At 61.7% G+C, this 56,986-nt stretch carries 53 protein-coding genes and 2 riboswitches (1 of these 55 cut by a window edge); of the genes, 38 read left to right on the top strand and 15 right to left on the bottom strand.

Annotated features, from left to right (window positions below):
• The 16 genes from B5F88_RS05880 to B5F88_RS05805 form a co-directional block, all read left to right on the top strand.
• Positions 1-80, top strand: the 3' end of a protein-coding gene (locus B5F88_RS05880; protein WP_087342845.1) for a response regulator transcription factor. It extends 607 nt beyond the left edge of the window; only the last 80 of its 687 coding nucleotides appear in the window; the start codon falls outside the window, past its left edge; it ends in the stop codon at positions 78-80.
• Positions 81-134: 54 nt separating this feature from the next.
• On the top strand, positions 135-1,565 hold the full coding sequence (locus B5F88_RS05875) for a HAMP domain-containing sensor histidine kinase (RefSeq protein ID WP_242959651.1): 1,431 nt from the start codon (positions 135-137) through the stop codon (positions 1,563-1,565).
• Between the two features lie 98 nt (positions 1,566-1,663).
• Entirely contained in the window at positions 1,664-2,644 is a 981-nt protein-coding gene (locus B5F88_RS05870; protein ID WP_087342843.1) for a DUF1385 domain-containing protein, read from the top strand.
• A 57-nt stretch (positions 2,645-2,701) separates the two neighbouring features.
• Positions 2,702-3,565 (top strand): peptide chain release factor N(5)-glutamine methyltransferase, encoded by an 864-nt coding sequence (gene prmC, locus B5F88_RS05865; protein WP_087342840.1) that lies wholly within the window; start codon positions 2,702-2,704, stop codon positions 3,563-3,565.
• 39 nt (positions 3,566-3,604) lie between these two features.
• Positions 3,605-4,717, top strand: a complete 1,113-nt coding sequence (gene recA, locus B5F88_RS05860; protein WP_087342837.1) for a recombinase RecA — start codon at positions 3,605-3,607, stop codon at positions 4,715-4,717.
• Positions 4,704-5,357 (top strand): RecX family transcriptional regulator, encoded by a 654-nt coding sequence (locus B5F88_RS05855; protein ID WP_087342834.1) that lies wholly within the window; start codon positions 4,704-4,706, stop codon positions 5,355-5,357. The genes recA and B5F88_RS05855 overlap by 14 nt, the downstream gene beginning before the upstream one ends.
• Positions 5,358-5,369: 12 nt before the next feature.
• Positions 5,370-6,689 (top strand): 30S ribosomal protein S12 methylthiotransferase RimO, encoded by a 1,320-nt coding sequence (gene rimO / locus B5F88_RS05850; protein WP_087342831.1) that lies wholly within the window; start codon positions 5,370-5,372, stop codon positions 6,687-6,689.
• A 6-nt stretch (positions 6,690-6,695) separates the two neighbouring features.
• Complete coding sequence (gene pgsA / locus B5F88_RS05845) at positions 6,696-7,223, top strand: CDP-diacylglycerol--glycerol-3-phosphate 3-phosphatidyltransferase (protein WP_087342829.1); 528 nt, start codon at positions 6,696-6,698, stop codon at positions 7,221-7,223.
• Positions 7,223-7,855, top strand: a complete 633-nt coding sequence (locus B5F88_RS05840) for an acetyltransferase (protein ID WP_087342827.1) — start codon at positions 7,223-7,225, stop codon at positions 7,853-7,855. The genes pgsA and B5F88_RS05840 overlap by 1 nt, the downstream gene beginning before the upstream one ends.
• A gap of 273 nt (positions 7,856-8,128) precedes the next feature.
• Positions 8,129-8,770 (top strand): serine O-acetyltransferase EpsC, encoded by a 642-nt coding sequence (epsC, locus tag B5F88_RS05835; protein ID WP_087342824.1) that lies wholly within the window; start codon positions 8,129-8,131, stop codon positions 8,768-8,770.
• Between the two features lie 21 nt (positions 8,771-8,791).
• A complete protein-coding gene (gene cysS / locus B5F88_RS05830; RefSeq protein ID WP_087342821.1) occupies positions 8,792-10,204 on the top strand; it encodes a cysteine--tRNA ligase in 1,413 nt (470 codons plus the stop codon).
• Positions 10,205-10,277: 73 nt separating this feature from the next.
• Positions 10,278-10,363: riboswitch (glycine riboswitch) on the top strand.
• A gap of 3 nt (positions 10,364-10,366) precedes the next feature.
• Positions 10,367-10,452: riboswitch (glycine riboswitch) on the top strand.
• Between the two features lie 115 nt (positions 10,453-10,567).
• Entirely contained in the window at positions 10,568-11,983 is a 1,416-nt protein-coding gene (locus tag B5F88_RS05825) for a sodium:alanine symporter family protein (RefSeq protein ID WP_087342818.1), read from the top strand.
• A 74-nt stretch (positions 11,984-12,057) separates the two neighbouring features.
• Positions 12,058-13,287 (top strand): LuxR C-terminal-related transcriptional regulator, encoded by a 1,230-nt coding sequence (locus tag B5F88_RS21935; RefSeq protein WP_087342815.1) that lies wholly within the window; start codon positions 12,058-12,060, stop codon positions 13,285-13,287.
• A 125-nt stretch (positions 13,288-13,412) separates the two neighbouring features.
• The gene (locus B5F88_RS21035) at positions 13,413-15,839 is read left to right on the top strand and encodes a DUF4157 domain-containing protein (protein ID WP_204246202.1); all 2,427 of its coding nucleotides are present in this window, start codon (positions 13,413-13,415) and stop codon (positions 15,837-15,839) included.
• A gap of 28 nt (positions 15,840-15,867) precedes the next feature.
• The gene (locus tag B5F88_RS05810) at positions 15,868-16,599 is read left to right on the top strand and encodes a LytTR family DNA-binding domain-containing protein (RefSeq protein ID WP_087342812.1); all 732 of its coding nucleotides are present in this window, start codon (positions 15,868-15,870) and stop codon (positions 16,597-16,599) included.
• Positions 16,596-17,405, top strand: a complete 810-nt coding sequence (locus tag B5F88_RS05805) for a GHKL domain-containing protein (protein WP_087342809.1) — start codon at positions 16,596-16,598, stop codon at positions 17,403-17,405. Before B5F88_RS05810 ends, B5F88_RS05805 begins: the two co-directional genes overlap by 4 nt.
• Here B5F88_RS05805 and B5F88_RS05800 read toward each other — a convergent pair.
• Positions 17,299-18,198 carry a LysR family transcriptional regulator gene (locus tag B5F88_RS05800; protein WP_242959649.1) on the bottom strand — a complete coding sequence of 300 codons (900 nt, stop codon included), beginning with the start codon at positions 18,196-18,198 and terminating at the stop codon, positions 17,299-17,301. The two genes, B5F88_RS05805 and B5F88_RS05800, sit on opposite strands and share 107 nt — an antisense overlap.
• 164 nt (positions 18,199-18,362) lie before the next feature.
• Here B5F88_RS05800 and B5F88_RS05795 point away from each other — a divergent pair, with 164 nt between their 5' ends.
• The 4 genes from B5F88_RS05795 to B5F88_RS05780 all read left to right on the top strand — a co-directional run bounded on the left by B5F88_RS05795 (position 18,363) and on the right by B5F88_RS05780 (position 23,071).
• Positions 18,363-19,307: a flavodoxin family protein gene (locus tag B5F88_RS05795; protein WP_087342803.1), complete on the top strand. Its 945-nt coding sequence runs from the start codon at positions 18,363-18,365 to the stop codon at positions 19,305-19,307.
• A 22-nt stretch (positions 19,308-19,329) separates the two neighbouring features.
• The gene (locus B5F88_RS05790; protein ID WP_087342800.1) at positions 19,330-21,321 is read left to right on the top strand and encodes an FAD-dependent oxidoreductase; all 1,992 of its coding nucleotides are present in this window, start codon (positions 19,330-19,332) and stop codon (positions 21,319-21,321) included.
• Positions 21,322-21,362: 41 nt separating this feature from the next.
• Complete coding sequence (locus B5F88_RS05785; protein ID WP_087342798.1) at positions 21,363-22,166, top strand: phloretin hydrolase; 804 nt, start codon at positions 21,363-21,365, stop codon at positions 22,164-22,166.
• Between the two features lie 173 nt (positions 22,167-22,339).
• Positions 22,340-23,071 carry a LytTR family DNA-binding domain-containing protein gene (locus B5F88_RS05780; RefSeq protein WP_162612115.1) on the top strand — a complete coding sequence of 244 codons (732 nt, stop codon included), beginning with the start codon at positions 22,340-22,342 and terminating at the stop codon, positions 23,069-23,071.
• Positions 23,072-23,088: 17 nt separating this feature from the next.
• Here the strand turns inward: B5F88_RS05780 and B5F88_RS05775 are convergent, their stop codons facing one another.
• The gene (locus tag B5F88_RS05775; RefSeq protein ID WP_087342793.1) at positions 23,089-24,933 is read right to left on the bottom strand and encodes an ATP-binding protein; all 1,845 of its coding nucleotides are present in this window, start codon (positions 24,931-24,933) and stop codon (positions 23,089-23,091) included.
• A gap of 260 nt (positions 24,934-25,193) precedes the next feature.
• On the opposite strand from B5F88_RS05775, the gene B5F88_RS05770 reads away from it, so the two are divergent.
• From B5F88_RS05770 to B5F88_RS05715, 12 genes are all read left to right on the top strand, one after another.
• Positions 25,194-25,886 (top strand): response regulator transcription factor, encoded by a 693-nt coding sequence (locus B5F88_RS05770; protein ID WP_087342790.1) that lies wholly within the window; start codon positions 25,194-25,196, stop codon positions 25,884-25,886.
• 58 nt (positions 25,887-25,944) lie between these two features.
• The gene (locus tag B5F88_RS05765) at positions 25,945-26,691 is read left to right on the top strand and encodes a GHKL domain-containing protein (protein ID WP_242959653.1); all 747 of its coding nucleotides are present in this window, start codon (positions 25,945-25,947) and stop codon (positions 26,689-26,691) included.
• Positions 26,692-26,907: 216 nt separating this feature from the next.
• On the top strand, positions 26,908-28,191 hold the full coding sequence (locus B5F88_RS05760) for a response regulator (protein WP_087342784.1): 1,284 nt from the start codon (positions 26,908-26,910) through the stop codon (positions 28,189-28,191).
• Positions 28,188-29,906, top strand: a complete 1,719-nt coding sequence (locus B5F88_RS05755; RefSeq protein ID WP_087342781.1) for a histidine kinase — start codon at positions 28,188-28,190, stop codon at positions 29,904-29,906. The genes B5F88_RS05760 and B5F88_RS05755 overlap by 4 nt, the downstream gene beginning before the upstream one ends.
• The gene (locus B5F88_RS05750; protein WP_087342779.1) at positions 29,893-30,870 is read left to right on the top strand and encodes a substrate-binding domain-containing protein; all 978 of its coding nucleotides are present in this window, start codon (positions 29,893-29,895) and stop codon (positions 30,868-30,870) included. Before B5F88_RS05755 ends, B5F88_RS05750 begins: the two co-directional genes overlap by 14 nt.
• Before the next feature lie 181 nt (positions 30,871-31,051).
• On the top strand, positions 31,052-32,365 hold the full coding sequence (locus B5F88_RS05745) for a substrate-binding domain-containing protein (RefSeq protein ID WP_087342776.1): 1,314 nt from the start codon (positions 31,052-31,054) through the stop codon (positions 32,363-32,365).
• Between the two features lie 190 nt (positions 32,366-32,555).
• Complete coding sequence (locus B5F88_RS05740; protein ID WP_087342773.1) at positions 32,556-34,064, top strand: sugar ABC transporter ATP-binding protein; 1,509 nt, start codon at positions 32,556-32,558, stop codon at positions 34,062-34,064.
• A 15-nt stretch (positions 34,065-34,079) separates the two neighbouring features.
• Positions 34,080-35,735, top strand: a complete 1,656-nt coding sequence (locus B5F88_RS05735) for a galactoside ABC transporter permease (protein ID WP_087342770.1) — start codon at positions 34,080-34,082, stop codon at positions 35,733-35,735.
• A 167-nt stretch (positions 35,736-35,902) separates the two neighbouring features.
• Complete coding sequence (locus B5F88_RS21740) at positions 35,903-37,189, top strand: galactokinase family protein (protein ID WP_087342767.1); 1,287 nt, start codon at positions 35,903-35,905, stop codon at positions 37,187-37,189.
• 42 nt (positions 37,190-37,231) lie between these two features.
• Positions 37,232-38,224, top strand: a complete 993-nt coding sequence (gene galE / locus B5F88_RS05725) for a UDP-glucose 4-epimerase GalE (protein ID WP_087342764.1) — start codon at positions 37,232-37,234, stop codon at positions 38,222-38,224.
• A gap of 2 nt (positions 38,225-38,226) precedes the next feature.
• Positions 38,227-39,726, top strand: a complete 1,500-nt coding sequence (gene galT, locus B5F88_RS05720) for a UDP-glucose--hexose-1-phosphate uridylyltransferase (protein ID WP_087342761.1) — start codon at positions 38,227-38,229, stop codon at positions 39,724-39,726.
• Between the two features lie 3 nt (positions 39,727-39,729).
• Positions 39,730-40,767, top strand: a complete 1,038-nt coding sequence (locus B5F88_RS05715) for an aldose epimerase family protein (RefSeq protein WP_087342759.1) — start codon at positions 39,730-39,732, stop codon at positions 40,765-40,767.
• 51 nt (positions 40,768-40,818) lie between these two features.
• Here B5F88_RS05715 and B5F88_RS05710 read toward each other — a convergent pair whose 3' ends face one another.
• The 4 genes from B5F88_RS05710 to tsaE form a co-directional block, all read right to left on the bottom strand.
• The gene (locus tag B5F88_RS05710; RefSeq protein WP_087342756.1) at positions 40,819-41,265 is read right to left on the bottom strand and encodes a low molecular weight protein-tyrosine-phosphatase; all 447 of its coding nucleotides are present in this window, start codon (positions 41,263-41,265) and stop codon (positions 40,819-40,821) included.
• Positions 41,266-41,410: 145 nt separating this feature from the next.
• Positions 41,411-42,040, bottom strand: a complete 630-nt coding sequence (gene upp / locus B5F88_RS05705) for a uracil phosphoribosyltransferase (protein WP_087342854.1) — start codon at positions 42,038-42,040, stop codon at positions 41,411-41,413.
• A gap of 20 nt (positions 42,041-42,060) precedes the next feature.
• Entirely contained in the window at positions 42,061-42,765 is a 705-nt protein-coding gene (gene tsaB, locus B5F88_RS05700) for a tRNA (adenosine(37)-N6)-threonylcarbamoyltransferase complex dimerization subunit type 1 TsaB (protein WP_087342754.1), read from the bottom strand.
• Entirely contained in the window at positions 42,762-43,190 is a 429-nt protein-coding gene (gene tsaE / locus B5F88_RS05695; RefSeq protein WP_087342751.1) for a tRNA (adenosine(37)-N6)-threonylcarbamoyltransferase complex ATPase subunit type 1 TsaE, read from the bottom strand. Before tsaE ends, tsaB begins: the two co-directional genes overlap by 4 nt.
• Positions 43,191-43,298: 108 nt before the next feature.
• Between tsaE and B5F88_RS05690 the strand changes: the two genes are divergently transcribed.
• From B5F88_RS05690 to B5F88_RS05665, 6 genes are all read left to right on the top strand, one after another.
• The gene (locus B5F88_RS05690) at positions 43,299-44,480 is read left to right on the top strand and encodes an FtsW/RodA/SpoVE family cell cycle protein (RefSeq protein ID WP_087342748.1); all 1,182 of its coding nucleotides are present in this window, start codon (positions 43,299-43,301) and stop codon (positions 44,478-44,480) included.
• Between the two features lie 79 nt (positions 44,481-44,559).
• Positions 44,560-45,837, top strand: coding sequence for a pitrilysin family protein (locus B5F88_RS05685; protein ID WP_087342745.1), 1,278 nt, complete (start codon positions 44,560-44,562; stop codon positions 45,835-45,837).
• Positions 45,838-45,840: 3 nt separating this feature from the next.
• Positions 45,841-47,118, top strand: a complete 1,278-nt coding sequence (locus B5F88_RS05680) for a pitrilysin family protein (RefSeq protein WP_087342742.1) — start codon at positions 45,841-45,843, stop codon at positions 47,116-47,118.
• Positions 47,115-48,179: a prolipoprotein diacylglyceryl transferase gene (gene lgt, locus B5F88_RS05675; RefSeq protein ID WP_087342740.1), complete on the top strand. Its 1,065-nt coding sequence runs from the start codon at positions 47,115-47,117 to the stop codon at positions 48,177-48,179. Before B5F88_RS05680 ends, lgt begins: the two co-directional genes overlap by 4 nt.
• 130 nt (positions 48,180-48,309) lie before the next feature.
• Positions 48,310-49,329, top strand: coding sequence for an SPFH domain-containing protein (locus tag B5F88_RS05670; protein WP_087342737.1), 1,020 nt, complete (start codon positions 48,310-48,312; stop codon positions 49,327-49,329).
• Position 49,330: 1 nt separating this feature from the next.
• Positions 49,331-49,534, top strand: coding sequence for a PTS ascorbate transporter subunit IIC (locus B5F88_RS05665; RefSeq protein WP_087342734.1), 204 nt, complete (start codon positions 49,331-49,333; stop codon positions 49,532-49,534).
• 53 nt (positions 49,535-49,587) lie between these two features.
• On the opposite strand, the gene B5F88_RS05660 is transcribed toward B5F88_RS05665, so the two are convergent.
• From B5F88_RS05660 to accD, 9 genes are all read right to left on the bottom strand, one after another.
• A complete protein-coding gene (locus B5F88_RS05660) occupies positions 49,588-50,043 on the bottom strand; it encodes a MarR family transcriptional regulator (RefSeq protein ID WP_087342730.1) in 456 nt (151 codons plus the stop codon).
• A 61-nt stretch (positions 50,044-50,104) separates the two neighbouring features.
• Positions 50,105-50,539: a 3-hydroxyacyl-ACP dehydratase FabZ gene (gene fabZ, locus B5F88_RS05655; protein ID WP_204246203.1), complete on the bottom strand. Its 435-nt coding sequence runs from the start codon at positions 50,537-50,539 to the stop codon at positions 50,105-50,107.
• A 6-nt stretch (positions 50,540-50,545) separates the two neighbouring features.
• Positions 50,546-51,787, bottom strand: coding sequence for a beta-ketoacyl-ACP synthase II (fabF, locus tag B5F88_RS05650; RefSeq protein WP_087342725.1), 1,242 nt, complete (start codon positions 51,785-51,787; stop codon positions 50,546-50,548).
• A gap of 12 nt (positions 51,788-51,799) precedes the next feature.
• Positions 51,800-52,543, bottom strand: coding sequence for a 3-oxoacyl-[acyl-carrier-protein] reductase (gene fabG, locus B5F88_RS05645; RefSeq protein WP_087342722.1), 744 nt, complete (start codon positions 52,541-52,543; stop codon positions 51,800-51,802).
• Positions 52,544-52,547: 4 nt separating this feature from the next.
• On the bottom strand, positions 52,548-53,474 hold the full coding sequence (locus tag B5F88_RS05640; protein ID WP_087342719.1) for an ACP S-malonyltransferase: 927 nt from the start codon (positions 53,472-53,474) through the stop codon (positions 52,548-52,550).
• Positions 53,471-54,397, bottom strand: a complete 927-nt coding sequence (locus B5F88_RS05635) for a nitronate monooxygenase (protein WP_087342716.1) — start codon at positions 54,395-54,397, stop codon at positions 53,471-53,473. Before B5F88_RS05635 ends, B5F88_RS05640 begins: the two co-directional genes overlap by 4 nt.
• Positions 54,398-54,416: 19 nt before the next feature.
• A complete protein-coding gene (locus B5F88_RS05630; protein ID WP_087342713.1) occupies positions 54,417-55,367 on the bottom strand; it encodes a beta-ketoacyl-ACP synthase III in 951 nt (316 codons plus the stop codon).
• Positions 55,364-56,185, bottom strand: a complete 822-nt coding sequence (locus tag B5F88_RS05625) for an acetyl-CoA carboxylase carboxyltransferase subunit alpha (protein WP_087342710.1) — start codon at positions 56,183-56,185, stop codon at positions 55,364-55,366. Before B5F88_RS05625 ends, B5F88_RS05630 begins: the two co-directional genes overlap by 4 nt.
• A partial coding sequence (gene accD, locus B5F88_RS05620; protein WP_140402063.1) for an acetyl-CoA carboxylase, carboxyltransferase subunit beta occupies positions 56,175-56,986 on the bottom strand: 812 nt, incomplete at its 5' end. The genes accD and B5F88_RS05625, both read right to left, overlap by 11 nt.

Below are 56,986 nucleotides of genomic sequence, written 5' to 3'. Positions count from 1 at the left end.
GCATCAAGATCGAGGACGACCCCACCAATCCCACCTTTATTACAACGGTGTGGGGCTACGGCTACAAGTGGGGTTTCTGAGCGGCAGACCGCACGCGCATCTTTTAATGAACCCAGGTGGTGAGATAAGGATTTATGAAAAAAATCAAGGGCATCCGCGGAATCCGAAAGCGCTGGATGGTGAACTCCATCAGTGTGGTGCTGTTCATCGTCCTGCTGGCGGTGTCGGCCTTCTCCGCCGCCATGGGGAGCTATTACTATTCCACCCTCAGTGAATCGCTGTCCCAGAAGGCGGAAAACGCGGTGCAGAGCTTCAGCTATTTCCTCTCAGAGGACAACTATTATGATTACGCCCAGTCCCTGGTAGCGGGGGACCCCTCTGGGGACAAGCTGGAGGTGGAGTTTCTGGACGCCAGCGGCCAGATCCGTTTCTCCAGCTCCGACCTGACCGCCTTCCGCTCCCCCGGCACGCCGGATATCGCCGAGGCCCTGAGCCAGGGCAAGACCAAGGAGTGGTCCGGCTCCGACCCAAGCACCGGGGAGCACATCATGGCGGCCTCCAGCCCGCTGATCATCAACGGCAAGGTGGTGGGGGTCATGCGCTACGTTACCTCCCTGCGCATTGTGGACCGGCAGATCATTCTCATTGTGGGCATCTCCCTGGGCATCGGCCTGGCCATTCTGGCCATGGTGTATTTTTCCAACCTGTATTTTGTCCGCTCCATTGTGGAGCCGGTGGCCGGGATCACGGATACCGCCAAGCGGATCGCCGGCGGCTCCTACGGAGTGCAGATTGAAAAGCAGTTTGACGACGAGATCGGCGATCTTACCGACGCCATCAACGACATGTCCCTGAAAATCAGCCAGAGTGAGAAGATGAAAAACGAGTTTATCTCCTCGGTGTCCCATGAGCTGCGCACCCCTCTGACCGCCATCAACGGCTGGGCGGAGACCATCATGAACGGAGAGGTGCGGGATGCGGCGGATGTGAAAAAGGGCATGGGCATCATCGTGTCCGAGGCCCGGCGGCTGACCAACATGGTGGAGGAGCTGCTGGAGTTTTCCCGCATCCAGGACGGCCGGTTCACCCTGTCGGTGGAGCCCATGGACATCAAGGCCGAGCTGGAGGACGCGGTGTACACCTACCGGGAGTTCTTCCGGCGGGAGGGCATCGAGCTCAACCACTTTGACTGCGAGGAGGAGTTCCCGCTGATCTCCGGCGACCCGGAGCGGCTGCGGCAGGTGTTCTGCAATGTGCTGGACAACGCCGCCAAGCACGGCGGCTCCGGCAAGCGCATTGATACCGCCATCCGCCCGGAGGGAGACCAGGCGGTGATCACCATCCGGGACTATGGCCCCGGCATTCCGGAGGAGGAACTTCCCCATGTGAAGTACAAATTCTATAAAGGCTCCTCCAAGGCCAGAGGCTCCGGCATCGGTCTGGCGGTGTGCGATGAGATCGTCACCCTCCATGGGGGGACGCTGGAGATCGGCAACGCGGAAGGGGGCGGCTGCATCGTCACCATCCGTCTGCCCATCCATCCCCAAACGCAAATAGAACATTAGTTCTAAAATTCAAACCCGCGCCCCTTGCAATCAGGGCGCGGGTTTGATACAATAGACAAGACTATTCAGATTCCAACAGCAAGGAGAACAAACACTCAATGTCAAAAGAGACAAAGCGAGCCTGCGATACCCCCTATAAGACCATGATCGGCGGCCAGGCCCTGATTGAAGGCATCATGATGCTGGGACCGGAGAAAAAGGCCGTGGTGGTCCGCAAGCCGGACGGTACGCTGGAGGAGCAGGTGGAGGAGCGGGTGCTCATCAAGGACAAGCACCCCCTGCTGGGCCTGCCCCTGATCCGGGGCGTGTTCAATTTCTGCTCCTCCATGGCCAACGGGGTGAAGGCCCTGATGTATTCCGCCTCCTTTGTGCCAGAGGACGAGGAGACGCCGGAGGAGCCCTCCAAACTGGAGGTGTGGCTGGACAAGCACCTGGGCAGCGAAAAGGCGGCCTCGGCGCTGGTCACCCTGGCAGTGGTGTTGGGCATGCTGTTTTCCGTGGTGCTCTTTATCCTGCTGCCCACCGCGCTGGTGGGCCTGCTGGGAAAGGCGGTGCCCCTGGCCATGTGGGTGCGCAACCTGCTGGAGGGCGTGGTGCGCATCGTCATCTTTGCGGGCTACCTGATGTTGTGCTCCCACACCAAGGAGATCCACCGGGTCTTTCAGTACCACGGGGCGGAGCACAAGACCATCTTCTGCTATGAGCACGGCCTGCCCCTGACGGTGGAGAACGTGCGCAAGCAGCCCAGGCACCACCCCCGCTGCGGCACCAGCTTCCTGTTTGTGGTAATTGTGGTGAGTATTCTGCTTTCCAGCGTGGTGTTTACCTATGTGGACGTGGTGAATACTTTTGTGCGGATGGGTCTGCATCTGCTGCTGCTGCCGGTGATCGTCAGCCTGACCTATGAGTTCAACCGCCTGGTGGGCCGGTATGACAACTGGTTCACCCGGGTGATGACCGCGCCGGGGCTGTGGCTGCAGAACTGGACCACCTTTGAGCCGGACGACAGCATGATCGAGGTGGGTATCCGGGCCTTTACGCTGGTTCTTCCCAGTGAGGAGGGGAAGGATCAGTGGTGAATCCCTGTCAGGGAAACCAGTGAGAGAAAGAGAGATTAGAAGCGGGAGTGTGGTTTCATGGCGACCACCTATAACAACCTCTACCTGGACGCACGCCGCCGGCTGCGTCAGGCGGGGATTGAGGGGGCGCAGCTGGAGGCCAGGGAGCTGGTGTGCTGCGCCGCGGGCAAGAGCCGAGAGCAGTTTTACCGGGATATGACGCTGTACGCCTCCGCCCAGGTGGAGGAGAAGCTGTCCGGGCTGGTGGAGCGGCGGCTGGCGGGGGAGCCGGTGGCCTACATCATCGGGGAGTGGGAATTTTACGGCCTGTCCCTGGAGGTGTCCCCTGACGTGCTGATTCCCCGGATGGACACGGAGGTGCTGGCCGAGCGGGCCATTTTGCTGGCCCGCGCCGCCGGAGAGGGGGCAAGGGTGCTGGACCTGTGCGCCGGCAGCGGCTGCGTGGGGCTGGCGGTGGCGGCCAATGTGCCCGAGTGCCGGGTGGTGCTGGCAGATGTCAGCGAACCGGCGCTGAAGCTGTGCAAGGGCAACATCCGCCGCTGCGACCTGAACGCCCGGGTCACCTGCGTCCACGCCGACGCCCTGGAGGAGCCTCCCGCCGCCCTGTGGGACTTTGACGTGATCGCCTGCAATCCCCCTTATATTCCCAGCGGAGACATTGCCGCTCTGGACGCCAGCGTCCGGGACTATGAGCCCCGTTCCGCCCTGGACGGCGGGACGGACGGCCTGGATTTTTACCGGGCCATCGCCCAGCGCTGGGGCAAGGCCCTGCGGCTGGGCGGTTCTCTGGTGTTCGAGGTGGGAATCGGCCAGGCCCAGGATGTGGAACGGATCTTGACCATGAACGGCTTTGAACAGGTCCAGAGCACCCAGGATACCCAGGGAATCTGGCGGGTGGTAGAGGGTATTTCAAACCGGTAAAAGCGGGCCGTCCCGCTTTTTGAGAGGAGAAGTCACAGTATGGCAGACAAGAAAAAGCCTGTGGTGGAGGCCGCGGCCCCCGCCTCTGATAAGAAGAAAGCGCTGGAGACCGCCATGGCCCAGATCGAGAAGGTCTACGGCAAGGGCTCCATCATGCGCCTGGGAGACAACGCCGACATTGTGGTGGAAGCCATTCCCACCGGGTCCCTGTCGCTGGACCTGGCCCTGGGGATCGGCGGCGTGCCCAAGGGGCGTATCATTGAGATCTATGGTCCGGAATCCTCCGGTAAGACCACCCTGGCCCTGCACATTGTGGCCGAGGCCCAGAAGCGGGGCGGCGAGGTGGCCTTCATCGACGCCGAGCACGCCCTGGACCCCTACTATGCCCGGGCTCTGGGTGTGGATATCGACTCCATGCTTATCTCCCAGCCCGATACCGGCGAGCAGGGCCTGGAGATCTGCGAGGCGCTGGTCCGTTCCGGCGCCATCGACGTGGTGGTGGTGGACTCGGTGGCCGCCCTTACCCCCCGGGCCGAGATCGAGGGGGACATGGGGGATTCCCATGTGGGCCTGCTGGCCCGGCTGATGAGCCAGGCCCTGCGCAAGCTGGCCGGTTCCATCGCCAAGACCAACTGTGTGGTCATCTTCATCAACCAGCTGCGGGAAAAGGTAGGGGTCATGTACGGCAACCCGGAGGTCACCACCGGCGGCCGGGCCCTGAAGTTCTATGCCTCGGTGCGTATCGACGTGCGGCGCATCGAGTCTCTGAAGAGCGGTTCGGAGATCATCGGCAACCGTACCCGGGCCAAGGTGGTGAAAAATAAGGTCTCGCCCCCCTTCAAGGAGGCGGAGTTTGACATTATGTACGGCGAGGGCATCTCCAAGGTGGGCGAGATTCTGGATCTGGCCGCCAAGCTGGACCTGGTGCAGAAGTCGGGCTCCTGGTTTGCCATGGGGGAGACCCGCCTGGGTCAGGGCCGGGACGCCGCCAAGCAGTACCTGAAGGACAACCCGGAGGTGTGCGACAAGCTGGAGGCCGACATCCGCAAAAACGCCTACAAGCTGATGAGCAACCAGGCCCGGGCCGCCGCCCGTGCGGCAGGCCGGGCGGTGGATATCTCCGCCGAGGACTTTGAGGATGCGGATCAGTAAGCTGGCCCCATCCCAACGGATCCAGGGCCGCTGGCTGTGCCACCTGGAGGATGGGACCATTCTGCGGGTGGGGGAAAATGAGGTGGCCGTCTTTGGCTTGTGCTCCGGGCTGGAGCTGACGGCGGAGAAGCTGAAGGAGCTGACCCGGGCGGCCAAGGCCGCCGCGGTGCGGGACAAGGCCATGGATCTGCTGGCCGCCCGCCCCCTGTCCCGCAAGGAGCTGGTGGATAAGCTCACTGCCCGGCCCAGGGACCGGGAGAAGGAGCCGCTGGCCGACCGGGAGACGGCGGAGGCCGCGGCCGACCGGCTGGAGGAGCTGGGCTACCTCAACGACGGGGCCTATGCCTGTACGGTGGCGGAGCACTATGCCGCCAAGGGGTGGGGACCCGCCCGGATCCGGGAGGAGCTCTACCGCCGGGGCGTGCCCCGGGAATACTGGGACCAGGCGCTGGAGACCTTGGTGTCCCCTGACGACGCCATTGACGCCTTTTTGAGGAAAAAGCTGCGGGGAGTGGATTTGTCTGACCCCAAGAGCTGCCAGCGGGCCGCCGCCGCCCTGGCCCGCCGGGGCTTCCGGTGGGAGGACATCAAGGACGGCCTGCGCCGGTACGGTGGGGCTGAAGATTTTGAGTATGAATAAGGAGACAGTCATTTGAAGGTTGCATTTGTTTCCCTTGGCTGCGCCAAGAATCTGGTGAATACCGAGCAGATGATGGCCCTCACCCGGGCTGCCGGCCATACCGTCACCGGGGAGCCGGAGGGGGCGGATATTGCGGTGCTCAACACCTGCGGCTTTATTGACTCGGCCAAGAGCGAGGCCATCCAGAACATTCTGGAGCTGGCCGCTCTGAAGGACCAGGGCAAGCTGGGCAAGCTGCTGGTCACCGGCTGCCTGTCCCAGCGCTATCAGGACGAGCTGACGAAGGAAATGCCCGAGGTGGACGGTGTGATGGGCACCGGCAGCTATACCGATATCGTCTCTGCTCTGGAGGAGCTGGCTGCCGGCGGGCATCCCCGGCGGTTCGGGGATATCAGCCGCACCGACGAGGACGGGGAGCGGCTGGTGACCACCCCCTCCTATACCGCCTTCCTGAAGATCGCCGAGGGGTGCGACAACCGCTGTGCCTTCTGCATCATCCCCTATCTCCGGGGCCGCTACCGCAGCCGCACCATGGAGGCTTTGCTGGAGGAGGCCAAGGCCCTGGCGGACCGGGGGGTGAAGGAGCTGATCGTCATTGCTCAGGACATCACCCGCTACGGTAGCGACCTCTACCACAAGCAGATGCTGGGCGAGCTGCTGAATGAGCTGTGCAAGCTGCCCTTCCACTGGATCCGCCTGCACTACCTCTATCCGGATATTCTGGGGGACGACCTCATTGAGGTCATTGCCCGCCAGCCCAAGATCGTCAAGTATATTGACATACCCCTGCAGCATAGTAATGACCGTATTCTGAAGGCCATGAACCGGCACACCACCAACGCCCAGATCCAGGCCCTGCTGGGCAAGCTGCGGGAGCGGATCCCCGGCGTGGTGCTGCGCACCTCCCTGATCTGCGGCCTGCCCGGAGAGGGGGAGGCGGAGTTTGAGGAGCTGTGCCAGTTCCTGCGGGAGAGCGCCATTGAGCGGGCGGGTATCTTCCAGTTCTCCCCGGAGGAGGGCACTCCCGCCGCGGAGATGGAGGACCAGGTGGACCCGGACGTGGCCCAGCGGCGGGTGGAGCTGCTGGTGGAGCTGCAGAGCCGGGTGATGGACCACTGGAACGAGCAGCGGCTGGGGGAGACCATGGAGGTGCTCTGCGAGGGCTTTGACCCCGACATGGGCTGTTATGTGGGCCGCACCTACGCCGACTCGGTGGATGTGGACAATCACGTCTATTTTACCGCCGCCGGGCTGATCCCCGCCGGAGAATTTGTCAATGTGCGTATCACCGGCACTCAGGACGGCGACCTGACCGGAGAGATTGAGGAGTGACATGCTGTGAATACCGCCAATAAGCTGACCATGCTCCGGATCTTTTTGATCCCCGTATTTCTGGTAGTGCTCTATCTGGATTTTCCCTTCCACATGCTGTTTGCCCTGGCTATCTTTATCCTGGCCAGCGTTACCGACTTTGTGGACGGATACATCGCCCGCCACTACAACCTGGTGACCGACTTCGGTAAATTTATGGACCCCCTGGCGGACAAAATGCTGGTCATGTCCGCCCTGCTGTGGTTTGTGGAGATGGGCCGGTTTCCGGCCTGGGCGCTGCTCATTGTGGTGGTGCGGGAATTTGCCGTCACCGGCCTGCGGCTGCTTGCTGTGGAGCGGGGACGGGTCATTGCCGCCGCCTGGTCGGGAAAGGTAAAAACCGCCTCCACCATGGTGTGCATCTGTCTGATGTTGGTGTTTGTCCACCCGGTACTGGACGGGGTGTGTATTGCCCTGATTATCGGCACCACCATCTATTCCGGCGTGGAATATTTCGCCAAAAACAAAGATGTGATTGACTGGAGCAAGGTGTAATGCTGGACTTTTCCAAACGCCTGGACCCCAAACGGCCGCTGATCCACCCCACCAGCCGGGTCAAAAGGTGCGCCTTCGGCGGGTATGTGGAGATCGGCGACCACTGCGCCCTGGAGGAGAGCCAGGTGGGGGCCTACAGCTATTGCTTTGGCTATAACGACATCATCTATTCCTGCATCGGCAAGTTCAACTCCATTGCCACCGGGGTGCGGCTCAATCCGGTGCAGCACCCTGCCAAATTCCGGGCGGCGGCCCATCACGTTACCTACCGCTGTGCCCACTACGGCCTGGGCGAGGATGACGAGGCGTTTCTGGACTGGCGGCGGCAGAACCGGGTTGTGACCGGGCACGATGTATGGCTGGGGCACAACGCGGTGGTGATGGGAGGGGTGACCATCGGCCATGGCGGCGTGGTGGGCGCCGGAGCGGTGGTGACCCATGACGTGGCTCCCTACGAGATCGTGGGAGGGGTGCCCGCCCGGCACATCGGCTGGCGATACGACCGGCCTACCATTGAGGCTCTGCTGCGCATCCGCTGGTGGGACTGGAGCCATGAGACGCTGAAAGAACGGCTGCGGGACTTTGACGACGTGGCGGAGTTCTGCGCCAGGTACGATTTGCCGGAACCTTGACACGGCTGCCGGAAGATGATAATATACTAAAACAGTTGAATCGCGTGAAGAACGGAAATAGTATCCAGCGAGTACCCGCCAGAGAGGGAACGTCACCGGCTGAGAGCGGTCCCAGGGGGTAACTGGAGAATGTGCGTCCGGGAGCGCGGGGGATGCAGACGCCCTCCGGCAGGCCCCGTTATCGGCCTTCGAGTGAGAAATGAGAGTGGAACCGCGAGTCATCGCCTCTTATGCCCTGTGCATAAGAGGCGATTTTTTTGGAGGTGTTGAGCCATGACTCGTCTCGGCGAGACCTTACGGGCCTACCAGGCAAGAGATCCGGCGGCCCGCAGCCGGTTGGAGATTTTTTTGCTCTATCCCGGCGTGCACGCCATCATTTACCATAGAATCGCCCATTTCCTGTACTGTCACAGATGGTTTTTTCTGGCCCGGTTCATCAGCCAGTGGAGCCGGTTCTGGACAGGGATCGAGATCCACCCGGGCGCCAAGATCGGCCGCCGCCTGGTCATCGACCACGGCATGGGCATCGTCATCGGCGAAACCGCGGAGATCGGAGACGACTGCCTGCTCTACCATGGGGTGACCCTGGGGGGTACCGGCAAGGATCATGGCAAGCGCCACCCCACCCTGGGCAACAATGTGCTGGTCTCCACCGGAGCCAAGGTACTGGGGCCCTTCAAAGTGGGAGATAATTCCCGTATCGCCGCCAATGCGGTGGTACTCAGCGAGATCCCGCCCAACGCCACCGCTGTGGGCGTGCCCGCCCGGACGGTGCGTATCGCCGGGGAGAAGGTGGATTTCGCCGGTCAGGTGGACCAGATCCACGTCACCGACCCGGTACAAAAGGAACTGAAAGCGCTCAGCTCCCGGCTGGAATGGCTGGAGCAGCTGGTCGAACAAAAAATTCAACAGTAAAAGAACAGAGGAGCGAAGCATATGAAGTTATATAATTCCGCCAGCCATCAGAAAGAGGAGTTTGTCCCCCATACCCCCGGCAAGGTGTCCATGTACACCTGCGGCCCCACGGTGTACCACTTTGCCCATATCGGCAACCTGCGCAGCTATATCATGGAGGATGTGCTGGAGAAATTCCTCCGGTACGACGGCTATGACGTAAAGCGGGTCATGAACATCACCGACGTGGGCCATCTGGCCTCCGACGCCGATACCGGCGAGGACAAGATGGTGAAGGGGGCCAAGCGGGAGCACAAGAGCGTGCTGGAGATCGCCCAGTTTTACACCGATGCCTTTTTTGCCGACTGCAGGAAGCTGAATATCAAGTACCCTGACGTGGTACAGCCCGCCACCGGCATGATCGACGACTATATCAAGGTCATCTCCAAGCTGCTGGACACCGGCTACGCCTATTTTGCTGGCGGCAACGTGTACTTTGACACCTCCAAGCTGAAGCAGTACTATGTGTTCAACGACCACGACGAGGAGGACTTGGCGGTGGGCGTCCGGGAGGGCGTGGAGGAGGACCTGAACAAGCGCAACAAGAACGACTTTGTGCTGTGGTTCACCAAGTCCAAGTTTGAGGACCAGGCCCTGAAGTGGGACTCCCCCTGGGGCGTGGGCTATCCCGGCTGGCATATCGAGTGCTCCTGCATCTCCATGAAGTACAATGGGGAGTACCTGGATATCCACTGCGGCGGCATCGACAACGCCTTCCCCCACCACACCAACGAGATCGCCCAGTCCGAGGCCTATCTGGGGCATCCCTGGTGCAAGTACTGGATGCACGTCCACCATTTGAACACCAACCACGGCAAGATGAGCAAGTCCAGCGGCGAGTTCCTCACGGTCTCCCTGCTGGAGGAGAAGGGGTATGACCCCCTGGTATACCGCTTCTTCTGCCTCCAGTCCCACTACCGCAAGAGCCTGATCTTCTCCTGGGAGAACCTGGACAACGCCAAGACCGCCTATGACAAGCTGGTCAGCCGGGTGGCCGCCCTGTCTGACGACCCCGCCCCGGTGGACGAGGCGGCGGCCGCCAAGTACAAAGCCGCATTTATCGAGGCTGTGGGCAACGATTTGAACACCTCCCTGGGCGTCACCGCGCTGTACGATGTGCTGAAGGCCGACGTGAACGACGCCACCAAGCGGGCCCTCATCGGCAGCTTCGACCAGGTGCTGGGCCTGGATCTGCTGGAAAAGGCCGCCGCCCTGCGGGAGAAGGCGTCCGCCCCGGCGGAGGGCGCCGAGGAGATTGAGGCTCTCATCACCCAGCGGCTGGAGGCCAAAAAGGCCAAGGACTGGGCCAAGGCCGACGCCATCCGGGATCAGCTCAAGGCCATGGGTGTGGAGATCAAGGACAGCAAGGAGGGCACCACCTGGACCCGGGTATAACGCCGGTGAAAAGGAAGGACTTGACAATGTCCTCCTGTGGCGGTATAATGTCCATCACAACTGAACAGGACAGTTGAAGCGTGCAGGAAAAAGCCGTTGGCTTGCCGAAGGAGTAACACTCTCAGGCGTTCCGGTAGGAATCAGGACTGTACGTGAATGTCACTCTGGAGAAGCTCATGAACTGTGGGTGCCGAAGGTGCAAAGCGGCGCGGCGACGCGCTGCCAATCTCTCAGGCAAAAGGACAGAGGACGAACAGACGCCGGCGGGGCCCCTGAGGGCCCCGCCGGGCGTGGTGTTTGTCTTTGCAGGCCGTGGGCGGACCCACGGCCTGTTTTTTTGAGCAAAAAGAGGAGAGAAGCACTATGTTGGAAGCAATGCAAGCACTGGAAGAATGGCTCTACCCCATCGTCTGCGAGATCAACGTCACCCTGTCCAGCTATATTCTGGTTTTCCTGCTGATCGGGGTGGGGCTGTGGTACTCCATCCGCACCCGGTTTATTCAGGTGCGCTGCTTTGGGGAGGGCATGAAGAAGGTATTCGGCAATCTGTCCCTGCGGGGCGGGCGGCAGGAGCGGGGCATGAGCTCCTTCCAGGCCCTGGCCACCGCCATCGCTGCTCAGGTGGGCACCGGCAATATCGTGGGCGCCTCCGGCGCCATTCTCACCGGCGGCCCGGGCGCTATTTTCTGGATGTGGGTCATCGCCTTCTTCGGCATGGCCACCATTTACGCCGAGGCCACTCTGGCCATCAAAACCCGTGTGGTGGATGAGCAGGGGCACTTCCACGGCGGGCCGGTGTACTATATCACCACCGCCTTCAAGGGCGCCTTCGGCAAGTTCCTGGCCGGCTTCTTCGCCGTGGCCATCATCCTGGCGCTGGGCTTCATGGGATGCATGGTGCAGTCCAACTCTATCGGTTCCACGTTCCAGACCGCCTTCCACGTGCCCTCCTGGGTGGTGGGCATCGTTCTGGTGGTCATCTGCGCCGTGATCTTCCTGGGCGGGATGAGCCGCCTGGCCGCGGTGACCGAGAAGCTGGTGCCGGTGATGGCGGTGATTTTCCTGGCCGGCGGACTGGCGGTGCTGGTGGCCCGGTACCGCTACATCCCCGCCACCTTCGGCATGATCTTCCGCTACGCCTTCCAGCCCCAGGCCATCATCGGCGGCGGCTTCGGCTATGCCATCAAGACCGCCATCAGCCAGGGGGCCAAGCGGGGCCTGTTCTCCAATGAGGCCGGCATGGGCTCCACCCCCCACGCCCATGCCCAGGCCAATGTGAAGAACCCCCACGACCAGGGAGTGGTGGCCATGGTGGGCGTGTTCATCGACACCTTCGTGGTGCTCACCCTCAACGCCCTGGTGATTATCTCCACCCTGTACACCAGTGACGGGATTCTCTACACCGGCGTCGTCCCCGAGGGGATCAGCAACACCAACCTGGCCCAGACCGCCTTCGGCACGGTGTTCGGCGCGGAGGGCGGCGCCATATTTGTGGCGGTGTGTCTGTTCTTTTTCGCCTTCTCCACGGTGCTGAGCTGGAACATGTTTGGCAAGATCAACGTGATCTACCTGTTCGGCAAGAAGGCGGCTCCGGTGTACGCTGTCATAGCCCTGATCTTTATTTTCCTGGGCACCCTCATGTCCAACACCCTGGTGTGGGAGCTGACCGACATGTTCAACAACCTGATGGTGATTCCTAACGCCATCGCCCTCTTTGCCCTGACCGGCACGGTGGTACGCATCGCCCGGAGCAAAGGGCTGGAGGAGCACTCCAGGTAATGGAAGCGGCTTCTTGAAAGTGTGGGGGAAAGCGAATATAATAAAGGCGTGAAATCTGTTTGCGGAGGAGCGCTATGAAATATATCACCGTGCGGGAGGCTGCACAGAAGTGGAACATTTCCCAACGGCTGGTTCAGCAGTACTGCGTAGACGGGCGCATTGAGGGGGCCGTGAAATTTGGCAGCTCCTGGGCCATCCCTGACAATGCGCAAAGGCCTGTACCTCTGCAGGAAGAACCTACACAGAAGGTACCGGGGGCACCCCTGCCCAGGCTGCGACCCTGCCCTGTTTCGGCTGGAAAAACAGCTCATCTGCTCCCCATGCCGCTGATGAATGGGGCGTTTCAGCCGGGGCACTGCATGGAGTATGTGGAGGGGTTGAAGGACCCCCGCCTGCGGGATATTGCCATGGCGGAATACCATTATTTCAGCGGCCGTCCGGAGGAGGCGGCAGAGGTGGCGGAGCTCTACCTCTCCTATCCGGAGCAGTCTCTGCGGCTGTCGGCCTGTCTGATCTACGCCTATGCAAACCTGTCCATCGGCCAGATCCAGCGGACCCGATACACCATGGCCCAGGTACGGCGGACGCTGGCCGCCGCCAACACCCGCACCCCGCCCCAGCTGCGGGCGCTGGCCGTCTTTACCGTTACCGCCGCCGCCGTGCTCCTCCACCTGCCCCTGCCGGAGGAGGTAGGACCCCTTCAGGAGCAGCTGCGGCTTCTGCCGCCGGGGCTGCGTCTGTTTGGACTGTATGTACAGGCCCATCATACCTATCTGCTGGGCGACTATGGCAAGAGCATCGGCATTGTGGAGACCGCCCTTGCCATGCAGGCGGAGGTCTATCCCATTCCCAACATCTATCTGCATCTGGTGGCGGTGATGGATTACATGAGCCTGAAGCAGCCGGAGCAGGCCGAGCGGCATCTGCTGGCGGCCTGGGCGCTGGCCCAGCCGGACGACCTGATCGAGGGCTTTGGAGAGCATCACGGCCTGCTGGGCGGGATGCTGGAGGCGGTGCTGAAAAAGGACTGGCCGGAGGATTTTAAGCGGATTATTGCCATTACCTACCGCTTTTCCGCCGGGTGGCGCAAGGTCCACAATCCGGTTACCGGCCACGACGTGGCGGACAATCTGACCACCACAGAGTTCGCCATCGCCATGCTGGCAGCCCGGGGATGGTCCAATCAGGAGATTGCCGACCATATGGGCATCTCCCTCTATACGGTAAAGAACTTCATGTCCTCTACGCTGCAGAAGCTGAATATCAAGCAGAGAAAAGACCTGAAACAATATATGCTGCGCTAAATACTATGCCTGCGGACCGCCGCAGGCATAGTTCTTTTTTGTGCCGAAAAGAGGGATTTCAGAAAGCGGGACCTGTGCTATGATAACAATAAAAAATCGCCGTGTGAGAGGAAAGGGTGGACACGATGCAGACGCAGGAACGGAAAAGAGCACGGACGGAGCCCCTTCGCCGGGACAGGGAAACAGGGAGCGTTCCGCTACCCTCCGGCGTTTCCAATTCGGCGCTGCTCTCGCTGTACGGGACTTCCGATTCCGCTGGCGGGCAGGCGCTGGGAGAGCGGATTCTGGCCCGCCAGCCAAACGCACAACCCCGTCCGCAGGCGCAGATCCCACAGGCGGAGCAGGAGGCCGACCGGCTTTCCGCACCGGTTTCTGCCGGTTCTCCCGAAGCGGTAAAGGCGGAAATGGGCCGGCGTATGGAGGCGGACTTCTCTGACGTTCGGTTCCATACCGGGGAAGACGCCGCAGCCCGGGCCGACGCGATGGGAGCCCGGGCCTTTACCAGCGGTACGGACGTCTATTTCGGCTCCGGCGGCTTTGACGCCGTCATCGCCGCCCATGAGCTGGTCCACACCGTTCAGCAGGGCGGGGTGGACAGCGGCGTGGCCACCCTGTCCACCCCTGCTGGAGGAGTACAGATGTGGCCCGGGCGGAAAAAACATAAGGAAGAGGAGGAACTGGTCATATCCGGTCCGGGAGGCTCGGCCCCCACCCCTGCGCCGGCGGCCCAGGCGGCCCCCGAAAAAAAGAAGAAGCCCTCCTGGTGGCACAGGAAGGCGCGGGCGGAATACGAGCTGGAGGAGGAGATGCGGGCCCGGGAGGATGCCTTTTTGTCCGGCGCAGGGGGGACCAGCTCTCCGGTGGGCAGGAATTGGGAGATGCTGGCTATAGAAGCGGACCCTCATCTGCTTGCGCTGGAGCAGGAGCTGGGCCCCCTGTACGATCAGGTGGACCGGCATATCAAGGATGGGCAAGGCGACCGGGGACAGCTGAAGTCGATTCAGGATGTGGCTCTGCTCAACCGGCTGCTGGTCAACGGCTCCCACACCGCGCACTCCGGCGCCCGACAGATTCAATATCTGCAGGAGATCATCGCCCAGGCCCGGGAGCAGGGTGGGAGAGGCAACCGGACCAAGGCGGAACTGGCCCAAAAGATGATAGAGGATATTCAGGGCAAAATCAAAAAGGATGCGGAACAAAATATGGAGGAGGCCATGGCCTCTCAGGACCCGTGGAAACGGCAGACCACGACCAATTTTGTGCGGCTCTATCAGAACAGGCGGGCCATTGCCGAGGCGGCTGACCCCTCCCAGGCGCCGGAGCGGCTGCCCATCAGCGCCCTGTTTGATACCGAGGAGGCACAGGGCGTTATTCCGGCAAACATTGCCCAGGGCGTGCAGGCCAGCCAGCAGGCCGGGGAGAAGTTCGGCATAGCCAAGCGGGCCGCCTCCCGTGGGATCACCGGGCCGCTGCCCACCCAGGGCTATGGCAAGGTGTTTGACCCCATCGGAGTGCTGGCACCCGTTGCCGCCCCCGGGTGGACCAGAGGCGTCCCGACCCGGAGCGGACAGGCCCAGCCTTTGGTGCCCCGGCGTCCTGCGCCTCCACCGCCTGCCGGAGTAGCCCCAGCCCTGGTGCCCCGGCGTCCTGCGCCTCCGCCGCCTGCCGGAGTGGCCCCGGCCCTGGTACCCCGCCGCCCCGCGCCTCCGCCGCCTACGTCAGCTCCGGCGGTGCCCGCGGCAGGCGCCCAGGCGGTGGGCGGAACCAATCTGGCCCCGGCTACCGGGCTGGTGAGTGTGGCGCCGGACGCCAGAAATCCCAGGGATCTGGGCCTGCCGGTGGACAGACATGGTAAGTATAAGGGGATGAGCCTGAAAGCGTTTTCCCAAAAAATGAAGGAGAATGGGATCAGCTTCAGCGCCGATCCCCAGCAGCGAACCCAGAATATGGGAAAATTGCTGGAGTTGCTCAACTACTCCGCCGCCCCCGAGATTGTGGATGATCTGTCTCAGGAAAAGCGGTTCCGGCAGCGGCCGGAGGAGATGATGTACCGGGGCGTTTCCAGTCCGGAGGGCAAGGCGGAGGAGTATCTGGATGAGTTCCGGCAGGGTGACTTGTTTGTGGGCGGAGGCGTGTACGGCAGCGGGACCTGTTTTGCCTCAGGCCACCCGGAATCCACCTTGCGCACAGCCAAGGACTACGCCAACCGGGAGGGAGGCAACGAGCAGCGGGGGACCGAGACCGGCCCCAACGAGCGCAGCGCCATTGCCCGCTTCGGCATGAAGAAGGGGGCCAGGATCCTGGATGTGGACACCTACGACCCCAAGGACAAGGATAAAATCGCACAGATGCGGCAGAAGCAGATCAAAGCCGCTGGCGAGGGGGTTGATCCAGGCCTGCTGGCCGCCATTGAGGATGACGGCTTTTTTGCCTCCATGCTGGGATATGACGCCATTCGCCTGACCAAGAGCGCCCCTCTGGCCACCAAAAAACGCAATTGGGTGGTGGGACTCAATCGGGGGATGATGATCGGGGACAGGGTGCGGCTGTAAGGGCCATGGAAGAAAGGAACGGTAACGGATGTCGAATATTTCCATTGCAATCTGTGACGATTTGGCCGAAGAACGGCAGAATCTGGCCAAAATGGTGCGGAACTATTGCGGGCGGTACAGGCTGAACCCTGTGCTCCGGATGTTTTCCAGCGGGGATGAGCTGCTGAACACCTTTTCCCAGCCGGGGCAGTTCCAGCTCATCTTTCTGGACATCTATATGCCAGGGTGTTCCGGTACCGATACGGCCCGCCGGATCCGGGCCATGGACCGGGATGTGGCCATCCTCTTTGCCACCACCAGCCAGGACCATGGACTGGAAAGCTTTGAGATACAGGCCTCCGACTATCTGGTGAAGCCCTTTCAGCAGGCCGAGGTGGACCGTGCGCTGGACTGGTGCCTGGAGCACATTCCGGAACCGAAGCGCTGTCTGTCTGTCCTGTCGGAGGGGGAGCGGCGGGAGCTTCCCCTGTCCTCCATCCAGTATATCGACGTCTACGGCCACCGGGCCCGTATCCACACCTCGCGGGAGGTGGTGGTGGCCCGGCGCTGTCTGGACGACCTGGAGGAGGCCATCAGCAGCCGGGATTTCCTGCGCTGCCACCGCTGCGCCCTGATCAACATGAATTATGTCCAGGGTATGGAGGGGAATGACTTCCGCATGTCGGACGACAGCTTGATCCCCATCAGCTCGGCCAGCCTCTCTCAGATCCGCAGTCAATTCATCGACTGGACCTATTTCAAGGCCTGGGGGCAGGCATGACCGGGGCGGTGGTAAAGGGACTCCTTCTGCTCCTGTGCGGAGTGGCGCTGGCCGCGCTGGTGGTCCTGTTCCGCCTGTGCCGCTTTTTGCGGCGCCAGCGGGAGGAAAACCGGCGGCTGCGCCAGGTGCTTCTGCTGGAGTCCCATATGGAGCGGGAGGAGCTGGAGGCCTTGCGGCGGCTGCGCCATGATTTGCGCCACTACCTGCGGATTGCCGGCGGCGCTATGGAGGAGGGGCGGCCGGAGGGGACTCTGGAGCGTCCGCTGCCGGCCGGCGGGGTGCTGGAGGCCCTGACCCGCTATTACCGGGGTCAGGGGGAGCAACTGGGCTTTCAGACGGATATTCGCCTGGAACTGACGCCTTTCCAGGATGCGCTGCTGCCGGATCTCTGTCTGGTGGTGAGCAATCTGCTGGAAAACGCGGTGGAGGCGCTTCAGCGGGAGGGGGGCGGCTGGCTGCGGGCCAGGGGGATAGCCGCTCCTGGCTATGTCTCCCTGGTGGTAGGGAATTCCTGCGCTCAGCCCCTGCGGATTCACAACGGCCGCTACCTGTCCAGCAAGGGGGCGGGGCGAACCGGCGTGGGGCTGGAGACGGTGCGGGAGGTGGCCCGGCGGCACGGCGGCTCCTGTTCTTTTTCCGTCTGTGAGGGACAGTTCCGCGCCCATGTGTTTTTGCCCACAGCCCCGGCGGCGGGCTGCGCTAAAACAGCTCAGGCCGCTCCATCAGATAGTGGTGGATCAGGTCGGTCAGCCAGCTTACCGCTGGGTTGTTGGACTGTCTGCGCCACGCCACTCCCACCTCGATAATGGGGCTGGCGCTGTCCAGAGGCAGAAATACCAGGTCGGTGTGCAGGTATTCCCGGATGTGGTAGGGCAGGATGGCCAGAGCCTGGCTGCACTGTACGGCAAAGAGCACGTCCTCCATGGCCGGATATTCCGCTGTTACCCGGGGGGTGAAGCCCATATCCCGGCAGATCTCCCGGAACTGCTTGTACATATAGCTGCCCCCCTCCCGGGAGAGGCAGACAAAGGACTCGGTGGCCAGCCGGCCGCAGTCGATGGAGGTGTTGTCCAGACAGGGGTGATCCGGCGGGCACACCAGACAGTAAAAGTCCGCCTTCAGCCGGCGGCAGTGGTACTGGTACAGCCCCTGCAGATCGGACAGCACGGAGAAGGCCAGATCGAAGTCGGTTTCCGCGCAGCCCTGCTGCAGGTCCTCCGCATTTCCCCGCACCAGCTCCAGCCGCACCTGAGGATAGCGGCTGCGGTAGTCCCGCATCAGCTGAGGCAGGAAATGACGGCACGGGCTGTCAAGGTAGCCGATCTTCAAAGACAGGTTTTCTGTCTGCTCCGCCTGCCGAACCCGCTGCTGGGCTCGTTCCTCCAGGTCCAGCATCCGCTTGGCGTCTTCCAGAAAGAGCTCACCCGCCCGGGTGAGGGTCACGCTGCGGGTGGTGCGGAGGAAGAGCTTTACCCCCAACTCCCGCTCCAGGGCGGAGATCTGATGGGTAATAGCGGGCTGGGTCATGTAAAAGGCCTTGGCGGCCTCCGTAAAATTCCGGTGGGCGGCCACCGATAGAAAATAGCGCAGCTGCTCCATATGCATCCTACATCCCGTCCCTTTCTCCGCCCGGAGATGGGGCGGTTTTTTTATTATAAATTGATAAAAGAATTTTATCAATGGGCGAAAAAAGCTGAATTTCTCTTTTTTGCGGCCGGGTGTTACCATAGTCATGCAAAATATTGTGAGAAGGAGCAAATGACATGGGATTTCAAGTCATGGGCGTCACCGCCGGGCGAAAGGACAGCAACTGCGAAATCCTGCTGAAGGAAGCGCTGCTGGCCTGCCAGGCCCAGGGGGCTCAGGTCCGGATGATCAACCTGAAAGATTTCGACATTCTGGACTGCGACGGCTGTACCTCCTGCACCATCGGCATGTCCATGGGCAAGAATACCGGCTGCCCGCTGGACAAGAAAGACGACAAGAAACGGATCATGGACGTGATGCTGGACCAGGATGCGGTAATCTTTTCCGCGCCCACCTATGACCTGATGCCGTCCTCACTGTTTCTCAAATTCATGCACCGCAACCTGGCCTATGAGTCGGCCTTTCTCACCAAAATCGGCGCAATCGCGCCCCGGGACCGGGTGGGCGGCCTGATCGCGGTGGGAGGCTCCACCCGCTCCTGGCAGTCCATGGCTCTGGAGTGCATGCAGGCCACCACATTCACCAACAGCTTCAAAATCGTGGATATGTATATGGCCACCCAGGTGCCCGCTCCCGCCCAGGTGCTCCTCTATGAGGAGAAGCTGGCCCGGGCCCGGGAGATGGGGGAGAACATCATGAAGGCCCTGAACACCCCTGCCCCGGAGCGCAAGTGGCTGGGGGATCCGGATTACGGCTGGTGTCCCAACTGCCACTCCAATGCCCTGTGTCTCGGGGAACCCCAGTGGGGCGGGCTCCACTATCCCATTGAGTGCGTGGTGTGCGGCGCCGGCGGCACCCTGGAGCAGACGGCGGACGGCCGCTGGAAGTTTGTCATTGCGGACAACGGTCTGGAGCGGGACCGCACCACCGAGGAGGGCCGTGGGGTCCACTGCGACGAGATCGCAGAGACCCAGGGGGGATTCTTTATGGACCCCGAGAAGCGCCGGCTGGTGGCCCAGCGGCTGCCCAAGTACAAGGACATCCAATTCCCCGGTATTTAATTCAGAAAGGAGCTCCTCTGTTATGAAATTCGAGCATCTGTTTTCCCCCATGCAGGTGGGCAAGGTGACCTACCGCAACCGCATCGTCAGCGCCCCTATGGCTTTCGGCCTGATTGTGCAGAATCCAGACGCCCGGGACTTCACCTATCGCAAGCTGGAGAGCAGCGCCAAGGGAGGCAATGCCTGTGTCATCGTGGGCGAGACTGACGTCAACTTTGTGGACGCCGTCCGCATCCCTGGCTTCCGTCCCTTCAACTTTGCCAAGCCGGAGGAGGACATGGAGACCTTTAACGCCGTGGGGGAGTATGCCCGCCGGATCAAGCGCCACGGCGCGGTGGCCCTGGCCGAGCTGGTCCACTGCGGCAAGGAGAAGGTGCCCTTCGGCCCCAACGAGGAGGCCGTGGGTCCGGTGGAGACCACCAACCTGGCGGGGGTGAAGGTGCGCCCCATGAACGAGGACGACATGGCCCGCATCGCCCATGATTTCGCTGTGTCGGCCACCTATATGCAGAAGGCGGGCTTTGACGGTGTGCTCATCCACGGCGGCCACGGCTTTATCTTTACCCAATTTCTCTCTCCTCTGATGAACACCCGCACCGACAGCTACGGCGGCTCCCTGGAGAACCGGGCCCGGTTTCCCCTCCAGATCCTGAAGGCGGTCCGGGAGGCGGTGGGCCCCGATTTCCTGGTGGAGCTGCGTATCGACGGCACCGACCACCAGCCCGGCGGCATTACCCCGGAGGAGACCGGCGCGTTTATCGCCATGGCTGAGCCCTACATTACCTCTGTCCATGTGACCTGCGGCATCTATGAGCAGTCTGTCAAGTCGGGCACCGAGAGCTCCATGTTCCACCCCCACGGCCTGAACATTGACAATGCCGCCATCATCAAGCAGTACACCAAGCTGCCTGTGGGCGCCGTAGGCGGCATCAACTCCCCTGAGCTGTGTGAGCAGGCCATCGCCGAGGGTAAGGTGGACTTTGTGATCCTGGGCCGCCAGATGCTGGCCGATCCGGAGTTCGCCAACAAGGCCAAGTGCGGCCACGAGGACCAGATCCGCCGCTGCCTGCGGTGTTACAAGTGCTTCCCCGGTTCCCCCGAGGAGGGCTATGACGATCTGCCCTTCACCAGCGAGGAGCTGGCCCTCTACGTGGGTCACTGCACCATCAACCCTCTGGCTCATCTGCCCTTTGACCCCGATACCCTGGCCCCCGCCTCCAAGCGGGAGACCGTCCTCATTGTGGGCGGCGGCGCCGCTGGCCTTCAGGCCGCCATTACCGCCTGCGACCGGGGCCAGAAGGTGATCCTGGCCGAGCGGGCCGGCTATCTGGGCGGCCTGCTCCGGTTCACCGACGTGGATACCGACAAGCCCGACCTGATGAACTTCAAGAATCTGCTGGTGCGGGAGGTGGAGCGCCGGGACATCGACGTGCGGCTGAATACTATTGTTACCCCGGAAAATATCGGCTCTTTCGGCGCCGACGGCGTGATCTTCGCCACCGGCTCCCTGCCCACCTGCCCTCCGGTGCCCGGTATCGAGCACGCCCATCAGGCCATGGATATGTACGACGGCAAGGTGAAGCCCGGCCACAAAATCGTCATGGTGGGCGGCGGCCTGGTGGGCTGCGAGGCCGGCCTGTTCCTCCAAAAGACTGGCCATCAGGTCACCGTGGTGGAGATGCTGGACCGGTTGGCCAACGAGTCCTTCGGCATGTACCGGGAGGCCCTCATCTGGGAGATGGAAAAGTGCGGCGTGGGCATGATGCCCAAGACCCGCTGCCTGGAGATCACCCCCACCAGCGTGAAGGTGGAGAATTCCGACGGGGTCCAGACCCTGGAGGCTGACACCGTCCTCTATGCCCTGGGCATGAAAAGCGTGGATATCACCGCCCTGAAGGAGGCCGCCGAGGCCAAGGGCATGAAGAGCTGGGTCATCGGCGATGCCATCCAGCCCGGTAAGGTGGATCAGGCTACCCGCAGCGGCTATCTGGCCGGTATCGAGGTGGGCAAATAAAGGCCCACCCAAGTGCTTAGATGAGAAAGGAAGCGTATACCATGAGTGAACGTGCGCCCCTGACACCGGAAGAGCGTGCCCTTCCTTACGCCAAGTTCTACGACCTGCCCATCACTCCCATTCCCGCGGAGAAGCTGGCGGTGCTGGAGGGCGGGCCCATAGACCCCGCTCTGGCCCTGAAGATCGAGGACCGGAACGATCTGTTTCTCCCCGGGGACCTGCCCTGTGAGATCGGTTACTGCGTCATGCCCAACGGCACCGGCTTTCTGGCCAACCGCACCTTTATGCCCGGCGTTACGCCGGAGATGTTCGAGTGGTGGTTTGCCTGGCACAGCCTGGAGGATCTGCGCTACCGGATCTGGGATCCGGAGGACCACTTCTACGCCCGGCAGCAGAACCGGGAAAAGACCCTGGACCAGTCCCTGCCCATGCGGGAGCGCACCTGGGGAACCCAGCATGTGGTGCTGGAGGATGTAGGCGGCGGGCCTGACCCGCTGATTCTGGAATTCCGTTATCCCAGCGAGTTGGGCTATGACGAGTCCAAGGTGGGCACCAAGGCCTGCGCCGCTATGATGTGCGCCAACGGCCACGGGCCCGTTCCCGGACAGGGCATAGCCGCCATTATGACCCATTTTATCCGGGAGGCGGAGTGGGGCGTTGTGCTCCGCTCCCGCTTCTGGATCGGCTATGGTCTGGTGGACGGCCGGCTGGTAAAGCTGGTGCCTGACGGGGTCTCTGTACCTCTGGAGGCGGTTCGGGGGCTGTTTGCCCATAACCTGAAAGAATTTGGGCATCTGGCCGCCATTCTGCCCCAAGTGTATGAAGAAAATAAGGATAACTGGTAATATAAAAATATCCGGGCGTGCTTTATGCACGCCCGGAGCTTTTGTGTCTTGCTTACGGCAGCGTCCTCTCTTTGCGGTAGCTCCATGCATGGTATTGCCAACCGTATCCGGGATTGGTATAATGTGATACAATGAAAGTGCCAAGTACCTCCGAATCAAGGATGGAACCAAGCATGAAAAGGGGTGACACGATGTATCGTGTCGCAGTTTGCGATGACTGTGCAAAGGATGGCCGTCAGATTTTTCAGTGGGCGGAGCAGATTTTTGCGGAACGGAAGATGGAGGTCTCCCTCTCCCTGTTTCACAACCCTCAGGATTTGCTGGCTCAGGTGAAGACCAGAAACAGGCAATACGATTTGTTTTTGCTGGATATATTGATGGGTGAGACCAGTGGGATCCAGCTGGCGCAGGCTCTGCGGGAGAGCGGCAGCCGGGCCAAGCTGATCTATATTACCGTCAGCCGGGATTACGCCATTGACGGCTATAAGGTCCAGGCCAACGATTATCTGGTGAAGCCCATTGAAAAAGAGATACTGGATGCCTCCATCGGGCGGATTCTGGACCGGCACGACAGCGTATTGGTGGAGGCGGACGGAGGTCTGCAGCCCGTTCTGGTGTCGGCCGTGCAGTACTGTGAGGCAGATGGGCACTATGTAAAGCTGTGGCTGGATGTTCAGACGGAGCCGACGCGGGTGCGGGCGACGCTGAGCGAGATGCAGCAAAAGCTGGGTGAGTGGTTTGTCCGCTGCCATAAGGGCTACGTGGTAAATTTGGCACAGGTCCGGGAGATCCGTTCCAATGCGATTCTGCTGCGCAGCGGCATGACCATCCCGCTGGGGCGGCGATACCGCAGCCAGCTGCAAGAGGAAATGGTACGATATGTGGAAAAAGCAGTTGCCCTTTGAGAAGAGGAACTGCTTTTTTATTGGAAATACAGATAGGTTTTGACGTGAAAAACCTGTCGCTGTGGTTCCACCACCAGCACACTGTTATACTTCTCCGCCACCCGGCGCATGGCCTTCAGGCCGAGTCCATGGCCTTCCCCGGTCTTGGTGGAGAGAAGCGCGCCAGTGTGATCCCGTCTCAGCTGTCCGTGGAAGGAGTTGGAACAGCTGATAAACAGCCCTGTGTTTTCAAAAATCTCCACCTTGAGACGCAGCCAGCGGTCCTTCTCGTCTGAAACGGCGGAGAGGGCCTCCAGCGCATTGTCCGCCATGTTGGACAGCAGCACCGCCAGGTCGGCGTCCTCAATATCCAGCTGTTCCGGGGCCTGGACCACAGCCTCAAACTCCACACCCAGCTGTTTTGCCCGGTCCGCATAGGAGCAGACCAAGGCGTTGAGCAGCGCATTGTCGGTGTAATGGCCGGATATCTCGTCCCACTGGCTGCCCAGCAGCTCGGCGTAGTTGCTGATGCGCTGCAGATCGCCCTCTCGGCACAGTGCCCTCAGTGCTTCCATGTGGTGGCGAAGCTCATGGCGGAGGGCGCGGGTATCGTCCAGAGTGCGGCTGAGATAGGCGGCGTGCTCCGCGGTATAGCGGTTTTGCAGGGTGAGGGCCTGCAGCTCCTGGTTGCGGTGGACGATGCTCTGCACAAAGTCATAGACCGCCATCAGGAAGAACAGAAGCAAGAGCAGATAGCTTGTCTGTTCCATGAGGTGAAACAGGTTGCCCATGGCATGGGACATCCGAAGCGCGGTATAAAAAGTTTTCCACCAGCTCCCGTTTTGCAGGAAGGAGAGGAACAGACCGCCCCCCGCGCACACGACGAGAACGCCTCCCCAGCGAAAGAAGCGGCGGAAGTAGCCGTTTCCACGGCAGGCCTGCCAGCCGCAGCACAGCAGAGCCAGCAATACCGACAGGGGCAAAAGCTTGTTCTGCAGCAGGTTGGTCCACCGTGCTCCCGAAGCGTTGTCACCCAGACGCCAGAGAATGCCGCCAACAAAGCCCGCGGAGTACAGGGCGGGCAGCAGCCAGCCCAGCCGGCGGAGCTTCCCCTGGGTGTGATACCACAGCAGCCACAGGATGATCAGCGCCGGAAATACCTGGATGCTCCAGAGCACCACTGGAATTTGGAGCATCCAGATGATATAGATGCTGTAAGATACGGTATTTTTCAGGCAGAAGGACAGCGCCAGCAAAGCCAGCAGCAGAAACCCCCAATTTGCCTTTTTGTAGTAGAGCTGAAACAGAAATAAACCGGCCAAAAACAGCGCCGCCGCCAGAAATACGCCTGAGGACAGGGCGGACGATGCCGTAGGGGCGGTCCACTGACTGGATAAGGTGTGGAGCTCTGTATACACGCTCAACGTGGGCAGGGCGGACAGCGAAAAGGGCTCCGCCAGAAAGCGGACGGCGATGGTCAGCTCCTCGGCCCTGCCGATGGAGAAGAGCCCACTGGTGGCGGAGGGCTCCACCGCCGGCTCAAACCGTCCCTCCGGCCACAGGAAACGGTGGGAGGGGTCGGCCACCAGCCTGCCGTCGGCCAAAATAGCCGCGTCACAGCTCCAGGCGTTAACAGAGACCAGCGCGGTGGAGGTGAGGCGGCCCTTGTAGTCCGCCAGGGGGCGGGTGCAGTACAGAACCGTGTCGGCGCTGGGCAGCGTAAACCCGCCGGACTGATCCGGCTTGAGAGTTGTCCCGTCCTTCAGGGTGAAGGTCCACTGCTCCGGTTCCGCGCTGGGGTTCAGCTGAATGACCGGCACGGCGGTCTGGGTCATGTTGATGTAGGAAAAGATGCTCCATACCGCCGCAAGGGTAAACGCCAAGGCCAGCAGAAACCACCTTTTCTGATATATGGATTCCGTCCTGAAATGCAGAGCCGCCGCCTCCTCAGTGTGTGTCCGTGGACATGATGTTTATTTTTTATCATATCGGAAATAACCGGGAAGGACAAGGCTGAATCTTGGTTGTTTGTGCCGCTTGAGGACTGTTCGTGCCAAAATTACCTCCGCCCTGTTTTTTTGTGATAGGGTATGGTAGGTGTCAACTGGGTATTTCCAGAAGCGTGGAACGAGGGGCAGAGAGCATGGAGCGGATCCAGTTTGTTGTACAAATGCACGACCCGGTGGAGCAAGCCAGGCTTTGCCGGCTCCTTCAGGCCTGGAAGGCGCTCTATTGTGCGTCCGTTGAGCTTGTGGAGGGGCCGCCCGGCGAGGATGTGGGTCCGTCCGTCCTGTTCTGGGACCTGGACGGCGGCCTGCCGCCGCCGCGCTTTTATCCCGGGAAGGAGCAGGTGCTGTTTGTGTGTTCCTCCGACGCTCAGGCCGCCATCCGCAGCTATCTCTTTCACCCCAACGGTTTCCTCCAAAAGCCAGTCAGCATGGAGCAGCTGGAAAAGGCGCTGCGGCGCGGCGCCCCTCTGTGGTGGGGCGCCCTGGAGCGGCTGGAGCTGCTGTCCAATCGGGTGCGGATGCAGATTCCCTTCTGCAATCTGATCCGCATGGAAGGCACCCGAAAGGGCTGCCTGGTTCATACCTTTATTCAGGACATTGCGATCCGGGAGCCGATGTATAGTCTGGAGAGCCGCCTTCCCCAGCAGATTTTCATTCGCTGTCAGCGCAGTTATGTGGTGAATCTCTGCCATGTGCGGGGGATATCCAGGCGCAGCGTGCACCTGTCGGACGGAACGGAAATCCCGCTGGGACGCAGCCAGAAAGAGGCGGTGGAGGAGGCCTACCGGCGCTTTTGCCTGCTGCGGGAGGGGACGGCGGAGCTGTAACTGACCGGGCGGGCTGGAATGCACCGGTCCATATAAGAGAGGAGGCATGGAGGTGGATATGAAACTTCTCTTCTTCCTTTTGATCCCTCTGATGGCGGTGTTACTGTGCCTGACCCTGCTGCGGCTGAAACGGATTTGCCGGGCGCTGCGGCGTGAGGAGGAGGAAAACCAGAAACTGAGGTCCATCCTTCAGCTCAGCTCCAACAGTGCCCAGACGGAACTGGTAGAGCTCCGGCGTCTGCGGCATGACCTGCGCCATTACCTTTATATTACCAATCTTACCTTCTCGGCGGAGCCGCCCGTGTTTACCGCTTCCAGCCCCTCCGCCACCGGGCCGAAGCAGAGCTGGGTGCTGATGTCGCTGGTAAAGTACTACCGCCAGCGGGCGGAGGACTTGGGCTTCCAGGCGGACATCAGGCTGGATCTGCTGCCGCCCCAGGAAGAGCTGCTGCCTGACCTGTGCCTGCTGCTGAGCAATCTGCTGGAAAATGCCATTGAGGCGCTGCAGCGGGAGGGAACGGGTTGGCTGCGGGCCAGAAGTACTTCCGCCTCCGGCTATCTCTCTCTGGTGGTGGGCAATTCCTGTTCCAGACCTCTGTTTCTTTGGAACGGCCGCTATCTCTCCAGTAAGAGAGCGGGCCGGCTGGGCGTAGGCTTGGCCACCGTGCAGGAGATCGTCCGCCGGCATGGCGGAGAGGTGGACTTTTCCGCCGACGGAACCCAGTTTCGCGCCTCGGTATTTCTGCCCTATTCCCTCCAGACGCCCGCCGCGGAGCAGGAGGCCGCGCCGGTCAGCCATAGTTAATCAGAAAGTGAGAAGCCGTCAGTCCCGTCCGCAGGGAACTGACGGCTGCATTGTTTTATGGCGGAAGGAGGACTGGCTCCGGCGGGAAATCCCACAAAAACGGTAAACATATTGTGGGGAAGCGGGTCATCTGCTATAATAAAGAGCGAAAGAAAACCGGGGAGTATACACAACGGGTTTTCTTCTGGATTTCTGAGGGAAAGGACAGGTGCCCCAATGGCAGCAAAGACGCTGTACACCGTGGTTGTCGCCGACGATGAGGACGAGCTCAGGGAGGCGGTATGCACCATGATCCCCTGGCAGGATCATGGGTTTTGTCTGCTGGGAAGCGCCAGCAATGGGCTGGATGCCCTCCAGCTGGTGGAGAAGCACGGGCCGGACCTGCTGCTGACCGACATCCGGATGCCCTTCATCTCCGGAATAGAGCTTGCCCGGCAGGTGCGGGAGGTTCGGCCTGCCACCAATATTGCCTTTCTCAGCGGCTATGACGATTTTCAGTACGCCAAGCAGGCCATCCAGTACAATATCATCAGCTACATGCTCAAGCCCCTGACCATGGAGGGGCTGGGGGCGGAGCTGCGCAATATCCGGCAGAAGATCGACGCTCAATATGCCATGTTCCGCCAGACGGCCCCACGGACCGGCGGGCCGGATCAGCGGGCCGCCATGCTGCTTCCCCTGGTGCTGGACGATTACGCTGAGTTGGAGGGGGAAGCCCAGGCAGAGGCATATGCCCGTCAGTGCGGTCTGCTGCGGGACGGCGAGGACAGACCCTGCTATACGGTCATGGTCTCCACCCTGCTGGATGAGGGCGGGGGAAACCGGACCGAGCCCTCCTTTGTGGCGTCGGTGGACCGGCTGGCGGCCAAGTATCTGCGGGGCGTCAGCTTTTTTTCCTCCGGCAAGGTGATTTCAGTGCTGCTGGGTAACCCGTCGGATTTTGACGAGTATCTCCATATTCTGGCCGACGAGATCCCCCAGATGGCCGAGCGGGTGCTGGGCTGCCGCTGCCGGATCGGGGTGAGCCGTCCGACCCGAGCCCTGACGGCCCTCCATCAGGCGTACCGGGAGGCCATGGAGGTGCTGCGCCAGGGGGACAGGACCGAAGGCGGGGCCCAGTTTATCAGTGACCTGGCCCCTGCAGTGAAGGGGGGGAGCCTGCTGTGCCAGCGGGCCCTGGAGGTTCTGGATCAGCACTATATGGAGGCGGACCTCTCCCTGGTCTCCCTCAGCGGAATGCTGGACGTCAGCCCCAACCATCTGAGCGCCTGCATCAAAAAATGCACGGGAGAGACCTTTATCAACATTCTCATCCGCAAGCGGATGGAGGCGGCCCGGGAGCTGCTCTCCACGTCGTCCCTCAGGGTTCAGGAGATCTCTCAGCGGTGCGGCTATACCGATCAGCACTACTTCAGCTACTGTTTTAAGAAGTACTGCGGTAAATCCCCCAACGCCATGCGGCGGAGGCTGGACCAGGAGAAGGCGGGTGAGGGGGTGTGAAGGGGGGCATTTCCCGCACCGGCCTGCGCATTACCACCATTCTGGTCTCCGTGGTGGTGGGGATTGTGGCGGTGATCCTGTGCTGCTGCATTCTGCTGTTTCTGGACCGCTACCGCAGCGCCATGGTGCAGAGCGCCCGTACCACCAGCGCCCAATCCGTCTCCCAGGTGTCCAACACGGTGGGCAACTATCTGCGGGATATGACCCAGGCCATGGAGCTGGTGGAGGAGTCCATGCTGGAGAGCGCGGACAGCCGGGACAGGCTGCTGGCCGCCTTCCTGAATTTCCGCCCGGATGTGGTGGCGGTCACCAGCTATTCGCCCAGCGGCGTGCTGCTGGATTGCTGGTCGCTGGGCCGGGAGCCCAGGGAGACCATCTATCAGAACCTCTCCTTTGATCTGAACACGGCCCGGGCCAAGGGGGAGCCCTACATGACCGCTCCCCATGTGGAGACGATTTTTGAGCGCTATTATCCCTGGGTGGTGACCATGACGGCTCCCCTGGAGCCTGGGGGAGAGGCGGCCTGGGTCTCTCTGGACCTGAGCTTTTCCAGCATCTCCAGCTACATCAATAACGTCAGCATCGGTCAGCGGGGCTATTGCTTTTTGATGGATGACAGCGGAAATATCGTATACCACCCACAGCAGCAGCTGCTGTACGCGGGGCTGAAGTCGGAGGATACGCAGATGCTGGCGGGCAGGGAGGACGGCTCCTATGCCGACGACACTGTGATCTACTCCATTACCAGCGTGGCGGGCAGCGACTGGCGGGTGGTAGGGGTCAGCTATGTGGATGAGCTGGTCAACCGCAACGTGAGCGAGATGATCCGCCTGTCCATGGTGCTGGCGGCGGTGGTGCTGGCGGCGGCGCTGCTCACCAGCTGGCTGCTGTCCCATCTGCTGGGCCGCCCCCTGCGGGGACTGGCGGCGGCCATGGAGAGCTTTGAGACCGACGCGGACCACTTTACCTACCGGCCGGTGGGGGGGACCCTGGAGGTACAGGAGCTCTCCGACTCCTTTGGGCATATGGTGCTGCGCATCCAGCAGCTGATGAGCACCGTGCGGGAGGAGGAGATCAATCTGCGCAAGACGGAGCTGAAGGCCCTCCAGGCCCAGATCAATCCCCACTTCCTGTACAACACCCTGGATTCCATCGCCTGGATGTGCGAGCAGGGCCGCAACGCCGACGCGGTGAAAATGGTGCACGCCCTGGCCAGGCTGTTCCGCATCAGTATCAGCAGAGGGCACGAAATGATCCCCATTGCCAAGGAGCTGGAGCACGCCGAGAGCTATCTGCAGATTCAGAAATACCGCTACAAGAATCAGTTTACCTATGAGTTTGACGTGGAGTCCGCGTGCCTGGACTACTATTGCAATAAAATTACCCTCCAGCCTATCATTGAAAACGCCATCAACCACGGCCTGGACCTGCTGGTGGAGGAGGGACGCATTGTGGTACGGGTGCGGCAGGACGGAGAGGACATTGTGTTCTACGTACAGGATAACGGCGTGGGCATGAGTCCGGAGCAGGTCCGCACGATTTTGCAGCGGGACCCCACCGACCGCACCGGTATCGGTATCAAGAACGTCAACGACCGGCTTCAGATCTACTTCGGCAAGCGCTACGGCCTGCGGATCACCAGCGAGCTGGACGTGGGTACCTGTGTGGAGATTCGGATGCCGAAGGTACAGGAGGGAGACTATGAGGCGAAATAGACCGGCCTTCCTGCTGGCGGTGCTGCTGTGGCTGCTTCTGTCCGGCTGCGGCGCAGACACGTCGGCCACGCCCCAGCACACGGTTACGCTGGTGGCTAAATCCACCCAGACGGAGTTCTGGCTTTCGGTGTTCGCCGGGGCGGAGGCTGCCGCCACCGAGTATAACCTGCAGCTCACCATTGTGGGTCCGGAGACCGAGGAGGACTATGAGAGTCAGAACACCATGGTGGCCCAGGCGGTGGAGGACGGCGCCGAGGCGCTGGTGTTCTCCGCCATTGACTATGAGAACAACGCCGCCGCCATTGACGCCGCCGCCCGGAAGGGGGTCAAGGTGGTGGCCATTGACAGCAGCGTGGATTCCGACCAGGTGAGCATCTACATCGGTACCGACAACTACGCCGCCGGGCAGATGGCCGCTCAGGCGGCCCTGGACCGGGTGGCGGGGGAGCTGAAGGTGGGCGTGGTCAACTATGACATCAGCAGCGCCAACGGTCAGGAGCGGGAGCGGGGGGCGACGGATGTCTTTGCCCAGAGCGGCCGGGCAGAGATCACCGCCGTGATCAACACGTTGGCCGAAGCTGAGCAGGCAGAGTGGGACGCTGCGGCCATGCTCCAGAACCACCCGGAGATCAATGTGCTGCTGGCCTTCAATGAACCCACCAGCGTGGGGGCGGCCCAGGCTGTGAAGGAGCTGGGGCTTTCGGAGACGGTTTTTTTGGTGGGCTTTGACTCCAACGTGGCTACGGTGGACGGCATGCAGGAGGGGTCCGTGGATGCGCTGATTGTGCAGAACCCCTACGCTATGGGCTATCTGGGGGTGGAGAGCGCCTACAAGCTGCTGACCGGCCAGGAGGGCGGGCTGGAGCATGTGGTGGACACATCCACCCAGATTGTGGACCGGAGCAATCTCTTTACCATGGACAGCCAAAAAGCGCTGTTTGCCTTTGAACAGAATATGGATTGAGCGAAGTGCATAAAAATGGTGGGGTGAATTTTTGTAGATTGTTGTATTCAAATAAAATTTTACCCTTCTTTCGGTGAATTTTCACCTTGTTTTTCCAATTGCTTTCCGCTAAGATAGTGATATCAGGGCGTGGCCCTTAAGGAAGGCCCCGCCCAAAACCCAAGGAAAAAGGAGAATCGCTATGAAAAAGAAGGTACTTGCACTGTCCCTTTCCGCAGCGATGGTGTTCAGCCTGGCCGCCTGTGGCAGCGGCACGGGTGACACCCAGCAGAGCGCGGCTCCCAGCGCTGAGCAGAGCGCTGCCGTCGGCAACGAGGGCACCACGGTTGCCAACAAGGATAAGCCCCTGGTGTGGTTCAACCGCCAGCCCTCCAACAGCACCACCGGCGAGCTGGACATGAACGCCCTGTCCTTCAACGAGGACACCTACTATGTGGGCTTCGACGCCAACCAGGGCGCCGAGCTGCAGGGCACCATGATCAAGGAGTACATCGAGAAGGCCATTGCCGACGGCGTTGAGATCGACCGCAACGGCGACGGCGTCATCGGCTACGTGCTGGCCATCGGCGACATCGGCCACAACGACTCCATCGCCCGTACCCGCGGCGTCCGCGCCGCTCTGAACACCGCCGTGGAGAAGGACGGCGCCATCGACAGCACCCCTGTGGGCACCAACGTGGACGGCACCTCCGCCTATGTGCAGGACGGCACCCTGGAGATCAACGGCACGACCTATACCGTGCGTGAGCTGGCCTCTCAGGAGATGAAGAACTCCGCCGGCGCCACCTGGGACGCCGCCACCGCCGGCAACGCCATCGGCACCTGGGCTTCCTCCTTCGGCGATCAGATCGACATCGTGGCCTCCAACAACGACGGCATGGGCATGTCCATGTTCAACGCCTGGTCCAAGGCCAACGGCGTGCCCACCTTCGGTTATGACGCCAACTCCGACGCCGTTGCCGCTATCGCGGAAGGTTACGGCGGCACCATCAGCCAGCACGCCGACGTGCAGGCCTACCTGACCCTGCGGGTGCTGCGCAACGCTCTGGACGGCGTGGATATCGACACCGGTATCGGTACCGCTGACGAGGCTGGCAACGTGCTGAGCGAGGATGTGTTCTACTATGACGAGGCCTCCCGCTCCTACTACGCCCTGAACGTGGCTGTTACCGCTGAGAACTACGAGGAGTTCCTGGACTCCACCGTTCCCTACGGTCCTGTTTCCAACCAGCTGGACGCCACCGAGCATCCCACCAAGAACGTGTGGCTGAACATCTACAACGCCGCTGATAACTTCCTGAGCGCCACCTATCAGCCCCTGCTGCAGAAGTATGACGACCTGCTGAACCTGAACGTGGAGTACATCGGCGGCGACGGCCAGACCGAGTCCAACATCACCAACCGCCTGGGCAACCCCAGCGCCTATGACGCCTTCGCCATCAACATGGTGAAGACCGACAACGCCGCCTCCTACACCGGCATTCTGAGCCAGTAAGATGGGGCGGGACCTGAAGAGGTCCGTTAAAAAGTAACCGTATGCTGTCAGGGAGAAGGAATTCTCCGTTGAGGAGGAGGAATTCTCTGAGCGGGCGAAGGACTTCTCCCTGGCGGCATTTATCATGAAAAATCCGGCAGAATCAGATTTTCGCTGAAACTGCTAATTATGCATGAACGGAGTAACGAGAATGGCAGACGCGAAAAATGATATTGTCCTGTCAATCCGCGGCATGAGCAAGTCCTTTGGCCGGAACCGGGTGCTGGACCACATCAATCTGGATGTGAAGCGGGGCACGGTCATGGGGCTGATGGGCGAAAATGGTGCCGGTAAGTCGACGATGATGAAGTGCCTGTTCGGCACCTACCAGAAGGACGAGGGGAAGATCTACTTAAACGGCAAGGAGATCAGCTTTTCCGGGCCCAAGGACGCTCTGGAAAATGGGATCGCCATGGTGCACCAGGAGCTGAACCAGTGCCTGGAGCGCAACGTGATCGACAACCTGTTCCTGGGTCGATTCCCCACCAATTCCGTGGGCGTTGTTGACGAAGGCAGGATGAAGAAGAAAGCTTCCGAACTGTTCCGCAAGCTGGGCATGACGGTGAACCTGACCCAGCCCATGCGGAATATGTCCGTTTCCCAGCGGCAGATGTGTGAGATTGCCAAAGCAATTTCCTACAACTCTCAGGTAATCGTTCTGGACGAGCCCACTTCCTCTCTGACGGTACAGGAAGTGGACAAGCTCTTTGAAATGATGCGGATGCTGAAGGAGCAGGGCATTTCGCTCATTTACATCTCCCACAAGATGGATGAGATCTTCGAGATCTGCGATGAGATCTCCGTGCTTCGGGACGGCAATCTGGTTATGACCAAGAATGCCAAGGACACCAACATGAACGAGCTGATCACCGCCATGGTGGGCCGTTCTCTGGAGAGCCGGTTCCCGCCGGTGGACAACCAGCCGGGAGAGCCCATCCTGTCCGTCCAGCACCTCTCCACCAAATATGCCCCCCATCTGCAGGACATCACCTTTGATGTGAGGGAGGGGGAGATCTTTGGCCTGTACGGTCTGGTGGGCGCCGGCCGTACCGAGCTGCTGGAGACCATATTCGGCGTACGCACCCGAGCGGCAGGTCGTGTCTATTTCAAAAACCGCCTCATGAATTTCAACAACGCCAAGGAGGCCATTGAGCACGGTTTTGCCATGATCACCGAAGAGCGCAAGGCCAACGGCCTGTTCCTCAAGTGTGACCTCACCTTTAATACCACCATCGCCAATCTGGGGCAGTACAAGGCTGGCGTGGCCCTCTCCACGCCCAAGATGGTCAAGGCCACCAACAAGGAGATCAAGATCATGCATACCAAGTGCATGGGTCCTGACGATATGATTACCAGCCTCTCCGGCGGCAACCAGCAGAAGGTGATTTTCGGCAAATGGCTGGAGCGGGAGCCCCAGGTATTCATGATGGATGAGCCTACCCGCGGCATCGACGTAGGCGCGAAGTATGAGATTTACGATCTGATCATCCAGATGGCCAAACAGGGGAAGACGATTATCGTTGTCTCCTCTGAGATGCCTGAGATTCTGGGCATCACCAACCGCATCGGCGTCATGTCCAACGGGCATCTCTCCGGTATTGTGAACACCAAAGAGACCAATCAGGAAGAGCTTTTGCGGCTTAGCGCAAAATACCTGTAGTAGGAGAAAAGGCTTATGGTATCAGAAAACACGAAAATTCTTACGGCTGAGCAGGAAGCAAAGCTCCTCCAGCCCATCGACGAATATGTCGGCGGCATCCAGGCCAAGATCAATGAACTGCGTGCGGACGGCACCGACAAGGTCATTGAGATTCAGAACACCATTGACGGCCTGAAGCGGGATCGGATCTACACCCAGCAGGAGAAGGAAAAGCGGATTGCCCAGCTCAGAAGCGAGCTGGACAAGGCCAAGGCGGTGGAGGCCCAGAACAAGGAGCTGGTCTCCAAGCTGATTGCCGACGCCGAGAGCTATCTGAAGGCGCACTATGACACGGACTACTATCAGTCGGTGGCGGCCAGCTGCCGGGAAGAAAAAGTCCTGGCCGAGCAGAACTACCGCGCGTCGGTGGAGCGGCTCAACAAGGAGCGCCAGGAGACGGTGACCAAGCTGAGCGACCCGCATGAGATCAAGGACGAGAAGTACGTCCACAAGAACCGGCTGTTTGACGCCAAGATGAAGCGGGCCAAGGACCTGCAGGAGGTAAAGGACCGGCAGCACGCCGCCTTTGACCACAAGTATCATCTCATCGACCTGCTGCGCATGTCCAAGTTCACCTTCGGCGAGTCCATGGCGCAGAAGTGGGAGAACTACAAGTACACCTTTAACCGCCGGGATTTCCTGCTGAAAAACGGCCTGTACATTGCCATTGTCATCATCTTTATCGCTCTGTGTATCATTACCCCCATTGTGAAGAACATGCCGCTGCTGACGGTGAACAACGTGCTGAACATCCTGCAGCAGGCTTCCCCCAGAATGTTCCTGGCGCTGGGCGTGGCGGGCCTGATCCTGCTGGCCGGCACCGACCTGTCCATCGGCCGTATGGTGGGCATGGGCATGACGGCGGCTACCATTATCATGCACCAGGGTATCAATACCGGCTCTGTATTCGGCCATATCTTTGACTTTACCGGTGTGCCGGTCATCGGCCGGGTGTTCCTGGCTCTGTTGGTGTGCATCGTGCTGTGCACCATCTTCACTACCATCGCGGGCTTCTTCACGGCAAAGTTCAAGATGCATCCCTTTATCTCCACCATGGCCAACATGCTGGTGATCTTCGGCCTGGTGACCTATTCCACCAAGGGCGTCTCCTTTGGCGCCATTGACTCCACCATTCCCAGCATGATCATCCCCCGCATCAACAACTTCCCCACCATCATCCTGTGGGCGGTAGCGGCGGTCATCGTGGTGTGGTTCATCTGGAACAAGACCACCTTTGGCAAGAACCTGTACGCCGTGGGCGGCAACCCTGAAGCGGCCTCCGTCTCCGGCATCTCGGTGTTCTGGGTTACGGTAGGCGCCTTCGTCATGGCCGGTATCCTGTACGGCTTCGGCTCCTGGCTGGAGTGCCTGCGTATGTTCGGCTCTGGCTCCGCCGCTTACGGCCAGGGCTGGGAGATGGACGCCATCGCGGCCTGCGTGGTGGGTGGTATCTCCTTCACTGGCGGTATCGGCAAGATCTCTGGCGTTGTGGTGGGCGTGTTCATCTTCACCGCCCTGACCTACTCCCTGACCACGCTGGGTATCGACACCAACCTGCAGTTCGTGTTCTCCGGCATCATCATTCTGGTTGCCGTTATGCTGGACTGCCTGAAATACGTACAGAAGAAGTAAGCCTTCCTTTTAAGAAGCGGAAAGCCGCTGCAAGGCGAACGCGGATAACCCGCCAGCTTTGCAGCGGCTTTATTTGTAGTTGGAATAGTATAGGGATTATGCTATGATAGAGCAAGGAAATTCCGGGCGGCTGACGCCGCCTAGGGAGAAAAGGGGAGAATTGCGCGATGGAAAAATTAGGCGCTGTGCGGAGTGCGGTGGCGGATGGGGCGCTGGACGGAGCGCTGACCGGCCTGATGTGCGGAGATTTGGACACGGCCCGGCGGCGGGTAGCGGAATTGCTGGATGGATTCCAGCGTAGCTTTGGAGCGGGCGAGGATACTCCCATCACCCTGTGCTCCGCCCCCGGCCGCACGGAGATCTGCGGCAACCATACCGATCATCAGCACGGCCGGGTGCTGGCGGCGGCAGTCAATCTGGACTTTTTGGCCTGTGCGTCCCTGAACGGTACCAACACCATCCGCTTCCAGTCCCAGGGCTGGCCCATGGTGGAGGTGGCGCTGGATACCCTGGAGCCCAGGGAAGAGGAGCGGGAGAGCACCGCGGCTCTGGTGCGGGGCATGGCGGCTCAGGCGGTGGAGAAGGGCTACCCGGTGGCGGGCTTTGATGTGTTTGCCACCTCTGAGGTGCTGCCCGGCTCCGGCCTGTCCTCCTCGGCGGCCTGCGAAGTGCTGCTGGGCGTGGTGGAAAACAACCTGTTCTGCCGGGACGAGCTGGACCCGGTGACCATTGCCCAGATGGGCCAGCGGGCGGAGAATGTGTATTTTGGAAAACCCAGTGGGCTGATGGATCAGACCGCCTCCTCGGTGGGAGGCGCGGTGGCTATCGACTTTGCCGACCCCGCCGCCCCGGTGGTGCGCCGCATGGCGGTGGACCTGAACAAAGAGGGATATGCCCTGTGTATCATTGATTCCGGCGCCAGCCACGCCGACCTGACGGCCGAGTACGCCGCGGTGCCCCAGGAGATGGGGGCGGTGGCCGCCTATTTTGGGAAAAAGGTGCTGCGCGAGGTGGAGGAGGGTCAGGTGCTGGAGGCCATGCCCCAGCTGCGGAAGGCGGTGGGGGACCGGGCGGTGCTCCGGGCTCTGCACTTCTTTGCCGACGACAAGCGGGTGGGGGAAGAGGCCGACGCCCTTGACAAGGGGGACTTTGCCACCTTCCTGTCCCTGGTAAACGAGTCCGGCCGGTCCTCCTGGGAGCTGCTGCAGGACATCACGCCCGCCGGCGCGGTGCGGGAGCAGGCCATGGCGGTGGCTCTGGCTGTGGCGGAGCGGGCGCTGGAGGGCAAGGGGGCCTGCCGGGTCCACGGCGGCGGCTTTGCCGGTACCATTCAGGCCTTCGTTCCCCTGGATCGCCTGGCCCGATTCCGGGAGCGTGTGGAACAGACCCTGGGGGCGGGCAGCTGCCATGTGCTGTCCATCCGCCCGGTGGGCGGAACGGTCCTTTGGGGCTGAAAATCTGACTGTATGATGGGAAAGGAGCGCATCTGAATAACAATGGCGATTCTGGTATTGGGCGGAGCCGGCTATATCGGCTCCCATACAGTGTATGAACTGATCGACGCGGGCCGGGAGGTAGTGGTGGCCGACAACCTGCAGACCGGCTTCCGGGCCGCCGTCCACCCCAAGGCCAAGTTCTATCAGCTGGATATCCGGGACCGGGGCGCGCTGGATACCCTGTTCCAAGCGGAGCAGATCGAGGGCGTCATCCACTTTGCCGCCTCCTCCCAGGTGAAGGAGTCCATGTCCGATCCGCTGAAGTATTATGACAATAATCTCTATGGTACCATGGTGCTCCTCCAGTCTATGGTAGCCCATGGGGTGAACAAGATCGTCTTTTCCTCTACGGCCGCCACCTACGGCGAGCCTGAGCGGGTGCCCATTCTGGAGGACGACCGCACGGTGCCCACCAACTGCTACGGCCAGACCAAGCTGGCTATGGAGCACATGATGGGCTGGGTGTCCCAGGCTCATGGCCTGAAGTATGTGGCTCTGCGCTATTTCAACGCCTGCGGCGCCCATGCCTCCGGCCAGATCGGCGAGGCCCACAATCCTGAGACCCACCTGATTCCCATTATCCTCCAGGTGCCTCTGGGACAGCGGGAGGCGGTGAACGTATTTGGCGAGGATTACCCCACCAAGGACGGCACCTGCATCCGGGATTACATCCACGTCACCGACCTGGCCCAGGCCCATATCCTGGCGCTGGATTACCTGCTGAAGGGCGGGGACAATGATGTGTTCAACCTGGGCAACGGGGTGGGCTTCACGGTGAAGGAGGTCATTGACGTGGCCCGGTCCGTGACCGGACACCCCATTCCCGCCCATATGGCCCCCCGTCGGGCGGGAGATCCGGCCCAGCTGATTGCCTCCTCGGAGAAGGCGGTAAAGGTGCTGGGCTGGAAGCCGCAGTACAACGACCTGAATACTATCGTAGCTTCCGCCTGGGCCTGGCATAAAAGCCATCCCAACGGTTTTGAGGAGGGTTGAGTATGGAACGAGATCAGGCCATTGCCAAGCTGGTGTCCTATGCGCTGGATAAGGAACTGCTCCAGCCGTCGGAGGCGATTTGGGGCGTCAATGTTCTGCTGGAGGCCCTAGAGCTGGACGGCTGCACCCTGCCGGAGACCCTTCCCCCTGTGGAGGAGGGAGAGCTGCCCGAGATACTGGACGCTTTGCTGGACGACGCGGCGGAGCGGGGCGTGCTGACTGAGAACACCATTACCTATCGGGATCTGCTGGATACCAAGCTGATGGGGGTGCTCACCCCCCGGCCCGCCCAGGTGATTGAGAAATTCCAGACACTGTACCAGGAGGACCCGCAAAAGGCCACCGACTGGTACTATCAATTCAGCCAGGATACCAACTACATCCGCCGGGACCGGATCGCCAAGGACGTACAGTGGAAGGCATCCACCGAGTATGGCGAATTGGACATCACCATCAACCTGTCCAAGCCGGAAAAGGACCCCAAGGCCATCGCGGCGGCCCGGAATCTGCCCGCCTCTGCCTATCCCCGGTGTCTGCTGTGCGCGGAGAATGAGGGGTATGCCGGCCGGGTAAACCACCCCGCCCGGCAGAACCACCGCGTTGTTCCCATTTCCATCAACGGTTCTCCCTGGTTTTTGCAGTATTCCCCCTATGTGTACTATAACGAGCACTGCATCTGCTTCAATAAAGTTCACACGCCCATGAAGATCGACCGGGCCTGCTTTGGCAAGCTGCTGGACTTTGTGGGCCAGTTCCCCCACTACTTTGTGGGTTCCAACGCCGATCTGCCCATCGTGGGCGGCTCTATTCTGGCCCACGACCATTTCCAGGGCGGACGGTATACCTTTGCCATGGAAAAGGCCCCGGTGGAGACCGAGTTTACCTTCCCCGGCTATACAGATGTAAAGGCGGGGATTGTGAAATGGCCCATGTCGGTGGTGCGGCTGACCTGCGCCGACCCGGAGCGGCTGGTGGACCTGGCCGACCGGATCCTGCTGAGCTGGCGGGGCTATACTGACGAGAGCGCCATGGTTCTGGCCGAGACCGATGGGGAGCCCCATAACACCATTACCCCCATTGCCCGGCGGCGGGGGGCGGATTATGAGCTGGACCTGGTGCTCCGCAACAACCTGACGACGCCGGAGCATCCCCTGGGGCTCTACCACCCCCATGCAGAACTCCATCACATCAAGAAGGAAAACATCGGCCTGATCGAGGTGATGGGTCTGGCGGTGCTGCCCGCCCGGCTGAAAACAGAGCTGGCTGCGGTAGCGGACAAGCTGGTCAGGGGAGAGGACCTGAGAGGGGACCCCCTGACAGAGGCCCACGCCGATTGGGCGGAGGGATTTCGGGGCAAGTACAGCCTGACGGCGGAAAATGCCTTGGATATCGTGTATCAGGAGACCGGGCTGGTCTTTGCCAAGGTGCTGGAGCATTCCGGCGTGTATGCCCGCACTCCGGCGGGGCAGGAGGCCTTCCTCCGGTTTTTGAGGCAGGTGTGAGATATGGCGGAACTGATCTGGCAGCCCTTCGGGATGACCGCCGACCAGCGGGAGGTGGGACTGTGGACCCTCCAGGCCGGGCGGTATGCCGCCCAGGTGCTGACCTACGGCGGCATTCTTCGCTCGTTTACCGTTCCCGCCGGAGAGGAGACCCGGGACATCGTGCTGGGGTGCGAAACCCTGGCACAGTACGAGGCTCAGGACAAGTATCTGGGCGCGCTGGTGGGGCGGGTGGCCAACCGGATCGGCGGGGCATGCTTTGAGCTGAACGGCAAGCGCTATCCGCTGGCGGCCAACAACGGCCCCAATTGTCTCCATGGAGGCGTCCACGGCTTCAATGAAGCGGTATGGGAGGCCCGGGAGGAAAATGGTACGTTGGTGCTCACCCATGTGAGCCCTGATGGGGAGGAGGGTTTTCCGGGCAGGCTGGATGTGCGGGTGACCTATACCCTCACTGCCGACGGAGTGCTTACGGTGGATTATCAGGCCAAGAGCGACGCCAATACCCTGTGCAATCTGACCAACCACAGCTACTTCAATCTGCTGGGCCATGCCTGCGGCGCCCTGGAGGGGCAGCGTATCCAGGTGTGGGCGGATGCCATTACGGAGACGGATGAGAACAGCACGCCTACCGGAACGCTTCTCTCCGTGGAGGGCACACCCTTCGATCTGCGCCAGCCGGTAGAATTTCTCCGGGGTTTGGCGATGGAGCATCCGCAGCTGACTTTGGGCAACGGATACGATCACAATTTTGTGCTCTGCCGTCAGCCCCGTTCCCCCATGCGGCTGGCTGCCCGGGTTACCGGCGGCGGGCTGTGCCTGGAGTGCTTTACCACCCAGCCCGGCCTGCAGCTCTATACCGCCAATTATCTGGACGGCACTCCTGGCAAGGGCGGCGCCTCTTACGGCCCCCGGTCGGCTTTCTGCCTGGAAACGCAGGCCTGGCCGGATGCGGTACATCACCCCAATTTCCCCTCCGCGGTGCTTTCTGCCGGGGAGAGCTATCATCATACCACCGCCTATCGGGTCACAGCGGTGTAAACAGACGAAAAGACGGCCCCATCCTCCATGGATGGGGCCGTCTTGTTCTGTTTATAAGGTAGTCAGCAGGCCTTGGCAGCCCTCCAGCACGTCCAGCCAGGTGGTTTCAAAATCTCCAGTGTACCATGGGTCGGCCACCTCGCCCGGCCGGGCGGTATAATCCATCAGCAGATGGAGCTTCTGCTCCCGGTCCTCCGGAAACATACGGTGCATGTTGCGCAGATTGGCGTGATCCATGCCGATGAGTAGATCCCAGCGGGTATAGTCCGCTTTGGTAAGCTGCCGGGCGGTCTTTCCGGAACAGTCGATTCCATGCTGGGCCAGCTTGCGCCGGGCGGGGGGATAAACGGGATTTCCGAGCTCCTCAGAGCTGGTAGCGGCGGAGGCGATCTCAAATTCCGCCTGGCGGCCGGCTTTCTTTACCAGGTCCTTCATTACAAATTCCGCCATAGGGCTGCGGCAGATGTTGCCGTGACACACAAACAGGATTTTTGTCATCTCTTTCTTCCTTCCAAGGCTATCAAGGATTGATGTCATCATAGATTGTAACATATTCAGCCTGCCGTTTAAACATAAATTCCATGCAAAACGAGGGCGGGCTTTCCGGAGGAAAACCCGTCCTCGTTGTTTGAGGGCAGCTGATTTACTTGGTGCCGAAGATCCGGTCGCCGGCATCGCCCAGGCCGGGAACGATATAGCCGTGTTCGTTGAGCTTCTCGTCCAGCGCGGCGCAGTAGATGTCCACGTCGGGGTGGTCATGATGGACCCGCTCAATGCCCTCGGGGGCGGCGATAATGTTCATCAGCTTGATGTGCTTGACCTCATAGTTCTTGATGAACTGGATGGCGGCGGAGGCGGAGCCGCCGGTGGCCAGCATGGGATCCAGGATAATAACCTCACGCTCGGCGATGTCGTTGGGCATCTTGCAGTAGTATTCCACCGGCTCCAGGGTGTCGGGATCCCGATACAGGCCGATATGTCCCACCTTGGCGGAGGGGATCAGGGTCAAGATACCATCCACCATGCCCAGGCCAGCCCGGAGCACGGGCACGATGGCCAGCTTCTTGCCGGCAATGCTCTTGAATTTACCGGTACAGATGGGGGTCTTGATCTCCACGTCCTCGGTGGGCAGATCCCGGGTGGCCTCATAACACATGAGGGTGGCGATCTCAGAGACCACCTGCCGGAAATCCTTGACACCGGTGTTCTCATCCCGGAGGATGGTCAGCTTGTGCTGCAGCAGCGGATGATCCAGAATGTGTACTTTTTCCATATCCATGACACGATTCCCCTTCACTTTTCTTGTTCTTTCGCCAGCCGCTCCCGTTCAGCCTGGGAAAGCCGGTGATAATTGGGCGTAAGACCCGATGCGTCGGTCAATTCCCCCCGCCGGGCCAGCTCCAGGGCGCACCGGGCCACACCCCATGCGCTCTGGAATTGGAGGTGGGGAGGCGCCAGCCGGACGTCCAGCCCCAGTTCCTTGAGGGTAGTATAGCATAAAACAGCGCCGTCTCCAACCAGTATTTGCGGATTTCCGCTCTTTTTTAATTCGTCCGCCAGCTCCTCCAGGGAAATGGCCCGGTCCGGGGTCAGTCGGGTGAGGGCGGCGCCGTCGCTGGCAAAGCGGGCGTTGTAGACCTGATGCCGCCGGGCGTCCATCACGGCGCAGATCTCTCCGCCGGTGTGGGCCAGATTCCAGGCCATGGACTCCAGGGTGGAGCAGGCGGCGCAGCGCTTGCCAGCGGGCCAGGCCAGTCCCTTGGCGGCGGCCACGCCGATGCGCAGCCCGGTAAAGGAGCCGGGTCCGGCGGCCACAGCGATAAGCTCCACCTCATCCAGGCTGATCCCGCACCCGGAGAGCAGATTGACGGTCATGGGCATCAGGGTGACCGAGTGGGTGAGCCCGTTGTTCTGATAGGACTGAGCGATGAGCTTCTCATCCTCGCACAGCGCCACCGAGCAGGCGGTGGCAGAGGACTCCAGGGCCAGGATCTTCATGTGTCGGCACCTCCCGTAATGGTAATAACACGCTGGTCGTCGCTGTCTCCCCGGCGGATATCCACCCGGATCACATCCCCCTCCAGCGCATCGTCGATGATTTCGCTCCACTCTACCGCGCACACGCCGCCCCGGGCCAGATAATCCTCCCATCCGATATCAAAGAGCTCCTCTGAGGAGCCCAGGCGGTACATATCAAAGTGGAACAGGGGCAGACGCCCACCCTCGTATTCGTTGACGATAGTAAAAGTGGGGCTGGTTACCCGCTCCTCCACGCCCAGGCCCCGGGCCAGTCCACGGGTAAAGGCGGTTTTGCCGGCGCCCAGGTCGCCGGTGAAGGCGACAATAGAGCCGGGGGCCAGCCGGGCCGCCAGCTGTGCGCCCAGTTCCTCGGTCTCCGCCGGGGAATTGGAGATAACTTCCATACAGCACCTCAATTGTAAAGAATCGCTTAATTATTATAACACAGCCGTTTACCAAACGCAAAAAAGATGGTAAACTAAAATGGCTTCTGTGAGAAAGGGGGCGGAGCATTGTCCTGGTTTACCGATTCCATCCGGGCGTTTCTTGACCGGGGCGACCGGCTGCTGCTGGCCTTCTGTCTGGCGGCCAGCGGATACGGTTTGGTTTTGATCTACAGTGCCACCCGCTATCTGGAGACCAACCGCAATATGATTGTCCAGGCGGTGGCCATCCTGTTGGGTATACTGGTTTATGTGCTGATGTCCTCGGTGGACATTGAGCTTTTTACAGAAAAATCCTGGAAATGGATGCTGGCGTTCAACCTGGTGGTCAACCTCCTGGTGCGCACGCCGCTGGGTGTTGAGGCGGGCGGCAACCGCAGCTGGATCAGCATTCCGGGCTTCCCGGTGAACATCCAGCCGGCGGAGGTGGCCAAGCTGACCTTTGTGCTGCTGTTGGCCTGGCAGATCAACAAGCTGAGGGAGAAGGGAATCAGCCGGTCGTCGGCGGTGTTTCAGATCGCCGGGCACACGCTGTTTATGTTTGCTGTCATCGCGGTCACGTCGGGAGATTTCGGCATGGGCCTGACCTATCTGTTCATTTTTGTGGTCATGGCCTGGACGGGAGGAGTAAAAAAACGCTGGTTCCTGCTGGCGGCGGCGGTGTGCGTCGTTGGTATCGTACTCATCTGGCCCCATGTCAGCGATATGTATTTCATGAAGCGGTTTACCGTAGTCATCGACCACATTCTGGGGAATCCGGATACCATTTATGAGCAGACGCAGGATGTGGGCTGGCAGCAGACCCGGAGCATCATGGCCATCGGCAGCGGCGGCCTCACCGGTATGGGATATCTCCAGGGCATCCAGACCCAGAGCAGCTACAAGCAGGCCCTGCCTGCCCGGGAGACGGACGAGATCTTCGCCGTATGCGGGGAGGAGTTCGGCCTGATCGGCTGCTGCCTGCTGCTGTTGATGCTGGCGCTTATCATTCTGCGGTGCGTCTGGGTGGCCCGGCGGGCCTGCTCTCACCAGAGCGCCCTGATCGCCATGGGCTACGCCGGTATGCTGCTGGCCCAGGTGGGAGTCAATGTGGGAATGTGCCTGTATATCTTCCCGGTGGTGGGCCTGACGCTGCCCTTTATCAGCTATGGCGGCTCCTCCATTGTCACCATGTTTGCGGCCATGGGGATCGTATCGGGCATCAAAATGCGGTCCCTGCCCAGCTGGCTGCGGGACAGAAATCAGCTGTAAGTCCCTATCTTTTGTTTATGCGCATAGCCCGGCTAAAATGAGGCAGGCTATGTTGGAAACGGAAAGGATGGATTGTTCCATGATGAAGGTCACAAGGCTTACCTTGCGCCCCGGCGTCCATTTGACGGCGGTGCAGACCAAGAAATTCAAATCCAGTGTGCTGGCCGCCCACTTTTTGACCCCGCTCTCCGCTCAGGACGCCGCGCGCAATGCGTTGGTGCCCATGGTGCTCCGCCGGGGCACCGCGGAGCACCCCGATCTGGAGACCCTCTCCGCTGCTCTGGACGAGCTGTACGGCGGCTCGCTGGAGCCGGTGGTGCGCAAGAAGGGGGAGGCCCAGTGCGTGGGCTTTGTGGGCAGCTTTCTGGACGACGCCTACACCCTGGAGGGAGAGCGGGTGCTGGAGCCGGCGGCGGAGCTGCTGGCGGAGGTGCTGCTGCGGCCCTACACCCAGGACGGCGCCTTTTGCCCCGACTATACCCGTCAGGAGAAGGACAACCTGATCGACCGCATCCGGGCCCAGGTCAACGACAAGCGGCAGTACGCCCAGCTGCGGGTGGTGGCCGAGATGTGCGGGGACGAGCCCTTTGGGGTGGACCGGCTGGGCAGCGAGGAGTCCGCCCGGGCCATTGACGCCCAGGGGCTGTGGACACAGTACCAGCGGCTGCTGGGGGAGGCCCAGGTGGAGCTCTATTACTGCGGCTCCGCCGAGCTGGAGCGGGTGCAGGCGGCCTTTGCCCCTCTGGTGGACGGCCTGCCGGCGGAGGGAACCCGTCAGACCGTGGCCCGTCCCGCCAAGAAGAAGGCCCCCAGACCGCCCCGCCGGGTAGAGGAGCGGCTGGATGTGACCCAGGGCAAGCTGTCCATGGGCTTCCGCACCAATACCGACGCCTGGGACGAGCAGTACCCCGCCCTGACCCTGGCCAACGCCATTTACGGCGGTACCACCACCTCCAAGCTCTTCATGAACGTGCGGGAAAAGCTGAGCCTGTGCTATTACGCCAGCTCCGGGCTGATGAAATACAAGGACGTGATGCTGGTCTCCTCCGGTGTGGAGTTTGACAAGGTGGGGCAGGCGGAGGGGGAGATCCTCTCCCAGCTCTACAAATGCCAGACCGGGGATTTCAGCGACGACGAGCTGGAGTGGGCCCGCCGGTCGGTGGTGAGCACCCTGCTTACCACCCTGGATACCCAGAGCCGGCTGGAGGACTACTGGCTGGGCCAGGCCGCCGCCGGACTGGAGGAGGGCCCGGATCAGCTGGCCGACCGGGTGGAGCGGGTGACCCGGGAGCAGGTGGTGACCGCGGCCCAGGACCTGACTCTGGACACCGTATATTTCCTGAAAGGCAGGGAGTGACCTATGGTAAGCAAGCAGTACCCCCGTCTGGGGGAGACCGTATTTCATGAGATCCTGGAAAACGGGCTCCACATCTATGTGGACCGTCGCCGGGATTTCCAGAAGAGCTACGCCTTTTTCGCCACCAATTATGGCGGTATGGACATGCGGTTCCGGCTGGACGGGGCGTGGAAGAATACCCCCGCCGGAGTGGCCCACTTCCTGGAGCACAAGATGTTCGACACCCAGGACGGCAACGCCCTGCAGGACCTGGCGGCCAACGGCGCCTCTCCCAACGCCTTTACCAGCTCGGTCATTACCGGCTATTTCTTTGAGAGCACTGACAAGTTTTTTGACAACCTGGAGATCCTTCTCTCCTTTGTCTCCATCCCCTGGTTCACCCAGGAGAGCGTGGACAAGGAGCAGGGGATCATCGGCCAGGAGATCCGCATGGTGGAGGACGATCCGGAAAATCAGGTGTTTTACGCCCTGATGGAGTGCCTCTACGACCATCACCCCATCCGGGTACCCATTGCCGGGACCCAGGAGTCCATCGCCAAGATCACCGCCGGTACCCTCTACTCCTGCCACAAGGCCTTCTATATCCCGGCCAACATGGTGCTCACCGTGGCGGGGGATGTGGACCCGGAGCAGGTGTGCGCCGTCGCCCGAAAGATCCTGCCCCAGGAATCCGGAGTCCCCATCGACCGGGACTACGGCGGGGAGGAGGACCAGCGGGCCGCCGCCGGGGAAAAGGAGCTGACCATGGAGGTGTCCAGCCCCATTTTCCAGCTGGGCTTCAAGTGTGACCCTGCCGTCCGGGGAGAGGAGTGGCTCCGCCGGGAGCTGACGGGAGAGCTGGCCTGCGAGGCGCTGCTGGGCAGCTCCAGCCCCTTGTATGCCAAGCTGTATGGCGAGGGCCTGATCAACAAAAACTTCGGCTACGGGTTTGAGGTCTATCCCGGCTGCGCCCTAATGGCGGCCGGAGGCGAGAGCCGGGACCCCCGCAAGGTGCGGGACGCCGTTCTGGCCGAGGCCCAGCGGCTGGCCCGGGAAGGGGTGGATGCCGCCCTGTTCGCCCGGATCAAAAAGGGCGTGTACGGCGCCAAGGTCCGGGGACTCAACTCTTTCGAAAACGCGTGTATCCAGCTGGCCCAGAACCACTTTGCTGGCGTGGAGTATTTCCGCTTCCCGGAGATATTTGACGCCATCTCCCAGGCCGACGTGGAGGATTGCATCCGCCGGTGGGTGACCCCCGAGCGCTGCGGGCTGGCCGTGGTCCGGCCGGGGGAGGCGGGATGATGGGCACCGTCTCGTTCCCCGGGCTGGGGCTGGAGTTTCAGCTGAATCGGGTGGCCTTCCATGTGGGCAGCTGGCCTGTATATTGGTATGGCATCATCATCGCCGCCGGCTTTTTGCTGGCGGTGATGTACTGCTCCCGGCAGGCCCCGAAATTTGGCATCCGGCAGGATGACATCATTGACATGCTCTTTTTTGCCGTGCCGCTGTCCATCATCGGGGCCAGGGGCTATTACATTATCTTTTATCCGGAGCTCTACCGCCGGGCGGACGGCTCCTGGGATTTCGGCGCCATGGTGCGTATCTGGGACGGCGGAGTGGCCATCTACGGCGGCGTGATCATGGCGGTGCTCACCCTGCTGGTGTTCTGCAAGGTGCGGAAGATCAAGTTCCTGGCCTTTGCCGATCTGGGCTCCTTTGGACTGCTCATCGGGCAGATGATCGGCCGCTGGGGTAATTTTGTCAACATTGAGGCCCATGGCGGCCCCACCGACCTGCCCTGGCGGATGGGCATTTACCAGTATGTGGACGGAACCCGGCAGTATATGGAGGTCCACCCCACCTTTTTGTACGAGTCCCTGTGGAACCTGGTGGGGCTGCTGCTGCTCATCCAGGTGGCCAAGCGGTGGCGGAAGTTTGACGGCCAGATTTTCCTGAGCTATTTCGCCTGGTACGGCGTGGGCCGGGGCTTCATCGAGGGCCTGCGCACCGACAGCCTCTATTTCCTCAATACCCCCATCCGGGTCTCCCAGGTCTTTGGCTTTGCTACCGCCGCCGTGGCCATTGTGCTGTTGGTTTTCCTGCTGCCCAGAAAGCATGATCCGGCCAAGCTGCGGGTGAACCAGATGAAGGCCCACCCCCGGCTGGTGGCCCTGGTCTACCCGGAGGGAGAGGGCGGCGCCTGGCTGGAAAAGCAGAAAAAGCTGCTGGCTCAGGACTTTGCCCGGACCGAGGAGTACGCTCTGCCCAAGGGCGGCGATCCCCAGGCGGCCAAAGAGCTGGTCCAATCCCTGCGGGAGCGGGGGGACCTGTCCGAAGTGCTGGTCAAAGGAGAGAAAAAATAACCCTGAACCTATGGTAAAACCACCGGTCCCGACGGACCGGTGGTTTTTTCCGTCTGCGGCCGGGAAGGCCTTGACAGAGGAATATTAAAGTGATATGATTTTGATATCAAAAAAGAGCGGAGGTGCTCTCATGGAAGAGAAGATCATAAAAGGTCATAAAAACGGAATGGCTATGCTGCTGTTGATCCTGGCTCTGTACATAATTGCGGTGGTGGGCACTATACTGGGCGTTGCCATGACGGAGGCTGGACGCGTGCTGGTGGTGTTCGGAGGTGTGGCTCTGCTGGTGGTGTGCATCGCCTGGCTGGTTCTGGGATGGATTTTCCTGTGCGGCCTGAAGGTGCTCAAGCCCCAGGAGGCTCTGGTGCTCACCCTGTTCGGCAAGTATGTGGGCACCCTGAAAGGGGAGGGCTTTTACTATGTCAATCCCTTCTGCTCCGGCGTGAACCCCGCCGCCAAGACCAGACTTAACCAGAGCGGGGACGTGGACGGCGGCGGCAAGGGCGTTTCCGTGAAAGTGGACGCGGAGACCGCAGGCAAGCGGATCTCCCTGAAAATCATGACTCTGAACAACAACCGCCAAAAAATCAACGACTGCCTGGGCAACCCGGTGGAGATCGGCATTGCCGTCATGTGGCGGGTGGTGGACACCGCCAAGGCGGTGTTCGACGTGGACAACTACAAAGAGTATCTGTCTCTCCAGTGTGACAGCGCCCTGCGTAACATTGTGCGGATTTACCCCTATGACGTGGCTCCCAACGTGGATACCACCGGGGACGGCATCGCCGACGAGGGCAGCCTGCGGGGCTCCAGCGAGGTGGTGGCCGGGCGCATCAAGGACGAGATCCAGAGCAAGGTGGCCCAGGCGGGGCTGGAGATCATCGAGGCCCGCATCACCTATCTGGCCTACGCCCCTGAGATTGCGGCGGTGATGCTCCAGCGGCAGCAGGCCTCTGCCATTATCGACGCCCGGAAGATGATCGTGGATGGGGCTGTGGGTATGGTGGAGATGGCTCTGGAGCGCCTGAGCGAGAAACAGGTGGTGGAGCTGGACGAGGAGCGGAAGGCCGCCATGGTGTCCAATCTGCTGGTGGTGCTCTGCGGCAACCGGGACGCCCAGCCGGTGGTCAATTCCGGCAGCCTGTACTGATATGCCGTCCGACGGCAAGAAGCAGGTACCTTTGCGCCTGTCCCCCAAGCTGTACGCCGCCATTGCCGCCTGGGCAGAGGACGATTTCCGCTCGGTGAACGGGCAGATCGAGTATCTGCTTACCGAGTGTGTCCGCCAGCGAAAGAAAAACGGGAAGTATGTCTCCGATGAAATCGACGTACCCCCGGAGCTGGACATCAAATAAACGGGAAACGGCCCGACCGGTTTATTGAACCGGTCGGGCCGTTTTTCTCTGCTTTATGGTGTTTCCGCTGCGCCCAGATTGATTTCCGGCATCAGCTCCTTGCTGATGATGGCCAGCATCTCCTCCAGCTTGGCGCACTCCTCCGGGGTGAACCGCTGCCGCATCCGCTCGGTGACCACGTGGACATAGTCGTTGCTGATGTTGTAGTAGTCCCGGTATTTCTGGGTTACCTGCAGATGGTATTCCCGCTTGTCCTGAGCGGACTGGATTTTTTGCACGTACCCCTTGCGGATGAGGCTGTTGATCTTGTACGCCGCGTTGGGCGGGGAGATACGCATGAAGGAGGCGAACTCGTTTACCGTGGGAGAGCCCAGGGCCTGGATAGTCTCCATGGCGAAGGTCTCCACCGTGGTCAGGCTGGCCTCCCGATTCTGGAAGCGCTCAAAAATTTCCTGATAAAAATGCAGCTTGAATTTTGTATACACAGCTTCAAATCTCTGTTCCAGCATGCCGCAGCCTCCGCATTTCGATCATTTTAGTCATTATATCAAACGGCGGAGGAAAGGGCAATCAGGAATCTTTGCCCAGGGCAAAGGTGAGCTCCGCCGTGGCCGCCACCTGGCCGTTGACCGTGGCTTTGGCCTCTCCGATCCCCACCGGCCCTTTCTGTTTGATGAGGGTACATTCCAGTTCCAGCACGTCGCCGGGGGTGACCTGGCGGCGGAACCGGGCGTTTTTGATGCCGCCGAAGAAGGCGATCTTTCCTCGGTTCTCCGGCATGGACAGCAGGGCCACCGCCCCTACCTGGGCCAGTGCCTCCAGGATCAGCACGCCGGGCATCACGTGGTACTGGGGAAAGTGCCCCTGGAAGAAGGGCTCGTTGACGGTGACGCACTTGATGCCCTTGGCCCACTTGCCCTCCTCGCCGTCCACAATCCGGTCCACCAGGGCGAAGGGGTAGCGGTGGGGGATGATCTGGGCGATCTCATTGGAATTATACTGCATCATCCCTCAGCCCTCCCATCTTTTGAACAGCAGGCAGGCGTTGTGGCCGCCGAAGCCCAGGGAGTTGGACAGAGCGTATTCCACCTGAGCCTCACGGCCCTCATTGGGCACGTAGTCCAGATCGCAGGCCGGGTCGGGCACCTGGTAGTGGATGGTGGCGGGCAGGTAGCCCTCCTTCAGGGTGAGGGCGGTGAAGATGGCCTCCACCGCACCGGCGGCCCCCAGCATGTGGCCGGTCATGGACTTGGTGGAGCTGACCGCCATCTGGTAGGCGTGCTCGCCGAATACGGTCTTGATGGCGGCGGTCTCGCCGGAGTCGTTCAGGGGGGTGGAGGTGCCGTGGGCGTTGATGTAGCCCACCTGCTCCGGGGCCACGCCGCCGTCGGCCAGCGCCTGGGCCATGGCCCGGGCGCCGCCCTCTCCGTTGGGGGCGGGAGCGGTCATGTGGTAGGCGTCGCAGGTGGCGCCGTAGCCCACCACCTCGGCGTAGATCCTGGCGCCCCGGGCCTTGGCGTGCTCATACTCCTCCAGCATCAGGATGCCGGCTCCCTCGCCCATGACGAAGCCGGAGCGCTCGGCGTCAAAGGGAATGGAGGCCCGCTTGGGGTCGTCGCCCACGTGGAGGGCCCGCATGGAGGTGAAACCGCCGATGGACAGGGGAGTGACGGCGGACTCGGCGCCGCCGCACAGCATCACCTCGGCATAGCCGTCCCGGATATGCCGGAAGGCGTCGCCCACCGCGTTGGTGCCGCCGGCACAGGCGGTCACCGGGCAGGTACACATACCCTGGAAGCCGAAGGCGATGGCGATGAGGCCGGCCCCCATGTTGGCGATGGTGGAGGGAATGTAGAAGGGGGAGGCCCGGTCAAAGCCCTTTTCGGAGCAGCGCATCTGCTCAATTTCGGTGATGGCGATGCCGCCCACGCCGCTGGAGACGATCACGCCGCAGCGGGTGCGGTCCAGCGCCTCCAGATCCAAGCTGCTGTCCGCAACTGCTTCCTTGGCGGAGGCCATAGCCAGCTGGGAGTAGCGAGCCATGTGGCGCACTTCCTTTTTATCCAGCACGGAGGTGGGGTCCCAGTCCTTTACCTCGGCGGCTAGATGGACCTTCTGCTTGGAAGCGTCATACTGGGTGATGGGGGCGATGCCGCACACCCCGTCCTTTACGGCCTGCCAGGTTTGGGAGATATTGTGGCCCAGGGGATTGACGCTCCCCATACCGGTGATGACTACTCTGCGTTTTTCCATGTTCGTTCCTCCTTACATGCCCATTCCGCCATCGACGGAGAGGACCTGTCCGGTGATGTAAGCAGCTTCGTCGGAGGCCAGGAAGGCCACTGCGGCGGCCACGTCCTCCGGCTTGCCGGGCCGGCCGGCGGGGATGGAGCCCAGCATGGCCTCCCGGGCGGCCTCGGGCAGGGCGGCGGTCATGTCGGTCTCAATGTAGCCGGGGGCCACCGCGTTGACGGTGATGCCCCGGCCCCCCAGCTCCTTGGCCAGGGACTTGGTCATGCCGATGACGCCCGCCTTGCTGGCGCAGTAGTTGATCTGGCCCGGATTACCCCGCAGGGCCACCACCGAGGAGAGGTTGATGATCCGGCCGAATTTGGCCTTCATCATGGGTCGGGCGGCGGCCTTCATGCACAGGAAGGCTCCCTTTAGATTGGTCTCGATGACCGCGTCGAAGTCCTCCTCCTTCAGCATCATAGCCAAGTTGTCCCGGGTAATACCGGCGTTGTTTACCAGGATGTGGAGCCCGCCCAGTTCTTTTACGGCGGTGTCCATCAGGGCCTTTACGGCAACGGGATCGGCCACGCTGCCCTGGACGGCCCGGGCCTCCACGCCCAGCTCCTTCAGAGCGGCCAGGGTTTCCTCGGCGGCGGCGGTGTTGCCGGCATAGGAGAATACCACGTTGGCCCCCCGGCGGGCCAGCTCCAGGCAGATGGCTTTGCCAATGCCCCGGCTGCCGCCGGTGACCACGGCGGTCTTTCCAGTCATACTCATATTTTTATCCTTTCAGGGCCGCGGCCAGCGCGTCGATGTCGGCGCAGGTCTCCACGGCGTAGGTCTTGATGGAAGGGGCGGTCTTTTTCACAAAGCCGCTGAGGGCCTTGCCCGGCCCGATCTCCACGATGGTGTCCACCCCCAGCGCCTCCAGCCGGCGGATGGTGTCCTCCATGTACACAGAGGACTGGACCTGCTGTTCCAGCAGGGCGGGGATGGTGTCCTCCGGGCCCATCTCCCGGCCCAGGCAGTTGAAGAGCACCGGGAAGGCCATGGGGCCGAAGGTGATCTCCCGGAATTTCTCCCGCAGGGCGTCTCCGGCGGGGCGCAGCAGGGAGGTGTGGAAGGGACCGCTGACCTTCAGAGGCATGCACCGCTTGGCGCCCAGCTCCTTGGCGAGGGCGGCGGCTTTGTCCACCGCCTCCTTTTGGCCCCCGATGACCAGCTGGCCGGGGCAGTTGTAGTTGGCGATCTCCACCACGCCCACGTCGGCGGCCTGGTCGCAGGCCTGCTGCAGCTTCTCCCGGTCCAGCCCCAGCACAGCGGTCATGCCGCAGGCCATACCGGCACAGGCGCTTGCCATGGCCTTGCCCCGGAAGGCGGCCAGGGAGACGGCCTGCTGAGGGGTGAACACCCCGGCGGCCTGGAGAGCGGAGTACTCGCCCAGGCTGAGCCCGGCGGCGTAGTCGGGCTGAATCCCCATCCCGTACAGGATGGCGGTCATGCCGGCGGCAAAGGCCACCATGCAGGGCTGGGTGTACTCGGTCTGGTTCAATACCCCGTCGGGGTCGGTAAAGGAGACAGTTTTCAGGTCAAAATCCACGTCCGCGCCGTCCAGCACGGCTTTGAATTCTGGGTAGGCCTCATACAGGTCGGCCCCCATGCTGGGGTGCTGGCTGCCCTGTCCGGCGTACAAAAAGGCAAGGCTCATACGTTCAGTCCTTTCACCACGGCCTCATATCCGGCCATCAGTTCCTCAAAAATCTGGCGCAGGGGCTTGATCTCCTTGATCATGCCCGCAACCTGACCGGCCATGAAGCTGCCGGTGTCCAGATCGCCGTCGAACACCGCCCGGCGGAGAGAACCCAGGGTCAGCTTTTCCATCTCCTCCAGAGGCAGGTTCTGCTTCTCCATCCGCAGATACTCCCGAGCCATCTTGTTTTTCAGCACCCGGACGGGGGCCCCGCCGGTGCGGCCGGTGACGGTGGTGTCGTTGGCCCCGGCCTTGATGACGGCCTGCTTGTAGTTGTCATGGATGGGGCACTCGGTACTGGCCAGCAGGCAGGTGCCCAGCTGTACGCCGCAGGCCCCCAGGGCAAAGGCGGCGGCCAGCTGGCGGCCGTCGGCAATGCCGCCGGCGGCGATGACGGGGACGCTCACCGCGTCCACCACCTGGGGCACCAGGGCCATGGTGGTCATTTCGCCCACATGGCCGCCGCTTTCGGTGCCCTCGGCGATCACGCCGTCGATGCCGTAGCGCTCCAGCCGGTGGGCCAGGATGGGAGCGGCCACCACAGGGAACACCTTGATGCCCGCCTCTTTCCAGGCGGGGATGTATTTGCCCGGGTTGCCCGCGCCGGTAGTCACCACCTGCACGCCCTCTTCCACCACCACCTTGGCCAGCTCGTCAATGTGGGGGTTCATCAGCATCAGGTTGACGCCAAAGGGCTTGTCGGTGCCCGCCTTGGCGGCACGGATCTCGGCGCGGAGGGCCTCGGCGTCCATGCCGCCGGAGCCCACCAGGCCCAGAGCCCCGGCGTTGGACACGGCGGCGGCAAAGGCGCCGGTGGCGATGTTGGCCATGCCGCCCTGGATGATGGGGAACTCGGTCCCCAGCAGTTCGTTCAATTTCATAGAAAACTCCTTCTCTGTCTCAGGCCAGCTCCAGCAGGCCGCCCGCCCAGGTGAGTCCTCCGCCGAAGCCCACGCACAGGGCCTTCTGGCCGGAGGCGAGGGCGCCGGAGGTCACCAGCTCGTCCAGCAGGATGGGGACGCTGGCGGCGGAGGTGTTGCCGGTGCGGGAGATGTTGCCGGTACACTTGGCGGGGTCAACCTTCAGTTTTTTGATGGCGAAGTCGATGATCCGCTGGTTGGCCTGGTGGAACACAAACCGGTCCACGTCGGCCATGGCCAGCCCGGCCTTTTCCAGCACCTGCGTGGCGCAGCGGGGGAGGGCCTCCACCGCGAAGCGAAAAACGGTCTGGCCGTCCATGTGGATGTAAGAGGGGGAACCGGTGTTGACGCCTGGGATGATCAGGGCCTCCCGATTGCCCCGGCAGCCCAGCACCGCGTGGAGGGAGGGGTAATCCGCCCGCCACTCCACCAGAGCGGCCCCCGCCCCGTCCCCAAAGAGGACGCAGGTGGAGCGGTCGGTGAAGTCGGTGACCCGGCTGAGCACCTCACAGCCCACCACCAGAGCGTATTTCCGGGGGGCGGCGGCCAGCAGGCACTCCGCCGTGTGCAGGCCGTAGACAAAGCCGGAGCAGGCGGCGTTCAGGTCGAAGCACACCGTGTCCTCCAGAAAGCCCAGCTCCTGCTGGAGGATGCAGGCCGCTGCGGGTGTGAGGAAATCCTGGGTCAGGGTGGCCACCAGGCACACCCCCACCTGCTGGGGAGAGATGCCCGCCCGGTCCAGGGCCTGTCTGGCGGCGGCCAGGCACAGGGAGGTGTGGCTCTCGTTCCCGGAGCAGTGGCGGCGGCTGGAGATGCCGGTGCGGGAGTGGATCCACTCGTCGCTGGTATCCACAATTTTGGTCATATCCTCGTTGGTGACCACCCGCTCCGGCAGGGCGGAGCCGGTGGCCAGCAATTTGATTCCGTTCATAGGCGCTCCTTTCCAAGGGCTTTGCTGCCCATCAAGCGGAATTTTTTATAGCGGTTTGCCGCCAGGGCGGAGGAGCTGAGCTTGCTCAGGGCGGCCAGCTCCCGCGCCAGGGCGGCGTCCAGGGCCCGGTAGACCGGCTGGGGAGCGGCGTGGGCTCCGGCGGCGGGCTCGGGGATGATGCCGTCAATGACGCCCAGCTCCAGCAGATCCGCGGCGGTGAGCTTCATCACGTCGCAGGCCTCCGCGCTGCGGGAGGCGTCCTTCCACAGAATGGCGGCAAAGCCCTCGGGGGAGAGGACGGAATAGACGGCGTTTTCCAGCATGAGCACACGGTTGCCCACGCCCAGGGCCAGAGCTCCGCCGCTGCCCCCTTCGCCGGTGACCACCGCCACCACGGGGACGGTAAGACCGGACAGCAGGGCCAGGGTGCGGGCAATGGCCTCTCCCTGGCCGTGGGCCTCGGCCTCCAGGCCGGGGTAGGCGCCGGGAGTGTCGATAAAGGTGATAATGGGCCGGCCGAATTTCTCAGCCTGGAGCATAAGGCGCTGGGCCTTCCGGTAGCCCTCGGGAGAGGGCATGCCGAAGTGGTAGGCCATGTGCTCCTCCAGGGTGCGGCCCTTCCGGTGGCCGATGACGGTGACCGGGTGGCCGTGGAACAGGGCGATGCCGCCTAAAATACTGCCGTCGTCGGCGCAGTGGCGGTCGCCCCGCTGCTCAAAAAAGTCGGTAAACAGGGCGGAAATGAAATCCGCCGTACCCGGACGCTGGGCGTGCCGGGCCAGGGCAACCCGCTGAGCGGGTGTGAGATCATTTGGCACGCTCGCCGCCTCCTTTTCCGTGGAGCTTCAGCAGCTGGAGCAGAGTGTCCCGCAGCTGGGCCCGGGGCACGATGGCGTCCAGAAAGCCGTGCTCCAGCAGGTACTCGGCGCTCTGGAAGCCCTCCGGCAGCTTTTCTCCAATGGTCTGCTCAATGACCCGGGGACCGGCAAAGCCGATCAGCGCCCCCGGTTCGGCCAGCATGATGTCTCCCAGGCTGGCAAAGCTGGCGGTGACCCCACCGGTGGTGGGGTGGGTGAGCACCGAGATGTACATCCCGCCCTTCTGAGAGAACCGCTCCAGAGCGGCGGAGGTTTTGGCCATCTGCATCAGGGATAAAATGCCCTCCTGCATCCGGGCCCCGCCGCTGGCGGAAAAGAGGATCAGGGGCAGCTTGTTCTTTTCGGCGTACTCCACCAGCCGGGTGACCTTCTCCCCCAGAGCGGCGCTCATGCTGCCCATGAAAAACCGGCTGTCCAGCGCGCCCACCGCCACCTTCTGACCGCCCATGCGGCCGGTGGCGGTGACCACCGCCTCGCTCATACCGGTGCGCCGCCGGGCGGTGTCCAGCTTGGCGGCGTAGCCGGGGAAGGACAGGGGATCGTTGGAGGTAAGGGAGCCGTCCAGCTCCCGGAAGGTGCCTCTGTCCAGCACCAGGCTCAGCCGGTAGTAGGCCCCGACGGGGTAGTGGTGGCCGCACAGGGGGCACACATACCGCCCGGCCACCAGGTCCCGGCGTTTGACGGTGCCTCCGCAGGCGGGACAGGTCTCCTCGGTGTGGGCGGGGGCGGGGGAGGCGCCCC

Source organism: Flavonifractor sp. An306 (assembly GCF_002159455.1).
Lineage (GTDB): Bacteria > Bacillota > Clostridia > Oscillospirales > Oscillospiraceae > Flavonifractor.
This window is presented reverse-complemented; position numbering and strand designations above follow the sequence as displayed.

Bases quoted from the DNA above. Each gene is read 5' to 3' on its own strand.
- recA (WP_087342837.1), top strand. From the start codon at position 3,605: ATGGCAGACAAGAAAAAGCCTGTGGTGGAGGCCGCGGCCCCCGCCTCT.
- B5F88_RS05790 (WP_087342800.1), top strand. From the start codon at position 19,330: ATGAAATTCGAGCATCTGTTTTCCCCCATGCAGGTGGGCAAGGTGACC.
- prmC (WP_087342840.1), top strand. From the start codon at position 2,702: ATGGCGACCACCTATAACAACCTCTACCTGGACGCACGCCGCCGGCTG.
- B5F88_RS05870 (WP_087342843.1), top strand. From the start codon at position 1,664: ATGTCAAAAGAGACAAAGCGAGCCTGCGATACCCCCTATAAGACCATG.
- B5F88_RS05710 (WP_087342756.1), bottom strand. From the start codon at position 41,265: ATGACAAAAATCCTGTTTGTGTGTCACGGCAACATCTGCCGCAGCCCT.
- B5F88_RS05680 (WP_087342742.1), top strand. From the start codon at position 45,841: ATGGTAAGCAAGCAGTACCCCCGTCTGGGGGAGACCGTATTTCATGAG.
- B5F88_RS05770 (WP_087342790.1), top strand. From the start codon at position 25,194: ATGGAGCGGATCCAGTTTGTTGTACAAATGCACGACCCGGTGGAGCAA.
- B5F88_RS05780 (WP_162612115.1), top strand. From the start codon at position 22,340: ATGAAAAGGGGTGACACGATGTATCGTGTCGCAGTTTGCGATGACTGT.
- B5F88_RS05810 (WP_087342812.1), top strand. From the start codon at position 15,868: ATGTCGAATATTTCCATTGCAATCTGTGACGATTTGGCCGAAGAACGG.
- B5F88_RS21935 (WP_087342815.1), top strand. From the start codon at position 12,058: ATGAAATATATCACCGTGCGGGAGGCTGCACAGAAGTGGAACATTTCC.
- B5F88_RS05805 (WP_087342809.1), top strand. From the start codon at position 16,596: ATGACCGGGGCGGTGGTAAAGGGACTCCTTCTGCTCCTGTGCGGAGTG.
- lgt (WP_087342740.1), top strand. From the start codon at position 47,115: ATGATGGGCACCGTCTCGTTCCCCGGGCTGGGGCTGGAGTTTCAGCTG.
- B5F88_RS05855 (WP_087342834.1), top strand. From the start codon at position 4,704: ATGCGGATCAGTAAGCTGGCCCCATCCCAACGGATCCAGGGCCGCTGG.
- B5F88_RS05800 (WP_242959649.1), bottom strand. From the start codon at position 18,198: ATGGAGCAGCTGCGCTATTTTCTATCGGTGGCCGCCCACCGGAATTTT.
- B5F88_RS21740 (WP_087342767.1), top strand. From the start codon at position 35,903: ATGGAAAAATTAGGCGCTGTGCGGAGTGCGGTGGCGGATGGGGCGCTG.
- B5F88_RS05765 (WP_242959653.1), top strand. From the start codon at position 25,945: ATGAAACTTCTCTTCTTCCTTTTGATCCCTCTGATGGCGGTGTTACTG.
- B5F88_RS05685 (WP_087342745.1), top strand. From the start codon at position 44,560: ATGATGAAGGTCACAAGGCTTACCTTGCGCCCCGGCGTCCATTTGACG.
- B5F88_RS05795 (WP_087342803.1), top strand. From the start codon at position 18,363: ATGGGATTTCAAGTCATGGGCGTCACCGCCGGGCGAAAGGACAGCAAC.
- B5F88_RS05735 (WP_087342770.1), top strand. From the start codon at position 34,080: ATGGTATCAGAAAACACGAAAATTCTTACGGCTGAGCAGGAAGCAAAG.
- B5F88_RS05630 (WP_087342713.1), bottom strand. From the start codon at position 55,367: ATGAACGGAATCAAATTGCTGGCCACCGGCTCCGCCCTGCCGGAGCGG.
- B5F88_RS05840 (WP_087342827.1), top strand. From the start codon at position 7,223: ATGCTGGACTTTTCCAAACGCCTGGACCCCAAACGGCCGCTGATCCAC.
- B5F88_RS05670 (WP_087342737.1), top strand. From the start codon at position 48,310: ATGGAAGAGAAGATCATAAAAGGTCATAAAAACGGAATGGCTATGCTG.
- B5F88_RS05715 (WP_087342759.1), top strand. From the start codon at position 39,730: ATGGCGGAACTGATCTGGCAGCCCTTCGGGATGACCGCCGACCAGCGG.
- B5F88_RS05785 (WP_087342798.1), top strand. From the start codon at position 21,363: ATGAGTGAACGTGCGCCCCTGACACCGGAAGAGCGTGCCCTTCCTTAC.
- B5F88_RS05750 (WP_087342779.1), top strand. From the start codon at position 29,893: ATGAGGCGAAATAGACCGGCCTTCCTGCTGGCGGTGCTGCTGTGGCTG.
- epsC (WP_087342824.1), top strand. From the start codon at position 8,129: ATGACTCGTCTCGGCGAGACCTTACGGGCCTACCAGGCAAGAGATCCG.
- cysS (WP_087342821.1), top strand. From the start codon at position 8,792: ATGAAGTTATATAATTCCGCCAGCCATCAGAAAGAGGAGTTTGTCCCC.
- fabG (WP_087342722.1), bottom strand. From the start codon at position 52,543: ATGAGTATGACTGGAAAGACCGCCGTGGTCACCGGCGGCAGCCGGGGC.
- galT (WP_087342761.1), top strand. From the start codon at position 38,227: ATGGAACGAGATCAGGCCATTGCCAAGCTGGTGTCCTATGCGCTGGAT.
- B5F88_RS05745 (WP_087342776.1), top strand. From the start codon at position 31,052: ATGAAAAAGAAGGTACTTGCACTGTCCCTTTCCGCAGCGATGGTGTTC.
- B5F88_RS21035 (WP_204246202.1), top strand. From the start codon at position 13,413: ATGCAGACGCAGGAACGGAAAAGAGCACGGACGGAGCCCCTTCGCCGG.
- tsaE (WP_087342751.1), bottom strand. From the start codon at position 43,190: ATGGAAGTTATCTCCAATTCCCCGGCGGAGACCGAGGAACTGGGCGCA.
- fabZ (WP_204246203.1), bottom strand. From the start codon at position 50,539: ATGCAGTATAATTCCAATGAGATCGCCCAGATCATCCCCCACCGCTAC.
- tsaB (WP_087342754.1), bottom strand. From the start codon at position 42,765: ATGAAGATCCTGGCCCTGGAGTCCTCTGCCACCGCCTGCTCGGTGGCG.
- galE (WP_087342764.1), top strand. From the start codon at position 37,232: ATGGCGATTCTGGTATTGGGCGGAGCCGGCTATATCGGCTCCCATACA.
- upp (WP_087342854.1), bottom strand. From the start codon at position 42,040: ATGGAAAAAGTACACATTCTGGATCATCCGCTGCTGCAGCACAAGCTG.
- B5F88_RS05760 (WP_087342784.1), top strand. From the start codon at position 26,908: ATGGCAGCAAAGACGCTGTACACCGTGGTTGTCGCCGACGATGAGGAC.
- B5F88_RS05635 (WP_087342716.1), bottom strand. From the start codon at position 54,397: ATGAAATTGAACGAACTGCTGGGGACCGAGTTCCCCATCATCCAGGGC.
- B5F88_RS05825 (WP_087342818.1), top strand. From the start codon at position 10,568: ATGTTGGAAGCAATGCAAGCACTGGAAGAATGGCTCTACCCCATCGTC.
- fabF (WP_087342725.1), bottom strand. From the start codon at position 51,787: ATGGAAAAACGCAGAGTAGTCATCACCGGTATGGGGAGCGTCAATCCC.
- B5F88_RS05740 (WP_087342773.1), top strand. From the start codon at position 32,556: ATGGCAGACGCGAAAAATGATATTGTCCTGTCAATCCGCGGCATGAGC.
- B5F88_RS05660 (WP_087342730.1), bottom strand. From the start codon at position 50,043: ATGCTGGAACAGAGATTTGAAGCTGTGTATACAAAATTCAAGCTGCAT.
- B5F88_RS05875 (WP_242959651.1), top strand. From the start codon at position 135: ATGAAAAAAATCAAGGGCATCCGCGGAATCCGAAAGCGCTGGATGGTG.
- B5F88_RS05665 (WP_087342734.1), top strand. From the start codon at position 49,331: ATGCCGTCCGACGGCAAGAAGCAGGTACCTTTGCGCCTGTCCCCCAAG.
- B5F88_RS05640 (WP_087342719.1), bottom strand. From the start codon at position 53,474: ATGAGCCTTGCCTTTTTGTACGCCGGACAGGGCAGCCAGCACCCCAGC.